Raw genomic sequence first — 54,896 nt, forward strand, 5'->3', positions numbered from 1 at the left:
CTAGAGCCTGTCGTCAAACGTCAGGCCCACATCAGCAGGGTTGCGAGTGTGACGGCGGCCTGGAAGGACTGGGCGGTCTTGTCGTCGGCCACATCGCTGGCTGAGCCCCGTATCACCAAAGCAGGGACTGTCAGTGGACCTCATCGATCTCGACCTCGTGACGGCGGTCGCGGAGACAGGCAGTATCACGCACGGCGCGGCCCGCGCCCGGCTGTCGCTGCCCTCGGCCAGCGAGCGCATCCGCGGCCTGGAGCACACACTGGGCGTGACGCTCTTCGACCGTGGCCGCCGCGGAGTCGCCCTCACGCCGGCAGGACAAGTGCTGCTCCGCCACGCCAGGTCCGTGTGCCACGCGGTCGGCCAGCTGCGCACGGAACTGGACGAGTACGCGCAGGGACACGGCGCCACCGTCCGCGTCCAGGCCAACACCGCCGCCACTGAGAGCCTCATGCCCGCCGCCGCCGTCTCGTTTCTCGCCCAGTACCCCCACGCCCGCATCGACCTGGAGGAACGCCCGAGCCACCGCATTATCGCGGCCGTGGCCGAACGCCGCGCCGATATCGGAATCGTCGCCGACTCCGTCGAACTCGGGCGGCTGGAAACCCGGGTGGTCCGCCCGGATCCGCTGATGGTCGTCACCCTCCCTAACGACCCGCTGGCCCGCCTGTCCCGGGTACCGTACGCAGACGTGCTCGGCCGCGCGTTCGTCGCCCTGAACGTCGCCAACCCGTTGCAAGAGCACCTGGAGACACACGCCCAGCCGCTGGGTACCCAGCTGAGGTATCGCGTCCGGCTGCCCAGCATCGACGCGGCCTGTCACGCCGTGGCCGGGGGAATCGGCATCGCCATCCTGCCCTGGTACAGCGTGCGGCGCCGACTCGCCAGCGGCACCCTGGCCGCCATCCCCCTGGCCGAACCATGGGCGGACCGGCGGCTGGTCGCCTGCTTCACCAGCGACCGCGATCTCTCGGACACGGCCCGCGCACTCCGCGACCACCTCCTGGCCCACGCCGACGACAAAGACGAACCGCCATCAGGCGGCGAGTAGGGGTAGGAATGCTCGCTCAGATGGGCGCGGCGAACAGGTCGGTGATCACGGCGATTGTCCAGTCACCGGCGTCAGTCCATCTGTTGATCTTCGCGATCGGCTGGGCTGTGAAGTACCCCTCGACGGGCTTTCGCAGCTCAGCTGGGCGTAACGACTGGGCTGGCGGAAGGGGTGTTGACGTCGGTCTGGTTGACGTTCGACCGCGAGACACCGCAGTTCAGCCACGGCAGCTATAGTTCCGGCGTCTTGGCTGGTCAGCAGCTTGTCGGGGGTGGGGACAGTAGGAGGACGGCCACCGTGATCATGGTGCTTTGTGACGAGTCGTCAGGAACAGGTGGCCGCGGAGGTCACGATAGCCAAGCAGGCATGGGGCCGGGTGTTCGGGACGGTAATGGATGCGATCGCCGGCTGCTTCATGCGGCGTGAGCCCCGCGCGACGACGGCGGAGCTGGTCGCGGGGTTGCTGTTGGAAGTGGACACGCGGAACTGCTGGACGCTCGAGCAGGCGTTGGGGCATTGCGGGCCGCATCGGCTGCAGCACCTGTTGTCGAGGGCCCGGTTCGATCACGAGCGGGCCCGCCAGGAGCTCGCCCGTCTGGTGATCGGTGAACTCGCTGGTCACGAGGTGGTGTTGGTGGTGGACGAGACCGGGGACGCGAAGTTCTCGGCGGACTGCGTGGGCGCGGGCCACCAGTACTCGGGCGCGCTGGGCGGGGTGGGACTGTGCCAGGTCGCGGTCCACCTGGCGGTGGTCACCGCGACGACGCGCGTAGCCATCGACCGGATGCTGTACCTCCCGGCGGACTGGGCCGAGGACGAGGAACGTCGCGAGATGGCCGGGGTCCCGGAGGAGATCACGTTCGCCACCAAGCCGCAGCAAGCACTGTCCATGGTTGCCGACGCGCTCGCGGCCGGGATCGACGCGCGCCGGTTCGCCGCCGACGAGGTGTACTGCGGGCGGGAACTACAGCGGGGCATCCGGTCACTGGGGCTGGGCTACGCGGTTGGTGTGGCCGCGACGCACCAGGTCATCGACGGCGCCGGCCACAGGTGGGAGGCCCGCCAACTGATCAACAAAGTGCGCCCCGGACAGTGGATGCGCCAGGCGCCCGGGCACGGCACGAAAGGAACCCGCGAGTACACACCCCCGACAGCGACAGCGACAGCGACAGCAACGGGAACGGGAACGGGAACGGGAACGGGACGAGCGTGCTGGTGGCGCGGTAGCACCGCTACACCGGCGAGGTGTCCTACTTCCGCTGCTGGACCCCCGGCGACGTCGCCCTGGGCGCCCTCATTGAGGTGATCTGCCGTCGTTGGAAGATCGAGGAGACCTTCCAACTCGGCAAGAGCTTCACCGGCCTCGATCAGGGGCAGGTGACCTGCTGGACTCCTGGATGCGCTGGTCGGTGTTCTCCCTTGTCGCCTCCGCCGTCCTCGCGCTCACCCTTGCCGCCACCACGAAGACTGCCCCGGACGGCCCGGTCCGCCTCGTCCCGCTCACCTGCCCAGAACTCGTACGCCTCCTACGAGCCCTTGTACTCCCGCTGCCTGTCCAGGACCGCGACCACGTCCTCCACTGGACAGCCTGGCGCCGCCACCATCAAGCCGTCGCGACAGCCTGCCACCAGCAACGACACCACCTCCACGACCAGCTGTGATCGGAACTACAGCTGCCGTGATAGAGCCTGAGGTCACAAGATTGTGTTACGAGCGCTCAGGAAACCTCTTCATAGCGTATCGATGGCTAGTAGTTTTAAGAGGTGCTTTTGTAGCCGTTTCCCTTTATTCGTCCTTTTGTGAAGGCGTCTGATTGCAGTGGTTGCGCACGTATGGAGCAGCCGCAGCGAGCGGTCTGTAACGGTGAGCTGAGCGTGGAGTGCTTTTCTTGTCAGCTGGTCGACCGGCGCCGGTCGCCGCGAGTCTTTTGCCCCACACCGGCCTTGGATGTGCAGTCATCACCGCGGAGAGCAATCCACCGTGATGCCAGATGGACGAGTCGTTGGCATGATGGGAAAGCAGATCATGTGGTGCGCGCGAATGTTCCCAGCATGGCGAGCTGTGGAGGGGAGCAGGCCTGACTGAGGTTGGCGCATGGTGTGGTTGCGGTAAGACCGCGCTGGTCGATAAGGCACAGGGATGGGTGAAATGCTGTGGCCTCCATGGCCAGATTTTGGGGGCACAGTGAGAGACGAGAGGAGAATTCCATGACCAGGCGCCCCACGTCCGGCGGACTGTACTCCGGAGGAATGATCGCGTCCCGGTACGGCCTCGCGCTCAACCTCCTCAGTATCGGACGGTTGAAATTCGAGTCCTACGAAGTCGAAAACATCCGCCCTTTGATTGTTTCAAGTCCGCTGATGAGGCAACCGCTAAAAATGCTTGGCGAGAAGAAGCTTGCCAGGGTCATCGGGCTTACTGAGATCGCAATCGGCGGGATGGTGTCGACCGGGCGTTGGGCGCCAAGGGTATCGGCAACTGGTAGTTTGCTCGCCGCCGGCATGTTCGCCGTCACACTCAGTTTTCTGATCACCACGCCAGAAGCATGGCAGGTGCGGGAGCGGGGCCGAGAGCCCCAGTTGTCGCTCGCGGGGCAATTCCTCATCAAGGACGTAGTCCTACTGGGCGCGTCCTTGGTTACAGCTGCAGAATCGCTTAAGGCCTCGTAACACGATCATGCGGCCCAGTCCCAGTAGTCCTGTCGTGGTGGAGCGTGGGAGCGTGGCCCTGGATGGTGGGCGACGGCTTGTATGGCGAAGAGGGGCTGGATGAGCGTGATGTGGGCGGCGATGTCGCCGGAATATGGACTGTTCCATCCGGTTTTGAGAGACGTTCAGCGGTGAAGGATCGTCAGAACGCTTCAACAACCTGCGTTCCGATGGCCAGGGAGTTCCCGGTGCTGATCCTGGCCTTCCGAGATAATCACGCGGTCGTCCACCTTATGAGTGACACCGAGCGGATGTCATGCACGGCTGCGAACCACGGAGTGAGGGGCCGTCCTGGCAGCAGCATGGCTCCAGCGGCGCTCGCGCCGTCGCGCTACGGCTCGGGTGGTGTGTCCCGGTTCGGTGGAGGCTGGAACTGGTTGCGCGGCACGGAAGATCGATCAGGAATTGAGAAGCACACACGAGCGGGCTCCTTCTAGCCTGCTCGGCATGGACATCACCATTCACACGAGCTTTCTGCCGCACACCGACCCGGACGCCTCGCTCACCTTCTACCGCGACGTCCTCGGTTTCGAGGTCCGCAGTGACGTCGGGCAGGGCACAATGCGCTGGATCACGGTCGGCCCGGCCGGACAGCCCGACACGTCCATCCTCCTGGCCCCGCCGGCCGCCGATCCCGGGGTGACCGAGGACGAGCGCCGCACCATCACCGAGATGATGGCCAAGGGCACCTACGGGTGGATCCTGCTGGCCACCCCGGACCTCGACGCCACGTTCGAGAAGGTGCAGGCCGGTGACACCGAGGTCGTACAGGAGCCGACCGAGCAGCCGTACGGCATCCGTGACTGCGCCTTCCGCGACCCCGCGGGCAACCTGGTCCGTATCCAGGAGCTTCGCTGAGCCGGACAAGCTCAAGCAACTGGTCGGCCCGACAGGGCCGGCCCTCATCACCCTGTGCCTGGGGATGCCTGCCTCGGCAGGCATCCCCAGGCAAGCGCAGGCGTCGCGGGAAGAGGAAAGAATGGGGAGTGATCCTATGTGTCGGCCCGAGTGGCGGCGTGCACGCGTCCAGGCGCAGCGGCTGGCCGATTTCGCGCGGTTGCGTCGTGTCCGTGACCGCATCGACAGGGAGTACGCGCAGCCGCTGAACGTGGAGGCGCTCGCCCGCGGTGTGAGCATGTCCGCTGGTCACCTCAGCCGGCAGTTCCGGGCCGCATACGGCGAGTCGCCGTACGCGTACCTGATGACGCGTCGCATCGAGCGCGCGACGGCCCTGCTGCGGCGTGGCGACCTCAGCGTCACGGAGGTCTGCTTCGCGGTCGGCTGCGCGTCGCTGGGCACGTTCACCACCCGCTTCACCGAACTGGTCGGTATGCCCCCGGGGGCCTTCCGTCGCCGCGTGGCGGACACGGCGGCCGACCGCGCCGATGCCGCGCGTACGGCCGGTGGCGGGGGGCCTGCGCTCACGGTGGAGGGGATGCCGGCGTGCGTGGCGAAGCAGGTGGTCAGACCGGTCAGGAATCGAGAAGCCCCGGACGCCGAGCAGCGCCTAGCGTGATGGCCATGGCAACCACCGCACCCACCACCATGTCCCTTGCATCCGTCACCCTCGAGGTGGTCGATCCCGATGCCGCCCACCGCTTCTACACCGCCTTCGGAGTGGACACACACCTGCGCCTGCGTGCGTCCGAGGCGCACTCCAGCGGGTTCCGCGGCTTCACCCTGGCGCTCACGGTGGCCGGGCCGGCCACCGTCGACAGCTTCCTCGGTGCCGCCGTGAACGCAGGGGCCACGGTGCTCAAGCCCGGCGCGAAATCGCTGTGGGGCTACGGCGGCGTCGTCCAGGCTCCGGACGGAACGATCTGGAAGGTGGCGACCTCGGCGAAGAAGGACACCGGGCCGGCCACCCGCGAGATCGACGAGGTCGTTCTCCTGCTCGGTGTCGAGGACGTGAAGGCCAGCAAGCAGTTCTATGTCGGCCGGGGCCTGAGCGTGGCCAGGAGCTTCGGCGGCAAGTACGCCGAGTTCGCCGCCGGCGACTCCCACCCGGTCAAGCTGGCCCTGTACAAGCGGGGCGGTCTGGCCAAGGACCTCGGCGTCCCCGCCGACGGCGCCGGCTCCCACCGCGTCGTCTTGGGCAGCACTGCCGGCGCCTTCACCGACCCGGACGGATTCGCCTGGGAGGACGCCGAGCTCACCACCGTGCCGCCCGCGGTGTCTTCGCTGTCCTGAGCTCCCGGCCGCGAACTTGGCACCCGCCTGCCCCTGGAGGCGGCGCCTCGACAGTGGCGCTTGCTGTGCGCGCTTCGCCGAAGCATGGTGGCCGTCCGTGTGGTGATCATCTGCACCGGCGGGCGGCCCAACTCGGGCGATCGCAAGATGCATTCCATCCCCTGCAGATACAGGCGGCAGCCTTGCTATGACCTTTGCCCGGTGCGCGCCAACCGCCTCCCGGGATGGCGGTACCCCCCCAGGGACGGCACTACCGGTGGCGCGGTGATGGCTCAGGTTGACCCCGAGCGTGTCGATGGCGATCAACAGCCCAGCCTGCCCTCGTCGATCGCTGCCAGCACGTCGTCAGTGGCGTACTTTGCGGCGGCCTCGCGCTCCAGTCGTGCAGCCATTTCGTTCATGGTCGGCTTGGCGGTTTCTGCAGCGATCAACTCGTGCATGTACGCCTGGAGGGACTTCCCGGCCTGGGCGGCACGGGTTTTGAGCACACGAATCTGATCTTCGGGCACGTCCCGGATGGTCAGCACGCTCATATCTGCATTCTGGCGCGGTTTTCTGCATTCGGCAGATCCGTGCTCTGGCTGCGACCTGCACTGACAGGCCGCCGGATGGCCGGCATACCGACAGCTTGCGCGGGTGAGTCGGTGGTGCCGTGTGGTCAGCCGGGGGTGGATGGAGGCGTGGCGGGGCCCGTGAGGGCGTCGAGTTGGGCGGCGAGGTCGGGGTGGGCAGCTGTCAGATGGGGGCGGGCGGCTTCGAGCGGGTGGAGCAGATCGGCCGGGTCGTCGTGGGCGAGGGCCGCATGGAGTTGGCTGAGCGGGCGACGGGCGGCGGTGGGCAGGTCGGTGAGGGCGGTGATCTGGCCGGCGATGCGGCGCAGGTCGGCGGCGTTGCGGCGGGCCCAGGTGGCGGCGGTGCGTTGGGCGGCGCGATGTTCGCGAGTGGCCTGGACGCGCTGTTCGCCGGTGGTTCCGGCGGGCCCGGGCCGGTTGCGTAGGTAGCGTCGTTCGGCGGCCTGGCGGCTGGCGACGCCGAGGGGGTGGGCGAGGTCGGCCCAGCTTGCTCCCGCGTCACGGGCGGTTTCGATCAGGCCGCTCTCCCATCCGGCGAGCTGCTCGCGTACCTGCCGCAGCAGCAGGAGGCAGGCGAGGGCCTGTTCCGGGCCGAGGCCGAGGTCGGAGGCGTCGGGGGTCTCCAGATGGGCGCCGCGCAGGGCCTCGTCTATGGCTTGAAGGGCCGAGGCGGCGGCGAGGAACGACGCCGGGCTCTGGGCGCCGGCGCGGGAAGAGGGCGGCTGGTCGGCTGGTGTCATGGCACCTCCTTCGTCGACTGTCATCGTGTGGACGACACCATGTTTGTCATCCAATGGATGACATGTTACAACGGTGTCAGTGAGGCGCATTGGCAGCAACTGCCTGAACCTGCTGGAGGTGTTTCACGATGTTGATGCGCACTGACCCCTTCCGTGAGCTCGACCGGCTGACGCAGCAACTGCTGGGACCGGGCACCTGGTCACGGCCGGCCGCGATGGCGATGGACGCCTACCGCGAGGGTGACAAGTACGTGGTGGCCTTCGACCTCCCCGGCGTCAGCGCGGAGGCGATCGACATCGACGTCGAACGGAACATGCTGACCGTCAAGGCCGAACGCCGACCCGTGGCGAAGGCCGACGACGTGCAGATGGAACTGTCGGAGCGACCGCTGGGTGTCTTCTCCCGCCAGATCGTGCTGGCGGACACGCTGGACACCGACCGCATCAAGGCCGACTACGAAGCGGGGGTGCTCACCCTGCGCATCCCGATCGCCGAGCGTGCCAAGCCCCGCAAGATCACCATCGGCGGGGGCTCCGACCGCAAGGAGATCTCCGGCTGAACCGGCCGACACGGGTCGAACGGCGGCGGAGGACGGGCACCTGATCTTCCCCTTCACCCCGTCCTCCGCACCCACCGAACCGAACGAAGGGGGGCGGCCGACGTGAGCCTGCGATGGGAAGCGTTCCTCGACTACGTCCAAGAACGCGGCAAGTACGACAACCGGCAGGAGGCGGAACGCGCGTCCCGCGTGGTCCTCGCGCTGCTGGGCGCCCATCTCGTCGGTGAAGTACGCGCCCAGCTCGCGGCTCGCCTGCCGGAAGACTTCGCCCTGATCCTGCTCAACCCGCTGCAAAGCGCCGAACCCCTTTCACCGGAGCGCTTCGTACGCGCGACGGCGGCCTGGATCGAAGGAGCCACCGAACAGACCGCGACCTGGGACGTCAGCGCCGTCCTCAGCACGGTCGCCGACGCTGTCGGCGACGACCTGCTGGCACAGATCCTGCTCCAGCTCCCCGGCGGCTACGACCTGCTGTTCGGCCGCCCCCAGCCCACCTGACCACGCCACTCCCTGGTGTCCGCGCACCGGCACCGGACCGAACAGAAAGGCAAGTACCGCGATGTCCGACAGGCGTGCGCCCTTCCAGCACCTGTCCGCGATGACGTACGAGCAGCTGCTGGAGAAGGTCCGCTACGAAGGCGCCTACCCGACGCGGAAACGGGCCGAGGAAGCCGTCCGCCTGGTCCTTGCAGGCCTTGGGCGTCAGCTGACGGGCGACGAACGCGTCGAGCTGGCCGCCCGCCTGCCCCATGAAGCCGCACAGACCCTTACCGGGCAGATTCCCGACATCCAGCCCCTCACCGGCTTCGACTTCGTCAAGGACCTCGCTGATCGCACCGGCGCCACCGTGGCCACCACTCGCTGGGACACCGGCTCGGTCCTGTGTGCGGTGGCAGCCCTGGCCGGGCCCGACCTCCTCACCCGCATCCTGCGCCAACTCCCCTGCGGGTACGCGCTGTTGTTCGGCCGCGCAGAACTCACCCCCGCCGCATGAACGGGCCCTGCTCCCTGGACACCCCGGCGCAGGGGTGACGCCGATCGTCGGTCAAAGCCCTGGTCTCCACTCGGGACCAGGGCGCCCTTGCGATACACCACGCCCGAGGCGGGGACGGCGCGGGCTGCCGGCTGCGTTGCCCATCGGGTGCGACCAACACACAGGGGCCATGAGTCGTCGTCGACTCCCAAGCGCCGTCGGTTCACAGACCCTTCTCGCCCAGGGTTGTACCTGGCTGCCCGACCCCGGCGCCGTACCGAGGCTCCCTCGGGCGCGCCCGGGTGATGGGACAGCTCACCGAACATCGCTGCTTCAAGCCTTCCCCGCAGGCGATCGCCGAAGTCACCAGTGTGTCCACGCCCGCCAGCAGGCAGCGAGGGGCGGGCTCCGCCTGGCGGCTGCTCGCCGGGCTGCACCCGGTGTCACTCCAGCGCAACGGCCTTGCGCAGCAGGACTGATCGTTCACGGGTGTTGCGGCACAGGCGGGCGGCGAGTTCCAGCTCGGTCCGTGCCTCAGCAGTCCGGCCGAGCCGGATGAGCAACTCGCCACGCACGCTCGGGAGCAGGTGCGAGCCCGACAGGCGGCCGGAGGCAGTCAGTTCGTCCACCACGGGCAGCGCCCGCTGCGGGCCTTCAGCCATCGCGATGGCGACGGCCCGGTTGAGCTCGACGACGGGTGAGGGTGCAAGGCGGCAGAGCGCCTCGTACAGGAGCACGATGCGCTCCCAGTCCGTCTCCTGCACCGAGGACGCCGACGCATGGCACATAGCGATCGACGCCTGCAGACCGTAGGGTCCCAGGCCGCGGCCGAGGGCCGAGGAACGGCCGAGCGCGGCCGAACCACGACGGATCGCCGACCGGTCCCACAGGCGCCGATCCTGATCCTCCAGGAGCACTGCCTCGCCATCCGGGCCGGTGCGTGCGGGAAAGCGTGCGGCGGTGAGTTCGAAGAGGGCAAGCAGCCCGTGCACTTCCGGGTCGTCGGGCTGCAACGCGGCCAGCATCCGGGCCAGTCGGATGGCCTCGTACGCCAGGTCGGGGCGCAGCAGACGGTCACCGGTCGTCGCCGTCGAGCCCTCGGTGAAGATCACGTACAGCGCGCTCAACACACCTCCGAGCCGCTTGTGCCGTTGCTGTGCCGGCGGCAGCTCGAACGGCACTCCGACCGCGGCGATGGTCTTCTTCGCCCGCGTGATCCGTGCCTGAATCGTCGGTGTGGGCACCAGGAACGCCCGGGCGATCTCCTCGCTGGACAGGCCGCCGACCACTCGCAGCGTCAGGGCCACGCGGGCCTCGGGCGAGAGCACCGGGTGGCAGGAGATGAACATCAGCGCGAGGACGTCGTCGTCGATCCGGTCGGGATCCCACGGCGGGTCCTGCGACCGGCCCGGCGGGTCCACCACGCCTGAGCTCAGGTCGCCCTCGGTGAGCCGGCTTGCGAGTATGGCGTACCGCGCGTCGAGTGCCGACCGGCGGCGGAAGCTGTCGATGGCGCGTCGGCGCGCGGTCGCCAGCAGCCAGCTCACCGGGTGCGTCGGAGTGCCGTCGCGCGACCAGGTGACCAGCGCCTGCGTCACCGCCTCCTGCGCGACGTCCTCGGCGAGCTCGAAGTCCCCGGTGTAGCGGGCCAGCGCGGCTACGATCCGTGCGGACTCGATCCGCCAGACGGCCTCGACGGCCCGCCGTGCCGACTCGGCGCTCGGCGGGCCGCCGGCGGCCTCGGGCGTCACAGCTGGCCGGTCCTCTCGCGCCATGCCCGCTCCTTGATGATCCACTCGTTGTCCTGCGGGAATTCGTCGATGCCCGGAACGCGGCGGATCTCGCACTTCGAGCCGGCGACCGCCGGGAGCCGCTTGGCCCACTCGACGGCCTCCTCCTTCGATGCCACGTCGATCACGTAGAAGCCACCGAACAGCTCCTTCGTCTCACCGTACGGACCATCGGTGACCACCGGCGTCTCGCCACTGAAGTCGACCACCACACCCTGCGCAGGGTCGTCCAGGCCCTCGGCGGCCACGAGCACGCCGGCGCGGATCAACTCCTCGTTGAAGCGGCCCACCGTCTCGAGCATGTCCTCGAAGGGCGTGGCCATCATCTTCGCGACGGATTCGTCCGTGCCTCGCATGATGAGCATGTACTTCGCCATCTTCAATCTCCTTGGTAGAAGGGCCCTCTCTCGGCCCTCTCACCTCAAGGTCGAACGAGGCAGACGCGGATCGACAGGCGGACAAAAAATCCTTGGCCCTTAAGGTCGGGGACACCGTATCCGGGAGGTCAGCGCGCCGTGGGAGGGCTGGGCGGAGCCTGCGGTGATCCTCAGGTGCCGGCCCTTCGTGCTGGTCGCGGCACCGCGTCAACCACCCCGATCACGGTGCCACCCCTGCTCGCCTTGCCACGATGCGCGGCCCCCGCCACGAACGCCGCCGAGGAGACGGGCCGGGGGGCGGCGCTAGGACCTGTCCCGCCGGCTCTTGACGAACCACCTGCCCGCTGAAGCCACAAAGGCCAGCACTCCAGCCGCCAGCACCCAATGCTGCCAGCGCCAGAGCGGGTTCTGCCACCGCCACAGCGGCGCAGGTGCGGCCTCGACGGGGATCACGTCGCGGTCGTTGCCGGGCACGGGGTCGTTCGGACCGTACACGGTGAGGGAGCCCTCGGCGCCGGGAATCCGCTTGTCGATGCGGATGTGGAAACCGATGGTGATGGGGGATCCGGGCTCTGGGGCACTCCGCTGCGAGAGGTCGCACAGGAAGAAGTAGTTGTCCTTGTCCTGCGGTGGCAGGCATGAGTACCTCCGGTCGTCGTCGTCCCCTTCCCAGGGAATGGACGTGACCGTGGTCCCGGCCGGGGGCACCATCGCGAAAGATCCGAGGGCTTCGCCGTCCGGGGTACCGGGGCCCAGGTTCGCCACACCGAACCGGACCACGACGGTGTCCCCTACCCTGCCCTGGACCGTTTCGGTGACAGGAGCGTAGTCGGCCGGCGGAGGCGGCCCGGATACACCGGCGAAAAGAGCCGTGCCACGACGTACCGGGTCGACGCCGTGCGGTGCGGTAGTGGGCAACACGCGAAGGGCGGCGGTCCGGGGCCGTTGCGGCGGCTGGTTCCGGTGGCTGGTGGGCCGCCATCCGCCCGTTTCCCCCTGGACACTGCCTTGGGCGGTCACCGTGGCCATCGCGGCACGCACAGCAGTCTGATCCACCGGCGCGGGCTCGGGTTGCGCCCACCCCTGCCCCGCCGCGGTCCCGAGCGCGGCCAGGGACACGACGGCGGCGCCGATCCGGCGCACGACGGCACGCTCAGTCATGGGGCCCGAACCCTTCTGCTCGTATCCCGCTCTCACATCCCTGTGCGGTCCGTGGATCCTGCTGCGACGGCGCGCCGGCATGGGAGAGGCTAGCGTGCCCTGAAGGCCGCTCAACGGGGGCGGTCGCCGGCACCATGAGCAGCCGCCACGAGGCCGGTAGGCCGATACGCGGCGAGCGACGGCGCCCGGTCTTCCCGCAAAGGTTCTTTTCGGGGTGCGCTGCTGGTGTGCGTCGGCGTCCTCGCTGCTCCATGGGCGTCTCTCCGCCGGGGCGTGTGTCGGGTTCGTCGTGGGGCAGCGAGTCCAGCGCCTCGTGTGATGCGACCGTCTCGCCGCTCCGCCCACTCCCGGTCCGAGAGATCGCCTCGCCCCACGCCGACCGCAACGACACCGGCACGGCTCCGGCACGCGCTCTGTCGGAGGCGTCTCAGGGGCGGCGTGGTCGCCGGCGCTCATGCCGGTCAGGTGGGGCGTTCTGTGCCTTCCCGGCTGCGCCGGTGCCCGTCGGAGCGGCGGATCATGGTGGCTTTATCCCTTCCTGAAATCGGCGGGGGAGGAATGGAAACATCGGAACCCGTTGGGGCCGCACCTGGATCCCGGGTGGGTGCGTCCTCAAGGAAGCGGTCGGTCCTGAACTGACCTCTCGACAGGAACAACTGCTGTGTTGATCAGCAGCCAGGGCGATCAGGAAGCTGATCGCCCAGTCGAGTTGAGGCCCCGGGGTGCAAGACCTCCAGAGTCAACGCGTGTGGGCCCAGTCCTGTTGGCTGACCAACTGGCAAGTGGTGAAGGGGCGTCGGTCGAAGCGGCCGTTGCGTACCCGGGCCGGGACGCCCCGCCGTTCGTCCGGGTCAGTGATCCTGTTGCCCGCCCTGTCTTGCGGGCCGGAAAGTGTCGAGGACGTAGCTGTCGGGCGAGATGGACTGCCGGGACATGCACGACGGTTGGGGGGATTCCCACCTGTCAGGTGTCGCCCGGCTTCAGGCGGTCTCCGCCGGTTCCGTTCGGAAGATCATCTGCATAGTGGCCTTACAGTTGGCGGCAGCCTGTAGATCAAGTTCGGGACGAAGGAAACAGGTGGCCGAGATGCCCAGCTCACTTCCGCCGGCGCGGCGCTTCCTGATGGTGCACGGCGTGCAGCACCGTCGTCCGCGGCAACACTGGCTGTGGTGGTTGACCGAGGCCCTGCGTCAGCGGGGCGAGCAGGTGCTCTATCCGCAGTTTCCCTCACCCGAGCAGCCGTCGATGAGCGAATGGATCGATCTCCTGCACGCCGAGCTGGCCCAACTCGGCGACCAGGAACGCGTCGTGGTGTGCCACTCTCTCGGCTGCGCCCTGTGGCTGCACGCCGCCCAGACCCTGCCCGAGGACCTGCGTGTCACCCGGGTGCTGCTGGTGTCCCCGCTCGGTGACCAAGCGTTCACCGTGGCCAACGGCAATGAAGAGTTCAGGCTCGATCGCATCGACCGTGAGTTTCTCGCCGCCGCGTCGACCACACCGCCGCATGTGGTCGTCTCGGCGACCGATCCCTACGCGCCCGCCGACCCACGCGCGTGGAGCGCCGGGCTCGATCTGGACTGCGACGTCCTGCCCGCCGCCGGCCACATCACCCCCGCAGACGGATACGGTCCATGGCCGGCCGCGCTCGCCTGGTGCCTACGCGAACAGACCCCCGTCTCCCCCGTCACCGGACCGTGAGCACGGACACAGTCCATGGCCGGTCATCATCGGTGGCTCACGCTCGGACCTGGTGGCGACCGGCGCGCGCTCTGCGCCCCCGCCGCGGCAGGCCGGAGGTCGTACGGCGGTACGGCCACGCTGTAACGCCGGCCGCGACAAGGCCGGCTACCTCAAGCGTCACGCGGAGTTGTCCCTATCCCTCTGGATTCTGCTACCGGCGGGAGATCGCGCCGTGGAGGGCCGTGGTCAGGATCTGCTTGGTCCGGCGTTGGGTGAGGGGTAGGTGGCCGATGAGAAGCCGGTAGTAGAGGGCGCCGTAGACCAGGTCTATCAACGTGTCGGCGTCGGTTTCCGGGTCGAGTTGTCCGGTGCGGATGGCTTCGTCGACGTGGGCTTTGATGTCGACGCGTCGCGGCTGGTGGAAGCGGGTGAGGTACGCCTCGCGCACACCTTCGTCAGCTTGGGCCGCTCCCATGACTGCACGGGCGACGGCGCCGTGGGGGCCGTTGAGGAAGCGCACGACGGCGTTGAGCTGGCGCCCCCAGTCGTGGACGAAGTCTCCCGTGTCCTGCCAGGTGAGCGAGGGTTCGACGACGTTCAGGAGGCTGTCGACGAGTACCTCGCCGGGGTGCGACCACCAGCGGTAGACGGTGACCTTGCTGACGCCGGCCCGGTTGGCGATGCCTTCCATGGTGAGTTTGCCGAGTCCGTCGGTCTCGACGATCTGCAGGGCGGCGGAGAGGATCGCCGCTCGTTTGGTCTCGTCCCGGACCCGGCCGCGGGCTGTGGTTTTCGTCGCAGGCATAAATCCACTGTACGCCGCGTTCACCTGTACGCCCCGTTCAAATGAACGGTACGTACAGGAGGACGGTTGTATGAAGCGGTGGAGCCCTCGAACGGCCACGGCCCCGGCTCTGGGTGATGCCGGGATCGGAGTGCTGTTGGCCTGCGCCTTCCTGCCGATCGTCGATTTCTTCATCGTCAACGTCGCCCTGCCCACCATCGACAGCACGCTGCACGCATCCGAGCCGGCTCTCGAGCTTGTCGTCGCCGGCTACGGCACGGCCTATGCTGCCCTGCAGGTCCTCGGCGGTCGCCTCGGCGACTCGCACGGGCGCCGCAGAATGCTCCTTCTTGGATTGTCCGGCTTTACCGCGACCTCGCTGCTGTGCGGGCTCGCACCCGGCGTCGGCACGCTGGTGGTCGCCCGGCTCGCCCAGGGGGCGTCATCCGCGCTGCTCGTGCCCCAGGTCCTGGCCACGTTCCAGACCGCTCTGGAACCCAAGCGCCGCCATCGCGCGCTGGGCCTGTACGGCGCGGTGGCCGGCTTGGCGATCGCGGTCGGCCAGCTGTTCGGCGGCCTGCTGGTCACAGCGAACATCGCGGGCGAGACATGGCGGCCGATCTTCCTGGTCAATGTGCCGATCGGACTCGTGCTGCTCGCGGCCATCCCCCGACTGGTCCCCGACACCCGTTCCGCTCACCCGGCCGGTATCGACCTGCCCGGGACCCTGCTGTTCACCGCCACCCTGACCGCACTGCTCATCCCCCTGGCCGAGGGGCGCGATGTCCACTGGGCGGCTTGGACCTGGGTCCTGCTCGCTGCGGCGCCTGTTCTTGCCCTGGCGACCTACGTGGTGGAGCGGCGTGCCGAAGCCCGCGGTGTCGTGCCCCTGCTGCCGCCGTCCCTTTTGGCCCTGCGCTCCGTCAAGCGCGGTCTCCTGCTCGGCATGCCGTTCTTCATGGGCATCGGCGGTTTCATGCTCATCATGGCTCTGACCATGCAGGACAGCCTGCAGGCAGATGCGCTCCACAGCGGCCTGACGATACTGCCGCTCGCGCTGGCGCTGCTCATCGGCTCGCTGTTCGTCTCACGCATGATCGACCGCTTCGGGCGGCGCACACTGGCGGCGGGAGCCGTCTCCCAGGCCGTCGGCCTGGGCATCCTTATCGTCCAGGTCAGCACCGCGTGGCCCCGTGTGCCGCTGCCGGCCCTCGCGCCCGCTCTCGCCCTGGTCGGCCTCGGACAGGCGTGGGTGTTCGGGGCCTTGTTCCGTCTCCTGCTGGCAGACGTACCCGCGCACCTGGCCGGTGTCGGCGGCGGAGTGTTCAACACCCTGCAGCAGGGCGGCCTGGCACTTGGCGTCGCGTCCCTGGGCACGCTCTATCTCGGCGTCGCCGGCAGCAGAGCAGGCGGCGTACTCACCGCCTTCGTCCTCGTGGTGGGCCTTCAGACCGCGGTGGCTCTTCTGCTTTCGATCGGCTCGCGCACCATGCCTGCCCCTGCACGCGTGACCGCTGCCCCCGTCGTGGTGGAGGTGTAGGTGCGGAACTCGATGCCGGCTCCTCGCCTGTGTGACACCCCGGCGCCGGCCCTCGGGGGTTCACGTGATCACCGGAGCTCCGCGGTGACGAACCAACAGGCTCCAGGCACGGATGGCGAGTCGCGGATCCGACGAAGACCGGATGTTTTACGGTCCGACCTCACAACAGGCTGCGATACCAGAAAAGGACGACATGAAATGGGAATGTCCGGACGTACTGCCCTTGTCACCGGGGCCACTGCAGGGATCGGCCGTGCCGTGGCCGTGCGGCTGGCGCAGGAGGGCGCCGACGTCATCGTCCACGGCCGTGACGCCGAGCGCGGCACCGAAGTGGTCGCGGAGATCGAGGCCGCCGGGGGCAGCGCCCGGTTCCTCAAGGCCGACCTCGGCTCCACCGAGGACGTACTGCGCCTGGCCGAGGAGGCAGGCGAGGTGGACGTGCTGGTGAACAACGCCGGCATCTACAAGTTCCAGTCGACGGCGGAGATGACGCCCGAACTGTTCGACCTCCACATGAACCTCAACACCAAAGCGCCCTACCTGCTGGTACGGAACCTGGTCCCGGGCATGGTCGGGCGGGGCGGCGGCGCGGTGGTGAACATCGGCACCGTGGCCGCTTCGGTGGCCACCAGCTACACCGGCATCTATGCCGCGTCCAAGGCTGCGATCGAGCAGCTCACCCGTGTCTGGGGGGCCGAGTACGCCGCGCAGGGCGTACGTATCAACACCGTGTCCCCCGGCCCGGTGCGCACACCGGGCACCGCGGCCGACACGGCCACCTTGAACGCCATCGCCGCCGGTATGTCGGCGATGGGGCGTGTGGGCGAGCCCGAAGAGATCGCCGAGGCCGTCGTCTTCCTCGCCTCCGACCGCGCCAGCTACATCACCGGCGCCACCCTCGAGGTCACCGGCGGACGCCCCGCCATCGGCCCCAAGGCCCACTGATCTCACGACGTGCGGTCTGTGCGACCACGGCTCCCTGACCCAATCCCAGGTGACCGCGGACGAGCCGCCCAGCACCACCCATCACCCGAAGGTGACTGCAATGAGCAGGAAAGCGGAGCAATGCACCCCGCCGGACACCGCTGCACCCACAGCCGAATACCTCTCCACCGGCGGCCTGTACACGCCCTCACCGACACCCGCCGCGCAGCTGTTCATGCGCGAAGCCTGTTCCGTGCGACGAGCACGGGGATTCATCGCCTGCGCCCTGCACCACTGGGGCATCACAGAACGCGCCTTCGACATCATCCTCTGCGCCGCAGAACTCGCCGCCAACGCCTGCGAACACACGCAGCCCGGCACGGATCAATTCCTGGTGCGCGCCCTTTTGCGTCAGGGCACCCTTCGGATCGAGGTCCACGACAGGGACCCCTATCGTCCCGCACGAAGAAACCCGCACGAGGAAGCGACATCAGGGCGTGGTCTCGTCCTCGTCACATGCCTCGCCGACCGATACGGCGTCGACCCCAAGCCCGCAGGCGGCAAAGCCGTATGGGCCGACTTCGACGTCACCGGCATCCCTCACGGATGCGCGGCCCTGGGCTGACCGCCCCAGGCACCACCGGCGTTCGCAGCAGGCCGGCCCCGGTTCTCGGTCCGACGGCTGGTTCAACGTCGCGGGAAGGCGCCGGGCCCGGCTGTCCGCGCGACTGATGAACTGCACTCCAGACCGGGCTCGCTGCGCCCCACCGACTCACGCACGTCGGGGCCGTGGTGATCTTCGTCGGGCCGTGCTTTCCGCTCCGCTCTCTACTCGCCGGTGCCGACGGCGACGTCCGGCGCGAGTTCCGCAACGCGGTCCAGGAGTTTGGCCAGCTGGGCGTAGTCCTCTTGGGACATCGCCTCGCACAGCCCGTGCTCGACACCCTCCGCGTAGGCACGGGCGGCTGCCGCACGCTCAGCACCCGCCGGGGTGAGGGAGAACAACATGACCCGACCGTGATCCGGCGACGCATGCCGCTCGACCAAACCCTTGATCTCCAGGTTCTTCATGATCCCGGTCATGGTCTGCGAGGTGACCAAAGCCTCTCGTGCGAGCTGGGTGCAGGACTTCGCGACCCCGCCGGTCAAAAAGCCCAGGGCCGTGCACTGGGGGTAGGTGAGGTCAAGCTCCTTGATCCCGACGAACTTGCGTGCACTGAGGGTCTGCTCGGCGCGCTTGAGGTGAAAACTCAGCATGCTCGCAGGAACGAGCGGCGCGGCCGGGGCGTCAGACGTCGCGCGAGCCTTCTTCCTCGTTGCCATCGCTGATCGGCCTGCCTCTCTTTGACTTTTGAGACAAGGGTAACGCTGGATGAATGTAGGAACCTAAAAGAGGCCAGGTCCCGTGACCGTCCTTTCTGATGCAGTCGTCACGCTCCGCACCCACAGCAGGCTGCTCGCACCGTGGAGCCGGCAGGATCTCGGCAACCCGACAGGAATCTCCCCCCCCCGCCCTATCGGCACAGGCGGCGGCGCACGGGGGCGAGGGTTCGCGGTGGCTGTCGGTCCGGGGCGGGTTCGGCGACGCCGTGGCGGCCGCCCGCCCTCGAAGCGCGGCACCTTCGACTCGGGACTCACCCCACCAGGAGCACCGCGAGGCCGTACTCGCGACGCTCCCCAAGACCGAGTCGTCGACACTGCTCGTGAGGAACGGCAGCCCTGCGCAGCGCACCGACCGTCGAGGCCCTTCCCGTCCAGGACCGTCCGCAAGACCGTGCACACCGTCTGCACCCTGCTGCGCGATCGCCCGAGGGCGGCGCAGCGGCATGGCACAGCCGTGATCTGCAGACCGCGACTGAAGAGGAAAGCCCCTGGCCCGGGACAACGTCGGCCCGGGCCAGGGGATTACAGAGGGTGTCAGCCGGCCTTGGGGCCGATGGCGGGGCGTCCGCCGGTGACCTCGAGGGTGGCGCCGGTGATGTAGCTGGCGCGATCGGAGGCGAGGAAGACGACGGCCTCAGCGATCTCTTCGGGCTCACCCACACGCCCCATCGCCGACATACCCTCGGCGATCGCCTTCAGCGTGACCGGGTCGGCATCCGTGCCCGGCGTGCGCACCGGGCCGGGGGACACGGTGTTGATACGTACGCCCTGCGCGGCGTACTCGGCCCCCCAGACACGGGTGAGCTGCTCGATCGCAGCCTTGGACGCGGCATAGATGCCGGTGTAGCTGGTGGCCACCGAAGCGGCCACGGTGCCGATGTTCACCACCGCGCCGCCGCCCCGCCCGACCATGCCCGGGACCAGGTTCCGTACCAGCAGGTAGGGCGCTTTGGTGTTGAGGTTCATGTGGAGGTCGAACAGTTCGGGCGTCATCTCCGCCGTCGACTGGAACTTGTAGATGCCGGCGTTGTTCACCAGCACGTCCACCTCGCCTGCCTCCTCGGCCAGGCGCAGTACGTCCTCGGTGGAGCCGAGGTCGGCCTTGAGGAACCGGGCGCTGCCCCCGGCGGCCTCGATCTCCGCGACCACTTCGGTGCCGCGCTCGGCGTCACGGCCGTGGACGATGACGTCGGCGCCCTCCTGCGCCAGCCGCACGGCCACGGCACGGCCGATCCCTGCAGTGGCCCCGGTGACAAGGGCAGTACGTCCGGACATTCCCATGATCATTCTTTCCTTCGCGCTGGCGTGAACCACTGGTTGCACGCTGACGTCGCCGGCGCAGGGCCGGCCGACACCTGAAACAACGTCCTCTTCGAGAACAGGACCCTACATCAGACCAATGAACGGGCTTAGCTGAGCGTCCATTCCTGAGTCAGGGGTCTTTTTCAAAAGAGATTCCTGGGAACCAGTTGATGCAGGTCACGCCGGGCAGCGCCCGGTGGGCCACAGCGAGCGACCGCCCTGCACGGCAACGGGGTTGCCGCATCCGGCACCCGTGGCCACCAGCACGCAGGGCGCACCGCCGGGCCGGTCGCACCCGCCGCATCAGAGGCACTCCTGGAGCGGAGGAACCGCGGGTCACGTTTTCGCACCCTCCGCATGCGGCAGTCGACGCAGCGCACGCACGCCTGCCCCTGGTGCCGATCCGCCCGAAACGCGCCTCTACGCCTCATCCATCCGGCACCCGACCGCCACAGCCGCGGCATCCAGCAGCCGATACACCCTCCGCTACAGGTTCCTCATCTGTTGTAGAGTCCTGTAACTATGAATGATGCATCCCGACACAAGCGTACTGGCGCCAAACAACGTCCTGCGTGGCTTACGCTGCTGATCGTCTCCCTCGCGGTGTTCAACGTCCCCGAGGCCCTCACCGGGGCGGGCGTAGCCCTGCCGGGTGTGGCCGCACAGATGCACCCCAGTTCACAGGCGCTGCAATGGGTGGTCGTCGGCTTCAACGTGACGTTCGCTTCGCTGATGCTGGCCTTCGGCACCCTCGCCGACCGCGTCGGCCGGCGCCGGATCTTCCTGATAGGCATCAGCGTGTTCGGCGTCGCCGCCGCGGTCTGCACCTTCGCGGGATCGATCCTGGTCCTGGACATTGCGCGGGCCGTGGGCGGCATCGGCGCGAGCGCCACCCTGACGGCGGGCTCCGCCCTCATCGCCTCCCGCTTCCACGGCACCGACCGGGTCCGCGCCTTCGGGATCTTCGGCACCGCGATCGGAGCGGGACTGGCCTTCGGCCCGCTCATCTCCGGTGCGGTGGACTCCGCCATGGGCTGGCGCGGCGTGTTCGCCATCCCCGCAGCCCTCGGGCTCCTCGTCGCCGTCGTGGCACGCCCGCTGCTCAACGAGTCCAGCAACCCAGCAGCTCACCGGCTGGACTGGCCGGGAACCATCACCTTCACCGCCGGCCTGTTCTTGTTCATCTTCGCCCTGGTCCAGGCACCCGCCTTCGGATGGATCTCCCCCCTCGTGCTGGGCTCGCTGGCCGCATCCGTCGCTTTGATGCTGGTCTTCCACGCCGTCGAGAAGCGGCACCCGACGCCCATGTTCGATCTGTCCCTGCTACGGCACGCCCGCTTCATGGGCGTCAGCCTCGCCGCGATGGCCCTCGCCTTCAGTCTCCTGCCGCTCCTGGTGCTGCTGCCCACGTACTTCAGTGCCGTCCAGGGCTACAGCGCACTGCACGCCGGCACGGTCCTGCTGCTGTTCACCGCCCCCATGGTTCTCATGCCGATGTTCGCCGGCCTCATCAACCGCGTGCTGTCGACCCGGGCCCAGCTCATCACCGCCATGCTGCTCGTCGCCGGCGGCATGGCCTGGCTGACGGTGATCGGACCCGGCATCGGCATCGGCGCACTGGCCGGCCCTCTGCTGGTGACGGGCGTCGGCTACGGCGCCACCCTGGCCATCCTGGACGGCGCCGCCATCTCCAGCGTGGAACTGCCCAAGGCCGGCATGGCCACCGGCATGTACAACGCCTTCCGCCTCACCGGCGACACAGCCGCCTCGGCCATTGGCGGCTCGCTCCTCGTCACCATCACCGCAGCCCAGCTCGCGGGCAAGGTGGCCCACCCCGATACCGTGACCGAACAACTCAACGGCGGTATCCACACCACTCTGCCTGCAGCGACGGCAGCCTTCAGCAGTGCCCTGCACGTCGTGCTCTGGCTCGGTGCCGCCCTCGCCCTGATCACCGTCCCCGTCCTGCTGCGCACCATGCGCCCCCGGACGTCCCCCGCACTCGTCGTGGCCCGCTCCGAGAACGCGCTCGCCGAAGAGCCCGCCGCAGAACAGATGTACTGACCCTTACGGAGGAAGCGTGCGCACCATCGCGTCACAGCTCTCGCGCGGCGTGCTGGACCTCCAGCCGCCCCTGCGGGTCCACGCGCCCTTGAGGCCTGGGCTCCACCAACTGGCCACCTCCACCCGGCCCGCCCTGCTCTACGTGCCGAACCCGCGCCTGCCCGGGCCCCAGCCCCTGTTGGTCGCCTTCCACGAAGCCGGCGGCGCGCCCCATGACATGCTCGCCCTCCTCCGCCTCGAAGCCGACCGGCGCGGGGTCCTGCTCCTGGCCCCCGCCGCCGCCCGACAGACCTGGGACGCTGTCCGGGACGGCACCTACGGCCCCGACGCCGCCGCTCTGCAGCGCCTGCTGAACACCGTGCACGTCCACTTCCCCATAGACCCCGACCGCATCGCGATCGCCGGGTCCTGCGACGGCGCCTCCTACGCGCTCGGGCTGGGACTGGCCAACGGCGACCTGTTCACCCGCATCCTGGCCTACTCCCCCGACCACATCCCGCCGGGCCTGAGAGCCGGAAGACCGACGGTGTTCATCTCCCACGGGCGGCACGACCGTGTCCCCTCCGCAGCAGCAGCCGGCCTGCGCATCGTGACCGCACTCGAAGACGACGGCTACCACGTCGACCTCATCGAACACCCCCACGCCCGCACCCCCAGCGAGGTCGTGACCACATCAGCCGAGCTCCTCGACTGAGCCCCCTTCCGCACCTTGCAGGTCGGCGGGAACGAACACCGCGCAGGACGGCCTTTCGACGATGCCCCCCTGCAACCGGGAACTGCACCTACCAACCCTGCCGTCGACATTGCCCACTTGCCACGGCCCACCCGAGCCAGGCGGCAACGGCAGGGACCGAGAGATGCCCTCCCGTCCCCGCCCGACCACCCCGCATCGTCGAACAACACGGGCATCCACACAGCACACGCAATTCCCTGGAGCCGGTCTCGTGCTCGGGCGCCTGAACGACCACGAAGGTCCGCCCGCGACTGTTTCGCTGCAGCCCAGCCCCGGGCTCTTCACTGTGTGGACAGGCATGCGACCCAGGAGGCGGCGGAGCCGGTCCTGCCCGATGGACAGGGGCAGCTTGACGTAGGTGAGCACATCAATACATCGGAAGACCGTCAGTGTCGCGGATGGTGCGCTCGCCGTTCATTGCGGGCCCAGCACCGCGGGGATGTTGACCTGGAAGTGGATGAATTCGTACATGCTGTAGTCGCTGTATTCCTTCATCGCGAGCGCCTCGCGAGCCTGATCGGCGGGCAGTTTGTTGTCCTGGGCGTCCCGCGCCAGACTGATCAGCTTCTGGAGGTAGGCGATGGAATGCAGGATGTCGGCACGGCGCATGGTCCGGCCGTGACCCGGCACGATCAGGGTGTCGTCGTCGAGGATGTCGTGCAGGCGCCGGTAGGTGACGAGCGCCTCGTCGGCTCGCCCTTCCAACAGCCAGGGGAATGCCGGGGGCGGCGCCTGCAGCATGTTGCCGACGAAGGCGATGTTGTCCTCGCGTATGCGCACGACCAGGTCGCCGTCGGTCTGGGCGTAGCCGATGTGCTCGATGTCCACATGCTTGCCTCCCAGATCGAGGGAGCACGACCCCGTGACCGTGACGTCCGCTGAGCGGGCCACTGCCTCTTCGATGCCGGCGTTCGCCCCGAGCAGGTCGATCATGAAGGCGCGGTCCTGCTCGAAGCGCTCGTCGATGACACGCTTGGTGGCCTCATGATGGATGATCACCGTCTGCGCCGGAAAGACGAAATTACCGAAGCAATGGTCGCCGTGGAAACTGGTGTTGACCAGGAATCGAATGGGCAGCGGGGTGGCTTTGCGCACCTCGCCGATGATCTGGGACGCCAAACGGCCGTTGCTCAGCGATTCGACCACCAGCACTCCCGAATCACCCACGGCGAAACCGGCGTTGGTCGCGGTGTGGTCGGTGTCGTCGACGTCGCTCGCCATGACTGCGTACACGCCGTCGGCGAGTCGGCGCGTGTGCATCTGGACGTCGGCGAGTTCGAAAGGCCTGTTCTTCTGATGCATGGTCCTTTTCTCCTGAGGAAGAGGGGACGGCTGATCGACCTCGTCCAGCGGTGCCGTCGGCGCACACGTCGTCGACCGCGGATATCGGCCGGCCCCGCCGCACAGCAAATGGGGCGACGGCTTTTTCTTCCTTCTGCATCATCTCCGTCGTCGGCTGGAATCTCCTCCCGACGTCTGCACGGGGTCCATGCCTCATCGAGTGGTCAAGATGCCTCATGGTGGAAGGACAGCCGCGTCGACACCGCGTGAGGGGCAGTGCGGCATGCAATGGAGACTTTTCGCGCATACGTCGGAGCCGCGGACCCATGCAGCCTTGATCGGCTTGCGCCAATCCCAGGCAGGTGGGGATCCGCGCTGCGCCAGCCGGCGAACAGACCCTCGCGGAGCGGTGGTGGTCCCCCTTGTGGCGATGGGCCCGCGTGCCGCCGCGCACCGCACCGCCTCGACCTCCGCCACACACACTCCGGCTTGCGTCGGTGTGGCGTGCCCGGGTCGAGGCAGGTGCCTCTGACTGTGTGCCGTGCCTGGAGGGGACGCCCGCCGGGTGCGCGGGCGGGCCGGTCAGCGCAGGACTTTGTCGAAGACCTCGTTGAGGGCTTCGGTGGAGCTCGGGTGGGTGTAGATCGAGTCGCGGAGCTGCGTGGCCGTGATGTGGTGCCGCATGGCCAGCGCGACGGTGTTGACGATCTCCTGCGCGTCGATGCTGAGCAGCGCGGCCCCGAGGATCAGGTCGGTGTCCGAGTCCACGATGAACTTCATGACGCCGCGGGTCTCCTCGACCGTGTAGGCGCGGGGCATGGCGACGATGTCGGCGACCTTCTCCCGCGCGACCGTGATGTTCAGCCCTTGTGCCCGCGCCTGGCTCTCGCTCAGTCCCACGGTGGCCAGCGGCGGGGTGATGAACAGGGTGTGGGGCACCGCCCTGCGGTCGCTGGTGGTGCGCTTGCCCTCGCCCAGGAGCTGGTCCAGGACGATGCGCGCGTCGTCCAGGGAGATGTAGGTGAACTGCTCGCCGCCGTTGACGTCGCCGAGTGCGTAGATGTGCGGTTGGCTGCTGCGCAGGTACTCGTCCACCACGATCGCGCCGTTCGGCGCGGTGTGGACGCCGGCGGCGTCCAGATGGAGGCCGTCCGTGACGGGGCGGCGCCCGGTGGCGGGCAGCAGCGCGGATGCCTCCACGGTGTGCGTCCGCCCGTCCTTCTCGTACACCACCGTCGAGACGGCGCCGCTGTCACGGACCTCGGTGACCTTGGCGCCGGTGATGACGCGGATGCCGTCGCCGGTGAGGATCTCCTGGACGGCCTCGGCGATGTCCTCGTCCTCCCGCGGCAGGAGCCGGCCGGCTGCTTCGAGGACGGTGACCTCGGTGCCGAAGTGCCGGTAGATGCCCGCGAACTCCAGGCCGAGGTAGCCGCCTCCCAGGACGACGAGACGCTCGGGCAGGTTCTGCGTCTGGGTGAGCTCTGTGCTGGAGACCAGGTGGGAGCTGTCCGCGAGGCCGGGAATCGGGGGGATGACCGGCTCGGACCCGGTGTTGACCAGGATCGTGGGGGCGGTGACGGTGATGAGGTCCCGTCCCTCCCCCACCGCGACGGTGTGCGGGTCGACGAACCGGGCCGTACCGGTGATGACCGTCGCGGTGTCCTTGCCGTTCAGCGCCTCGAAGTTGCCGGCGCGGAAGGCACTGGTCAGCGCGCGGACGCCGGCGACCGACTGGGCGAAGAACTGCTGCGCGTCGTCCTGCAGGCGCTTGGTGTTGGCGTAGTGGACGAGCATCTTGGTCGGTACACAGCCGACGTTCGGGCAGGTCCCGCCGTACATGTTCGCGGACTGTTCGATCAGGACCACTCGGCGGCCGGCGTCGGCGAGCACGCGGGCGGCGGTCTTGCCGCCCTTGCCGAAGCCGACGACCAGAATATCCGTGGTGAGCGCTGTGGTGATCTCCATGCCTCGAGTCTGCGGCGCCCTGCGCTGGTACAAATAGACTCGACCGTCTCGCTTTCCTGCCCGAAAGTATCACCGTGGACTCAGTCAGCCGACTGCTGCGCATGGCCCGCCTCAGGGCCGCCCTCGACAAGCACTGCCTGCTCGGGGCCGGCACCCGGATGAACGTGCCGGCCCACGGGGAGCTGGAAGCGCCCTTCCATGTGCTCCTGGACGGCGCGTGCCGGCTGCAGGTGGGCACGGTCCTGCTCGACCTGCGCCCCGGAGACGTGGTGATGATCCCGAGCGGCGCCCCGCACCGGGTGATCACCGCCGGCGACGCCGGCCCGACGGGGACGGCGGAGACGGCCGGCGAGGCGTTCGTGACCACGCGCAGCGAGCACGGCGGCGAGCCCGTCATCGACCTGTTCTGCGGGCACTACACCTTCGACGCCGGCGCGGGCTCGCTGCTGTTCGCAAGTCTGCCTGACCCGGTGCACGTCTCCTTCGGGCAGTCGGCCGAGAGCGACGAGGTGCTGCGGATGCTCAGCGCCCTGATGCGCGGTGAGGCGCAACGCGAGGGCGAGGGTACCGCGGCGGTCCTCTCCGCCCTGTGCACCGTGCTGCTGGCGATGGTGCTGCGGACCGCGCGAGGCGACGCCACGCGGACCACCCTGTGGACCGCGGCCGCCGACGGCCGCATCGCGTCGGCCGTCGAGAGCATGCTCAACGATCCAGGGGCCGACTGGACGATCGAACGGCTCAGCCGCGCGGCCGCCATGTCCCGCGCCACCTTCCTGCGCCACTTCACCCAGGACACCGGGACGACCGTGGGTGCCTTCCTCGCCCGGGCGCGGCTGATGGCCGCAGCGGAACTGCTCACCACCACCCACGCGACCGTGGCGAGCGTCGCCGGCCAGGTCGGCTACTCCTCCGAGTCCGCGTTCTCACGGGCCTTCCGGGCCCATCTGGGCACAACACCCGCCCGCTTCCGGCGCGAGAGGACCCAGACAACGGGAAAGACGAAAACCCGATGACGAGTCACGGCGGCTGCGCTCCCCCGCCCCCGGTCCTCACATCATGATCATTCACGTGCGCCGGATCGGCTGACCGCGGCACACACCGTGGGATGCTTCCCACGAGAACCGAGCCTGCAACTGCCGTGTTCCGCAGAGCGCTTGAAGAACTGTCACCGCATGCCGTGTGCGCGTCGGCTCGGCTGCGTGTTGCCCGCAGATGCAGTGTGGCCCGCAGTACGGCACAGACACCTCCGATTCCCAGACCTCCAAATCCGGTCCAGTCGATGGCCTTCGTAGTATCTCGGTCACAGCCTCCATCACCGCTGTCCGGTGGCTGCACTGCGCCGACGGATAAGCTGGCCAGGGCACCTGAAGGAGGAGACGATGACTACCGCTTGGGACGCGCTCCCGCCCTGGATGCTGCCCCCTCGGCCGAGTGGGTGGGAAGCCGATGACCTCGACAACGCACCCGATCTCCCCCGGCACACCGAGCTGATCGATGGAGCGCTGATCTTCATGATGTCCCCGCAGCGTTCCTGGCACGCCCGCATCGTCACCCGGCTGACGACCGCGTTGGACGAGCAGGCCCCCGAGGGATTCGAGATCGACCGGGAAATGACGGTCAAGTTGAATACCAAGACCCGGCCCGAGCCTGACGTCCTGGCTGTCACGGTCCCCTACAACCCGGACCGTACGCGCTACCTCCCCGACGAGGTAGCCCTCGCCATCGAAGTGGTCTCAGAGGAGTCCGCCGACCGGGACAGGTCGCTGAAGCCGTTCAAGTACGCGCAGGCCGGCATTCCCCACTATTGGCGTATCGAGGAGGAAAGCGGCCTCCCTGTCATCCACGCATACGAGCTGGACGAAACCACCCGCGCCTATGTCGCCACCGGTATTCACCGAGATCGCATGAAGACGGCGGTGCCCTTCGGTATCGACATCGACCTGATCCGCCTCGTCCGCTGATCGGGACTTGACGCGCCGGTCACCGCCGCGGCTGTGGTCATGGACTCCGAGCGGTCTCCAGCCCTGCTCCGTCTGTTCGAGGGGATTCAGGGCGGGGCGGGTGCGTGCGGACCAGGACGGACACCGCTGCGGCAACAAGGGCGAAGTGACGTCGTCCTCCACAGCGCCATCCCGCACGTCGCAGCGCCTTTATTCCTTCCTGAGAGCGACCGGGTATGGCTTGAGACATCGGAACGCGTAAGGCCGCACCCCGCACTCGGGTGCGGCCGCCCCGATAGCGGCGGTTCTTCCGCCGGCATGCGGACGGTGCCCTCCCCCGCCGGCTATCGGCCTGCCTTCCCCGGCAACAGCCCCCACAGGAGCGGCAGATCGCAAGACGCTCCGGCCGCGGGCCAGACATCTCGTCGAGGTCGAAACGACCGTGCGCGTCCACACTCAGTCAAGGCAGTCGGCCTGACGCCGGTCACGCACGAGGGCAGCCCCGACCGGCAACGGGCGCCGGTCGGGGCTGATGAGCGTAATGCGGTGGTGAAGGGCGGTCGCCTACGCGGCGAAAGGCTCCATGAGGCTTCAGCCGAACGATCGTCCTCATGGGCAATAGGTGAGGCCCGGGGACACTGTCCCCCTCACCACCACGCCTTCCATAACCACCGGCACCCGGCACATGTTCCCGCCCCGCCGTAGAACTTCCTCGGCGCGGTGAGCGGGCCTCCACCGGCCGAGGTGGAGAGCGCGGGACGGGCCGGTCCTGCCGCGGGCCGGCATGATCCGTCACGCCGCTCGCCCTGTCCCGCCCGCGCCGTTTTCCTGCCGCCCGGGCAAGGCGCTCCGGCCGGACCCCTGTGCCGGGGGCAGCGTCCGGCTACATCCGGAAGCCTCCGCTGGCCTCGATCCGCTGGCCCGTGATCCAGTGGGTTCCCTCACTTGTCAGGGCGGCGATGGCGGGACCGATGTCGTCGGCGTGGGCGATGCGCCCCAGTGCCGTCATGCCGCTCATGGCCTTCTGCACGTCCTGGCTGGCGCGCAGGTAGCCGTCGGCGAAGTCGGTCGCCACAGGGCCCGGGGCGATGGTGTTCACCGAAATACCGCGGGACCCGAGCTCTACCGCCCAGTAGCGGGTGAGGACCTCCACCGCGCCCTTCATCGCTCCGTACACGGCGTAGGGGGCGGTGACGAACCGGGCCAGGCCGGAGGAGAGATTGATGATGCGCCCGCCGTCCGCGAGCAGGGGCTCGGCGCCTTCCTCGGCGGCGGCGAGGGCCTGGGTGAGCAGGTAGACGCCCTTGACGTGGACGGCGAACAGTTCGTCGATCGTCTTCTCGTCCGTGGCGCCGAGGACGGTGCTTCCGGAGAAGCCGGCGTTGTTGACCAGGATGTCCAGGCTGTCGCGGCCCCAGTTTGTCTCCAGGGCCTGCCGGAGCCGGTCGGTGAACGCGGTGAAGGTCTGGGGCTGCGTGGTGTCCAGGTGCAGTGGTACCGCGGTGCGGCCCAGTGCGGCGACGGCGTCGGCGACCTCCTTGGCTTCCTCCTCGTGGGAGCGGAAGGTGAACACGATGTCGGTGCCTGCGGTGGCGAGCGACTCGACGACCGAGCGCCCGAGGCCGCGGTTGCCTCCCGTGACAAGAGCGATCTTGGCGGGGCGGTCCGTGGCCGGTGGGGTGGAAGCCATGACGAAAACTCGATTCGTTGAATGATCAGTAAGTGAGGGTGGGTGGGAGGTTCAGCCCTGGTCGTGCCTGCTCTGGATCATCGACAGGGTCAGGGCGGTGCCTGCGATCCCCCAGCCGCCGTCGGGGACCTCCTCGACGAGGACCAGGGTGGTGGGGCGCGCCGCCTCCCCGTAGATCTCGGCGTACAGGTCCGTGGTGCGGGCGATGAGGGTCCTGGTTTGCTCGGGCGTGAGGGATCCGGCAGGGACCTTGAAGTTCGCGAAGGGCATGTCCGGCTCCTTGAGGGCTTGTGTGATGGCGGGCAGCGCCGTGGGCTGCCCGCCATCACTGTCGGTCGCGAACGCTCAAAGAGGCAGATGGCGCTTACCCAGGGGTTGCCACCCCCTGGGTAAGCGGTGCGGCAGCAGCGAGACTGGTGGCATGGACCTTCACGAGCTCGGCGCGTTCCTCAAGTCGCGCCGCGACCGGATCCGGCCTTCCGATGTGGGTCTGCCGGGCGGTCCACGGCGCCGGGTTCCGGGGCTGCGACGTGATGAGGTCGCTCATCTGGCCGGAGCGTCGGTGGAGTACTACACCGAGTTGGAGCAGGGCTCCGGGGCGCAGCCGTCGGAGCAGATGCTGGCCGCGTTCGCCCGCGCGCTGCGGCTCGACCTCGACGAGCGCAACCATCTGTACCACCTGGCCGGCCGGCCCGTGCCGCCTGCGGGAAGCGCCGCATCGCACGTGCACCCGGGCATGCTCGACCTGATGAGCCGGATGCCGCACACACCGGCCATGGTGGTCACCGATCTGCACGTCGCCCTGGTCCAGAACTCGCTGGCACGTGCGCTGATCGGCGACGAGTCGACCTATACAGGGCGGCGGGCGAGCCTGGTCTACCGCTGGTTCACCGAACCGGCCGAGCGCCGGATCTACCCGAAGGCCGATCACGACTACCACGCGCATGCCTTCACGGCCGACCTGCGGGCCGCGGTGGCCCGCCGCGGCAGCCAGGACGAGGAGGCCCGCCACCTGGTGGACGACCTGATCAAGGCTTCGACCGAATTCGCCGAACTGTGGGCCGCGCACGACGTCGCCGTGCGACGCAACGACCGTAAGCGGATCGTCCATCCGACTCTGGGAACGATCGAGGTCAACTGCCTGTCGTTGCTCGGCGAGGACGGCCGTCAGCGGCTGCTGTGGTTCACCCCCGCAGTCGGCACCCCGGCCGTGGAGCAGTTCGAGCTGCTCTCGGTGATCGGCACCCAGGATCTGACCCCGGAGTACGGGCGAGGCTAGCGAAAGGGATACTTCTGCGCCGTCCGGGCCGGACTCCCGCCCCGGCGGGCGAAACGGCCCGCCGCAGGTTCCCCCTCGCCGCGATCGACGACCCGGCGCTGCCGGAGGTGCTGGCCGAGCTGGCCGCCGCGCGGGCGGACGAAATGGACGCCGACGCCGTCAACCGGGAGCTGTCCATCGCGCGCAAGGCGATCGGCTGGTGGCAGAGGCAGGGATGGATCGAAGGCGATCCGACGATCGACATCGAGCGGCGGCCGGCGCCGCCGGACCGCACCAAGGCCCTGGCCGAGAACCAGATCGCCTCCCTGTGGTGCCTGGAAGTCTCTCTGCGGGAGAAGACGTTCTGGAAGATGCTCTACGAATCGGCAGCCCGCGCCGATGGGGTGCTGTGCCTGAACGTCGAGGACCTGTATCCGGCGGACAAGCGCGGGAAGATCATCGCAAAGGGTGGGGCGACGGAGTGGATCCACTGGCAGTCCGGCACCGCCCAGCTGTTGCCGCGCCTCATCGCCGGCCGCAAACGCGGGCCGCTGTTCGTCACCAGCCGCAGGGCCCTAGCCGGGACGCCGGCGCTCGATGTGCGCGAGGAGACCGGCCGCGCCCGGCTCTCCCACCGGCGGGCTGAGGAGATCTTTGAGGGGAACACCCGGTTACTGGCCAACCCGCTTGCGTCGCCCGAGGACATCGAGAACCTGAACGGTTGGTCCCTGCACCGGCTGCGGCACTCCGCGCTCACACACGACGCCGAGGGCGGCACCTCCACTCCGATGCTGCTGGCCCGATCCCGCCACGCCTCTGTACGGTCCCTGGAGCGGTATGGCCACCCCGGCGTCGATGCGGTCGCCCAGCACGTCGCCGAGCGCGATCCAGCCGCCCGTCGCCGTAGGTGATTGCAGACAGTCAGGACTTCGAGACCTGTCCCGCGGTCCCTCTGGGCTCGCCATGGCACGTCAGTAATCGGTCGCCGAGGGGGCTGCGCAGGTAGAGCACGAGGTGTCCGTGCCGGGCCCGGGTAACCAGTCCGGCGCGGTGCAGGACGCCGAGGTGCTGGCTCACCGTGCCGGGAGTGACTTCCAACCGCTGAGCCAGTTCGGTCGTGCTGGTCGACTGGGTGAGGTGGCCGAGGATGCAGGCGCGGGTGCGGCCGAGCAGGTTGGCCAGGGCGGTTGGCGGAACGGCCTGCGTCGAATGATCCGAGCCGAGAATCAAGCCCCCGCCCCAGGAGAACGGCCAGGCTCTTGAGCGGTCAGGACGGCAGGAGCACCTGACGAGCCGTTTCGGGCGTCGTCGCGAGGCGGGGAACGAGCCGAACGTAGGCGACCATCCCGTGGGTCCTCACCAAGGTCTGAGGTACCACGACCGCCGCGGCGGAAGCCATGTCGTCCAGCACAGGCCGACGCCTCGCCGAACCACCGACGTATCGCTTAGCGGGACCTGAGTCCGTCGACGAAGACGTCCAGCATGCGGTTTAGTTGGGGGCGCTGCTCGGGTGCGCCGGCTACGGAAAGCAAACCGGCGAGGATGCCGCCTACGTCGGTCGGGGCGATGTCGCTGCGCAGTTCTCCTGCTGTGGCGCCGGCCTTGAGCACCATCGCCAGGACCTGCTGGACCTCGTCACAGACCGGTCCGGTGCCGAAGCGGCCGGAAGCGCTCATGGCGACCAGGGCCTCGCAGATGCCGCGTCGTTCGCCGGCCCAGTCGGCGAATCGGAGCATCCACGCGTGGAGGGCCTGCGCGGGCGGCTCGGTAGCCAGCAGGGTGCGCGCGTCTTCGCGCAAGGGGCGGATCTGGTCCCGGTAGACCTCTTCGACCAGATCCTCTCGGGTGGGGAAGTGCCGGTACAGGGTGGCGTTCCCCACTCCCGCGCGCTTGGCGATCGCATCCAGCGAGATCGCGCGTCCGGATGCGAAGGCTTCGGCGGCCGTGGCGATCAGCTGCTCGCGGTTGCGCTGCGCGTCGGCGCGCAAGGTGCTGCGTGGAGGTGTCATGACCTTCGCGATCGTGAGTGTCGGATGAGGCTCGGGAGCGAATTGGGGATGTCCCCGGTTCAGTGTACGGTGAGACAATCGGGGAGTTCCCCGTTTGTGAAGTCGTCTCGCCCACTGCTTCAGCGACGAAAGGTTTGCCATGCCTACAGCGCTCATCACCGGGGGAACGACCGGGATCGGCAGAGCGACGGCCGAGCTGCTGCACGCCCGCGACTACCAGGTCGCGGTCACCGGACAGAATCCTGATTCCCTCGCACGGGCACGGTCCGAGCTCCCCGACGACGTGCTCGTCGTCCGATCCGATGCGCGGGTGCTCTCCGACACCGACGCTCTGATGTCAACGGTGTCGGCGCGGTTCGGGTCACTGGACCTGCTCTTCCTCAACGCCGGGATATTCCGCCCGGCACCGGTAGCCGATGTGACGGAGGAATCGTTCGACGAGCACGCCGACCTCAACTTCAAGGGCCAGTACTTCACCCTCCAAAAAGCCCTTCCCCTCATGAACGACGGCAGCTCGATCGTCCTGACCGTGGGCATCGGATCCCGTCGCGGCAGCCCTGGCGCCACAGTGGGGGCGGCGACACGCGGCGCGCTGCTGGCGATGGTGCCCTCGCTCGCGCTCGAACTGGCTCCGCGCAGGATTCGCGTCAACGCCGTGAGCCCGGGGGCCACCGACACCCCACTGCTCGACAAGCTGGGAGTGCCCCAGAGGGGCCGGGACGCCATGCGCGCGAAGATCCCCTTCGAGCGCTTCGGATCCAGCCGGGAGGTCGCGGAAGCAGTCGCCTTCCTCGCCTCGGACGCCGCCAGCTACATCACCGGCCAGGACGTCACCGTGGCCGGCGGCTACGGGCTCGGCGCCTGATGAGCATCCACGGGCCCACGACCGGCCCGCACGCAACACACGCCAGGAACCACACCTCACAGGAGAACACGATGGCGCTCACGCTCGACACCTACCGGCAGCTGGGACGTTCCGGCCTGCGGGTCTCACCACTCGCGCTCGGCGCGGCCACCTTCGGCAACGACTGGGGCTGGGGCGCGGAGCAGGACGAGGCGCGGAAACTGTTCGACCTCTACGTCGAGCGGGGTGGGAACTTCATCGACACCGCGGTCACCTACACCAACGGCACCTCCGAGCGCATGCTCGGCGAGTTCGCCCGTAACCGGCGCGACAGTCTGGTCCTGGCGACCAAGTACACGACGCTGCGCCGACCCGATGACCCCAACTCCGGTGGCGCCAGCCGAAAGAGCCTGTTCGGCGCGGTCGAAACCAGCCTGCGGCAGCTGAACACCGACTACATCGACCTGCTCTACCTGCACGTATGGGACTCCACCACTCCCGTGGAGGAGATCCTGCGCGGCCTGGACGACCTGGTGCGCCAGGGCAAGATCCTCTACGTCGCCATCTCCAACACCCCGGCCTGGCAGATCTCACGCATGCAGACGATCGCCGACCTGCGCGGCTGGTCGCCATTGACGGCGCTACAGCTGGAGTACAACCTGGTGGAACGCACCGGGGAGCGTGACCTTCTGCCGATGGCCCAGGAGCTGGGACTGGGAACCGTGCTGTGGTCCCCCTTGGCGGGTGGGATCCTCACCGGCAAGTACAGCCGCCAGGACTTGACTGCACCAACGTCCGACCAGAGTGAGAGCGCCCGCAAAAGCTTCAACCTGGCCCTGGGCGGAGTGACCGAGCGCAACCTCGCCATCGTGGACGTCGTCAAGGAGGTCGCGGCGGAACTGGGCCGGACCCCTGCACAGGTCGGACTGGCCTGGACCTTGCACAACCCAGGGGTGACCGCGCCCATCATCGGCGCGCGAACTGTCGAACAGCTGCAGGAGAACCTGGGAGCCCTCGAGGTCGACCTCACCCAGTCCCAGATGGCGCGCCTGGACGAGGTCAGCGCGATCGACCTCGGCTTCCCCCACGCCATGCTCGCCAGTGACCACATCCGCGTACAGACCCGCGGCGACCTGAAGGTCCAAGCCCGCCATTGACGGACGCGCACGGGGCGGCATCTCGCCGCCCTCGTGCGCGCGTCGACAATCAGCGCGCAGAGGTGGCCGCTTCCACGGCCGTCAGGAAGCCATCGGTCCCCGCTGGGGCTGAGGAGCGGCGGGGGCCGGGCCGCGCATCAGGCGCCGGTGGCGGCGAGATCACGCAGAGTGCTCGGGATGCCAGCCCGGTTCCTGCGCGCGGACCGACGGCTGGCGAGAGGCCGGCGCGGCGGCCGCGCCGCCGACGAAGGCGCGCCTGGACGGTCCGCGCCGGGCACGGTGCGACGCCGGTGCCGGGCCGGGGTCGTCCCGCCTGGATGGCTCCACGGGGGGCATGTTCACGGGGATCCCTCTCACTGAAAACGAGCACATGCTCTTAATGGGGTGCGGGGCGGCCTGGTCGAAACGGGCCTGCGGGAGGGGCGGCGTCAGCGCCCGGGGAAGCGCTGCTTGATCTCCTGGAGCACCCAGCCGTTGCCGTCCGGGTCGCTGAAGGTGGCGAACGAGCCGTAGGAGGCGCGGTCGGGGTGCGGGCCGGCGAGCCGCCCCTGCCCCTCCCGCCGGTGGGTGATCTCCCCGTCCTCATGGCCGTGGAACAGCAGCCCGCCGGTGTCGTGGAACACCTCGCTCACCTCGACGCCACGGGCGATCAGCTCCGCACGGGCCTCCTCGATGTCGAGGACGGCCAGATACAGGCCCTGGACGGAGCCCGGTTCGGCGGACGTCAGCCCCGTACCGAACATCACCGAGCACTCCGAGCCCGGCGGGGTGAGGTGCACCGCGCGCCACTCCGCATGGACGGCCTTGTCCAGGTCCAGACGGAATCCCGCCTCCTCGTAGAACGCCTTGGCCCGATCGACGTCAGACACGGGCAGCATGATCAGTTCCAACTTCATGTACATGGGGGGGTTCCTTCTTGATTGACGGCGGTGCGCTGCCGCACAGGCAGGTCACCGTTCCAGGGAGACGAGGACGGCGGGGCCGCACCGTGCGCACACGCCAGTGCCGGCCGGATCGCCGAGGGCTTCGAGCCGTGCTCCAGGAGCGGCTCAGCCCCTCTCCATGGTGAGGACCGTAAGCGATTAGCCACTAACCCACAATGTGGCCTGGCGTGATTCCGGGCTTTCGTGACGCAGCTCACCGGACCGGAAGGGGATGAAGGCCGTAGCGGTTTCACCCCTAACGGGAACCGACCTAGACTGACCACGAAAGGAGGCGCGTACGATGCCCGCATCCGCGACCGAGCGCAGTCCGCTGACCCAGCCGGCAGCCGCCGACACACTCCTGCGTTTCCTCAACACGCACGCCTCGGGACCCCGGCAGCTCCCCGAGCGCTTCGCGGACGCCCGCACCATGCACACATGGCTGCAGGAGCAGGGCCTGGTCACGGAGACCACCCACGTCACCGAAGCCGACGCGGCCAGAGCACGCGAACTGCGCGACGCCCTGATCACCGTGCTGCTGGCGCATGCAGGCGACAAGACCACCACGCCCGAGGCTCTCGCCCGGGCGGAGGAGCAGCTGCGCGGCATCTCGACCCGGCATCCCCTCACCACAGTCGTCACCGCCGCAGGAGCCAGCCTGGCCGGCACGCAGACCGGCATCCCCGGGCTGTTCGCGACCGTACTCGCGAGCGTCACCGAACTCGCCCACGCGGGCGTGTGGGACAGGCTACGGGCCTGCCGTCACGCACCTTGCCACTTCTGCTTCTTCGACCGGACGCGCAACAGTTCGGCGGGCTACTGCGGCCCGAAGTGCGCCTCCCGCGCGTCCATGCGGGCCTACCGGCAGCGCAGGAAGGAACAGGCCACCGCAACGGCAGGCTGACCCCGCAGCCTGTGCCGCACCGGCGGTGTCACGCCACGGCGGCACGGTCTAATCCCCCTGTGAGCCTTTCCGGGCAAGGCGACGGTCCGGCCAGCAGGGCGGAGGCAGCGACCCTGACGTCCTGACACCACGCACCGGTTCACCGCAGTTGCAGCAACTGCGGTTTTCTCAGCGCCGTGATCTTCGCCGGAGCAGGGAAAGGCTGGGCGGCTGGTTGTGCCTGACTGAGGGCAGGTCGATCACAGTGCGGCGCGGTACGCCTCCAGACGGTCGGCCAGTTCCTTCGGATGGCCGAGCATGGGGCAGTGGTCGCCTGGCATCTCGTCCGGCTGGAAGCCAAGCCGCTCGGCGACCATCCATCGCATGAACTCGGCAGGGAAGAAGCGGTCTTCGGACGACATCAGGAACCTGGTCGGCACCTTCGGCCACGTGGCCAGCGGCCATGGCCTCCCGAATGGGGCCGGCGCCTGATTCCGCTGGTGCTCCGCCATGAACTCGGCGGCCAGGGCGGCCGGGGTGTCATGCAGGACAAGGGAGAGTACGTCTTCTTCTGTGCCCTCCGCGACGCCCCTGCGGCGGTCGGATTCCTGCCGGGCCGCCCCGTAACCGGTGTTGTCCCACCACTGACCCGGTGACTCGCCCGGGGCCGGAACCTGGGCCTGCAGCATGACCAGCAGGTCCGCCGACACCCGGTCACACACCAGCGGGCCGGTAAAACCGCCGAACGAGTGGGCGACGACGACGAGTTCGGTCCGGTCGCCGATGGCCTCGACCACCGCGTCCGCGTACTCGGCGAGCCCGGCCGACTCCTCATCACATGGCAGGTCCGGTGCGACCACCTCGTGGCCCCGGTCACGCAACTCGTCAGCCAGCGGCCCCCAGTACCACGAATCAACAGCCGCGGCATGGATCAATACGTACGTCGCCATGGAACGGGACCCTCCACCGTCGGTTGCTCCCTGCATCGCGTGGGAGTCTACGTATCGTCTCTCCCCAGCCGTGGAGAGGATTGAAGCCTCCCCCGCCTGAAGGCCGGGGAGTCCCGAACCGGCCTTGCGGCCGGACGCCCCTCGCGGGGCGCCTTCGGGCGTGTGTGGGGATTCCAGGCTCAGGCAGCCTTCCGGGCCAGCGGCCCGGAAGGTCTTGCACCCTCAGCACCTGCCGGGCACCGAGGGCAAGCTCGCAGCAGCGGGCCGCACCGGACGGGGCACTGGGGGCCCGCCGGGCCGGGCCCCTGTCACAAACTGCTCCGCCGCTCGGTCATACCGGCGAACACCTACCTACCGGTGCCGGTGGGGGGAGTCAACGCCCTGTGCGCCCCACGCACGACAACACCCGAGAGGACTCCATTCATGAAGGCCGTAGTCATCGGCGGAACCGGGCTCATCGGCTCGAAGGTCGTCAGCAAGCTCAACGCGCACGGGCACGAGGCCGTCGCGGCCTCCCCCAACACCGGCGTGAACACCCTGACGGGTGAGGGCCTGGCCGAGGTCCTTCAGGGTGCGCAGGTCGTGATCGACGTCTCCAACTCCCCCTCGTGGGAGGACGACGCGGTGATGAACTTCTTCCGCACCTGCACCGGCAACCTTATGAAGGCGAACGCCGAGGCCGGCGTCACCCACCACGTCGCGCTCTCCATCGTCGGCACCGACCGGCTCCCGGACAACGGCTACTTCCGCGCCAAGCTGGCCCAGGAGGAGCTGATCAAGGCGTCGGGCATCCCCTACTCCATCGTCCACGCCACGCAGTTCTTCGAGTTCGTGAACGGCATCGCGGACGCCGGCACCGAGGGCGACACGGTGCGCATCGCGCCCGTCAAATTCCAGCCCATCTACTCCGACGACGTGGCCACGGCCGTCGCCCGCACCGCGGCCGGCGCGCCCCTCAACGGCGTGGTGGAGATCGCCGGCCCGGACCTGTTCCGCTTCGACGAGCTGGTCCGTGACGTGCTGACCTCCCAGAACGACCCCCGCAAGGTCGTCGCGGACCCGCACGCCCGGTACTACGGGTCCGAGCTGCAGGACGACTCCCTCGTCCCCGGCCCCGGCGCGCAGCTCGCCGCGACCCGCTTCGCCGACTGGTTCGCGCAGCAGCGGTGAGCCCCCGCGGGTGGTCCTGCCCGCCGGCAGGACCACCGCGGCCCCCGAGATCCACCCCGTACGAAGACTCGGCTCGCCGTACCCGGGAATCGCGCGGAAAGCACTGTCCCCGGCTCCCGCCCGCGGGCGGAAGTGACCGGTGCGTACGTCATCGATCCGGTCCGCAGCGCGGTCGGCTTCTGCGTCCGGCACGCCATGGTCACCAATGTGCGGGGCAGACTCTCCGCCTTCCAGGGGGCTTCCCGCGGCTCGGCGCCCACCGGCCGGCCCGTTCCAAGGCCCAGGTGAGCGTGCAGACCGGCAGCCTCGACCGGGGCGTTGCGGCGCGAGGCTCCCCCGTCGCCGGCCCGGCCTTCTGGACGCATCGGCTCGTCCCGGAGCGCCGGCCGGTCACTCCCTGATCCTGTGCGCGAGCCCGCGCATCCGGCCGGAGCGCGGCCTCCCGGCCTGGTCCTCTACGGCCACAACAGGTGGCGCTCCCACGCGCTGTGGCGGTCGGGGCGTTCGTAGCGCAGCCTGTTGTGGAGGCGGCCCTTGTCCGCCTGCCAGAACTCGATTCGGGCCGGGACGAGTGTGCAGAGCGTCCACTCCTGGCTGACCAGCGCCGGCTCCGCCTCGATCCGTGCCAGTGCCGCGTTGAAGGCCCGGTCGCGGTCTTCGAGGTCTTCCAGGTGTTCGCTCTGGCGGCCCAGCAGTACCTCGGCGCGGGCCGAGGGCGCACGGGCCAGGAGATCGGCAGCGCTCTGTTCGGGGGATGCGGGCTCGACGACGCCCCGGATTCTGACCTGTCGTCCGTGCAGGGGCCAGTAGAAGGTGAGTGCCGCGTACGGCCGGTGGGCCAGTTGGCGCCCCTTGGGGCTGGCGGCGTGCACGGCGAACTGCCAGCCGTCGCCGTCCACGTTCTTGAGGATGAGCACTCGCGCGTCCGGGCCGCCGTCCTCTGCGAGGGTCGAAAGGGTCATGGCGTGCGCGTCGGGCACGCCCGCCGCGACGGCCTCCCTCAGCCAGCTCAGGAACAGGTCGACCGGCTCGGCCGGGGCGCCGGCCGGGTCGAAGTCCGCCAGCGGTCCCGCGAACACTTCGAGGCCCCGCAGCCACTCCCGCACGCTCGCAGGCCTTTCGGTGCCGCCCCCGGCCTCCGCCGTGCCGCGGCGCTCTTCGGGATCCGGGACGTCCAAAGTGCCGGGTGCCCTGTCCGTGCGACCCAGGTACACCCACGCATGCTTTCCCGAACGCAGGGTCACTGCGACGCGGGCGTAGTCGTCGACCTCGTAGGCGTCGGCCGCGGCCAGTTCGGTGTCGCTGACGGCGAAGACCTGCCCCTCGACGGCGTCCTCCGGCTCGGCGGCGACGAGCAGCGGATGACGGTCGGTGCCGCCGGCCCGGATCACGGCGGGATCGCTGATCCGGATGGTCGTGGTGCGGTGGCCGGGCAAGGCGTCCGGGGTGCCGTCCAGGAGGCGGCCGAACCGGGAGAGCTGTACCTCGGGCGATTGCAGGGTGCCGTAGGAGAACAGGAGGTGGACGGTCTGAGGGGATGCGGTCGGATCACTCACGGGTGGGCGGTCTCCTTCACGGGGTGCCTCTTTCACCAGGCTTCGTCGGGGATGGGCGGGCTGAGCGGTGCCGTCACGCGGTCCGGGCGCATTCCGCCGCCAGGCGAAGGCTCTCGGTGAGCGTGTGCGGGACGTCGAGGACCGGGAACAGCGTGTGCCGTACGGTGCGTTGGGCGTCGACCACGAGGATCAGGCGTTTGGGCCGCAGCCGGCCCGCGCTGCGGAAGGTCGGCAGGCGCAGGGCGGCGGCCAGTCGGTGGTCGGCGTCGGACAGGAGCGGGAAGGGAAGCTGCTCCGTCCGGGCGAACTCCGTCTGTTCGTGGACGGGTTGGGTGCTGATCGCGCGTACGTCCACGCCTGCCTGCCGGAAGTCGGGCCAGGCATCCCGGAAGAGCCGCATCTGCAGGGTGCAGCCGGCGGCGCCGGGGATCTGCTCGTCCCGCTCGATGTCGGTCCCGGGGTAGGTGAACAGTACGGTTGCGGCTGCGTCCGACGGGATGACGGGCAGGTCCTCGCCGTGGGTGCCGGGCAGTTCGAGGCCGTCGGGAATACGGGTGCCGACGAGGTCGCGCACCCGTACGTGTTCGGCGCCGTCCTCGCCGGCCGTCGCGGTGAGGCTGCCGTCGCCCAGCACCCACCGATCGCCCCAGTCCTGCATCGCGACCAGCACCGGCAGCAGGGCGAGGCCGGCATCGGTGAACAGGTACTCATAACGCACCGGGCGCCGCTGATACAGGCAGCGGCGCAGGACGCCCTGGGCGACCAGTCGCCCGAGCCGCTCGGTGAGCACCTTGCGGGACAGGCCGATCTCGGCGGCCAGAGCGTCGAAGCGGACATGCCCGCGGGCGACTTCCCGCAGCACCAGCACGTTCCACCAGTCCCCGAGCACCAGAGCGGCCTGGGCGACACCGCAGGTCTCGTCGGCGTTGTGCATCCTCATGCACCCATAGTAGGTTCCCTTTCGACACTCACTTTGTTTCTTGACGGAACTTACAGCCCGCCGGCGAGCGGGCCCAGCGTGAGGAGCTGCACCGTGACCGCCATCAGCCGGGTCGTCGCACGCGAGATCATCGACAGCCGTGGCAATCCGACCGTCGAGGTCGACGTAGAACTCAAGGACGGCTCCCTCGGCCGCGCGGCCGTCCCGTCCGGAGCCTCCACCGGTGCCAGGGAGGCGGTGGAACTCCGCGACGGCGACCCCGCCCGTTTCCACGGCAAGGGCGTACAGCGGGCCGTGGACGCCGTGAACGAGCACATCGCGGACGCCGTGACCGGACTCGAGGCCGAGGACCAGGCGGCCGTCGACCGAACCATGATCGAACTGGACGGCACCGACACCAAGTCACGACTCGGCGCCAACGCCCTGCTCGGTGTCTCCCTGGCCACCGCCAAGGCCGCCGCGGCCGCCCACCGGCTGCCGCTGTACCGCTACGTCGGCGGCGTGGACGCCCGCCTGCTGCCGGTGCCCATGATGAACATCGTCAACGGCGGCGCCCACGCCGACAATCCGCTCGACTTCCAGGAGTTCATGATCGCCCCGGTCGGCGCCGGCAGCTTCGCCGAGGCCGTCCGCATGGGCTCGGAGGTCTTCCACACCCTGCGCAGCGATCTGCTCGCCTCGGGCCACAGCGTCAACGTCGGCGATGAGGGCGGTTTCGCTCCCGACCTGCGCACCGCCGAGGAAGCACTCGACTTCGTCCAACGCGCCATCGAGCAGGCCGGCTACAAGGCCGGCACCGACATCACCCTCGCCATGGACCCGGCCGCTTCGGAGTTCTTCCACGACGGCGTCTACGACTACACCGGTGAGGGCGTCCGGCGCACCCCCGCCGAACACGCCGACCACCTCGCCGCCCTCGTCGACCGCTACCCCGTCGCATCCATCGAGGACCCGATGGCCGAGGACGACCACGACGGCTGGCGGACGCTGACCGCCCGGCTCGGCGAGCGGTGCCAACTCACCGGCGACGACGTCTTCTGCACCAACGACACGCTCCTGCGCGCTGGCATCTGCGACGGCATCGCCAACTCGATCCTGGTGAAGGTCAACCAGATCGGGACCCTCACCGAGACCCTGGCCACCGTCGCCACCGCGCACCGCGCCGGGTACACCGTCGTCATGTCCCACCGCTCCGGTGAGACCGAGGACACCACCATCGCCGACCTCGCCGTCGCCACCGGATGCGGCCAGATCAAGACCGGCTCGCTCTCCCGCTCCGACCGCACCGCCAAATACAACCAGCTCATGCGGATCGAGGCGGAGCTGGGGCACCAGGCCCGCTACGCAGGCAGCGAGGCCCTCCGGCTGCGTCACTGACCGCGCCACGCGGGTGGACGACCACACAGGCGACTTCCAGCGCAACCGCAGATGTGCTGAGGGATCGCGTCGCCGGGCCTCGTGGCCGCGCCGTGGCCACGGGCGGTGCGGTTCTTCTACGCCGAACGCCATGTCCTGGGCGGCCCTCCCAGCCGTGCGGCCACGACGGCTCCTGCATGCTCTCGTGCCGTGCCGGCCCCTTCCGGGGGCGCCCTGCTGCCATCGCGGCGGTTGTCGGGTCACGGTTGCTGTCAGCAGGAAAGCGCACCCTGGAGGGCGCCGGTCAGGATGTGCCGGCTCGAGCTGCCGTGCTCGTCTCATTCCGCGTCTGCGGTGACCTCACGCAGGACGGCGGCCACACCGTACACACGCCCGCGGTCATCGTGCAGGAGCGTGGCGTGGAATTCGACTGACAGGCGCGTTCCGTCCTTGCGTACGGCTGGTGCGGCCGCGAGTTTGCCCGGCTCGGCCATCACGCCTCGGGAGATGGCATGCCTGTATCCGTCCCAGTGGGCTGTGCGGAGCTCCTGAGCAACGATCAGGTCCACCGATCGGCCCACGGCTTCCGCGGCGGAGTATCCGAACATCCGGGCTGCGCTCGGGTTCCATGCCCGGATGACGCCGCTGCGGTCCGCGACCACCACGGCTTCCACTGCCTCTCGTAGGACATCCTGCGCGTAGGAGGCCGGGCACCCGCCCAAGGGCTCGGTGGTGGCGTCAGCCGTCGCCGGCGCAGTGGGGCGGGCGGGTGGGACGTCGGTCATGGCTGTTCTCCTTCATCACAGGGTCGGCCCCGCGCGGGCAGTGCGGTGCGGCCCTGCAGGGCAGTCGCCCCGAGCGGGCCGGCAGCAACAGCGTTCGCGGCGGTGAATCAGGGACCTGCCCGGTCGCCCGGCCCGCGGCCCTTCCTGCGAGCGCCGCTCAGGCTCGATCCGGCCGACTTGTGCCGTTCGTGCCGGCCAGGCCGCGGGGCCGGGCGACTCGTCCCCCAGAGTCCAGCACCGCCTTGCACACGGCTTGCACGCTGCAGACCACGGCCGGCTCCGCGAGGGGCGCCGTGATGCAAACCCGGTGCAAAGGCGGCGGGGATGCTGCAGTCCGGGGTCATTTGGGCATGACCGGTGTCAGGCGTCGCCTGCAATACCGGACGGGCCGAAGTGATGTGCGCCCGCCTTCACGGCGCAAGAGGCCGCCCCGTTCAAGGTTTGATCAGTCACGTCACTGCGGCTGCTGCCGGATTGGGTTCATGCCGGAACCCGCCACCTTGGTCCGCACAGCTGCGAGGAGTTCGAGATGCGCAAGCTTGCGTCATTGTCCATGGCCACCGCCCTCGTTGCCGCGGCCGGTGCGACGGTCTTCGCCGCACCGGCCGCCGGGGCGGCGACCACGCCGCGCGGGACCATACTCGCCGACGGCTCTGCAGGGGCGAACCCGCAGGCCTCGCAGGCCACGGTGAAGCTCGTTCAGGGCTTCTACGCCGCCTTCGCCAAGGGCGACATTCCCGGCGCGCAGAAGTTCGTCACCGACGACTTCATCATGCACGTGCCGGGGAAGGGCCTCAACGCCGGGGAGTACTGGGGCAAGGAGGGTCTTCGCGAGTTCATGAGCCATATCCTCGGCTACAACGGCGGCACCTTCGAACTGAAGGTCCCGCACTTCGCAGTGAACGGCGACACCGCCTTCACCCGCGAGATCGTGACGCTCAACCGCAAGAAGGACCCCGCGAAGATCTGGACGCTGCGCTTCACCATGCAGTACAAGATCAAGGACGGCCGGGTCTCGGAGGCATGGACCATGCCCGAGGAACAAGACGTCTACGACGCTTACTGGACGCCGTCGCTCGACACGCCCCGCGGCACACGGGCCCCTTCCCAGCCCGCACCCTCCCTGCCCGACGGCGCGCACGCCGTCTCCGCCAGGAACACGGGCTTCCTGAGCACCTTCTACAACACGTTTTGGAGCGGAGACCTCGAGGGGATCCACCGCATGGTCTCGGACAGCGTCGAAGTCCGCATCCCTGGGCACTCCGACATCTCCGGCGTGTACAAGGGATGGGACGGCTTCCTCAAGTTCCGTGAGCGGGTGATGGCCACCGTCGGCAGCCGGTACAAGCTGGACGTGGCCGCGATGGCGGGCGACAGCGCGGGCGGCTTCGCGCGCGAGTTCATCCGGATGAACCGCCCCTGGGATCCGGAGGTCAAGTCGGTGGACGTGACCATGTACTACACCATCCGCCACGGAAAGATCGTGAAGATGGAGGACATCCCGGTGGACACCGACGCCTGGCAGAACTTCTTCACAAACCCACACAAAGCGAAGTAACCGTTCCTACGGACCGAGCATGAGGTGCACAGGCTCGGCCGGACGCTCCGAACGGCGTTGAGTGTCCTGGTCTGCTTGTGCGAGCCGCGCCCCGACGTGTAGCCGCGACGGGGCGCGGCAGCTGTGCGCATGTCCGGCCGCCACGTGCTACATGAACCCGCCACCAGGCTGTGGGTCACACGACGGGCATGCCGCAGCAGACGGTGCAACAAGGCGGCCGCGGAGTTTTTCAACTCCGCGGCCGGTCCAGTGGGTTGCTGGATCGATGCGCACCGGTTGGGCAACGTGCGGGAACAAGTCCCCGGGGTCGGGCGTGCCGTGGACGGCGGCGGTGGCGCTGGAGAGGCGGCCTGTGCAGCGTTTGCAGTCCACGGATTGGCGGCCGGGCTGCTCGAGGTCCTCCGACCGGATCGCGGCCGTCTTCCTGCCGAGCCGAACGGCGACCTGGATCCGCGGGCACAGCGGCTCAGGAGGCCGGCCCGGTCGTTTGCGGCTTGGGCCCGCCCACCTGCGATGAGGTGTCCGGGGTCCGGGGCGCAGCTGCGCGGCATCGTGATCGGCCGGCGCTCCCCGCTCGCCCCGACCCGTGTCGTGTCGTGTCGTGTCGTGTACGAGACGGTGTGGCAGAAGAGCGTCCCGTGCACGGCGCGTCGTGTGCAACGGCTCTGCGCCGTGCACGGTTCTTTGTCCGCGGGACTGCTACTTCGCCGTGGTGGCAGGACGCAGCAGCGTTTTCAGTGCCTTGTCCGTGACCGTCTTCAGCTTCTGGGAGTCGACCAAGGCATTGAGGGACAGGGTGACTTGGCGGGTGTTGTCGGCCGTGGTGAAGCTGTAGGTGCTGTATCCCGGGGCGCTGCCGATGTGGCCGTAGGCCGTGCCGTAGGAGGGGTCGGTCAGGCGGCTGAGGCCGAGCCCGTAGTCGGTCGCACCGTTTTGCAGCGGATGCGCGTCCTGCATCTGGCGCAGCAGGGCCGGCGGCAGCAGCTTTCCGCCGATCAGTGCGCTGAAGAAGCGGTTGAGGTCATGGGTGGTGGAGATGAGGGAGCCGGCCGTTGATGCCCAGGTCATGCTCTCTTGGGTGATGTCGGTGTACGGGGAGCCCGGGCCGTTCATGCGCAGGTAGCCGTGGGCGTGCGGGCCCGGGATGCGGACGGAGCTGTCCGGGAAGGACGTGTGGTGCAGTCCGAGGGGTTTGATGAGACGGTCGGTGATCTCCTGCTCGGCGCTCTTGCCAGTGACTTTCTCGATCAGCATGCCGAGCACGATGTAGTTGGTGTTGGAGTAGTGGCCGGAGGTGCCCGGGGCGAAGTAGGGGGTGTGCCGGAAGGCTTCGTCGAGCAGTTCCTGCGGCGCCCAGTGGCGAAAGCGATTGCGGTAGAGCTCCGAAAGGCCGCCGTGCCACAGCGAGTCGGTGTAGTCGTACAGTCCGCTGCGGTGGCTGAGCAACTGCCGGACAGTGATGTGCTTCCCGTTCGGCACCAAGCGCGGGAGGTAGCGCTCGATGGGTGCATCAAGGCGCACCTTCTTCTCTGCCACGAGCTGCAGCACGGTGGTGGCAACAAATGTTTTGGTGTTGCTTCCTGCGCGGAAGCGGCCGTTGGCCGGGGGCAGTCGGGGGTGGTGCAGGTCGGCTCTGCCGCTGGTGCCGGTCCATGTGCCGCGGGCGTCGTGTACTTCGGCGATGACTCCCGGCACGCCCGCGGTGACGAGGTCGTCCAGGGCCTTGCGCCACGCGGTGTGATCGGCTGCGCCGGGTCGATGAGCGCCGGCACTGTGCGTGGTGGCGGCCGCAGGAGGGGCCGAGTCGGCGAAGGCGGGAACGGTCGCGGGGATCGCCAGGGCACCTGACAGTACGGTGGCGGCGAGCAGGGGAAGACGCATGAAGAAACCTCTCGCGTACAGGGGTTGTCCGGTTCACGGTTCACACGCGCCGCCGCGCCCGCCGTTTGGGCGGGAGACCGGATGATCAGCCTGTCTTCCGCCCGGGCGGCGGGCGCCGTCAACGGGGAAGCGGCGCACCATCCAGCCTCGATGGCGCGTGCCGTGGTCGCCTCAGCCGCGTGGCCGAGGTTGCGTCTCCCCCCAACAGGTGAGCGTCCCGCGGTGGTGGTTCTCGCGGCGGATTCGCCGCGCGTGGGCAGGGGCGTCGGCCGGGCCGCGCCACGAGGTCCCGATGTGTGGCAGGCGTGACCGCTTCGGGCAGCGACCGTGCCAGGTCCGCGAGCTAGATTCGGCAGTACACGGTCCCGGGGCGGTGACGGCCGACAGGGCCGGCCCCGTGGGTCGGGTGGACGCATCCACGACTGCCCGGCCTCGCCGCCTCTGAGACGCCGTCCGCCTGCCGGGGGTGTTCCCGACAGAGATACGCAAGTAGCCCCTCCCGGCGGAACGTCGTCACGCCGAACGCCGTCCGCATCGCACGTACGAAGGACCCGTCATGCCGGCCGTAACCGTCGAGGACCTCCTGGTCCTCCCCCGCCTCCCGCGCCCTGCCGCGACCGCCACCGACCGCCCCGTCCGTCACCTGGTCACCGCGCCCCAGCAGCGGGAGGGGGCCGGCTTTGTGGTGCGCCGCCCGTTCCCGAGCGCCGTTTTGCCCGACGCGGATCCGTTCTTGCTGCTCGACCACGTCGGTGAGACCGTCTACCAGCCCTACGAGGCCAAGGGCGCCCCCTGGCACCCGCACCGCGGATTCGAAACGGTCACCTACGTCATCGACGGCACGGTGGTGCACCACGATTCCAACGGGGGTGGGGGCGTGATATCGGACGGGGACACGCAGTGGATGACCGCAGGGTCGGGGATCTTGCACGACGAGGTTCCCAGCGAGGAGGTCCTGGCCAAGGGCGGCCTCAGTCACGGCATCCAGCTATGGGTGAACCTGCCCCGCACCCGCAAGTGGGCGCAACCGCGCTACCAGGACGTCCGGGCGGACAGGCTGCGGCTGCTCGCCTCCGATGACGGCGGGGCGCTGGTACGCCTGATCGCCGGTGGGCTTGGCGGCTATCAGGGACCGGGCCTGACCTACACCCCGATCGTTTATGCACACGCGAGTCTGCTTCCCCGGGCGCGGTTGCGGACGGGGTGGGATCCGCAGTTCAGCGCGATGGTCTACGTCCTGCAGGGTGTGGGCAGCGTGGGCGCAGACAGGCGTCCCGTCAGGGAGGGGCAACTGACGGTGTTCGGTGCGGGGGATGTCGTCACCGTTCAGGCGGGGGCCCATCAGCGCGGCCGCACCGGTCGCTTTGAGGTGCTGCTGCTGGGCGGCGTTCCGCTGAGGGAGCCGATCGCCCGCTACGGCCCGTTCGTGATGAACACCGAGGCGGAGATCCGGCAGGCCGTCGAGGACTACCAGCGGGGCAGGATGGGGCACAGTCCCGCAGCCCACTTGGAGGGAACGGGTGGGTAGTGCCGGGGGTGCCGCTGTCAGCGGGAGCGGACGTAGGCGGTAAGGCCGGCGCGCAGGGGGGCGGGCACCGCCCGGTACAGGGCGATGTGGAGCAGCTCGCCGGTGAAGGTGAGCGCGTCGTCGTCGGCGGTGAGGAGGCCAGCGCGCAGGGCCTGTTCGATCTGTTGGGCTGTTTTCCAGCCGTCGGTGCCGGTGGACTTGAGGAGCTGTTCGAAGCGGAAGGTGGGGCCGATGAGAGCCGCGGCGCGCAGCAGGTGTGTGAGCGGCTCGCCGACGTGGTGGATCAGGTCGAGGGCCGTGTTGATCAGTATGTCGGGCAGGTGGTCGGGGTCGTCCAGGGGTGCGCCTTGGTGGGCGGCGTGGAGGGCCGTGAGGACCAGGGCGGGGCGGCCGGCGGTGAGTTGGTGGACGCGGTGGGCTGTGTGCGGCACGTCGTGGCGGGCGGCCAGTTCGGCGACGGCGTGGAGCGCAAGCGGTTCAAGGGTCAGCTGGGTGGCGTGGGGAAGGTGCCGTGCGATGCGGTCGGCGCCGTCCTCCCGCGCTCCGAGAACCACCATCATCCGGTGGCCGGCATCACCCTGGGACAGCTGGTGGAGGGTCTGCAGGGTGCGCGCGTCCGCGCAGTGGGCGTCGTCGACGGCCAGCAGCACGGGGTGGTCGGCGGACAGTCTGCGCAGGAAGACGGCGGCCGCGTCGGGGTGCGCGTGCGCCGGCAGCCTGGTGTGCTCGTCGCTGTGGCCGGCGGGCCCGGTGAGCGCGTCGATGGCGGGGTGCGGCATGACGGCCTGCAGCCGGTGTGCGATGCCGTCGGCCGCGCGGGTGACCTCTTCGGGCTGTGCGGTGCGGCAGAAGTCCGCGATGGCCTGCTCGAGTACGGGGGTGGCCGGGAGGGGTTCGGGGCCAGGGCAGCGTGCGGCAAGGACGGTTGCGCCGTGGTGTTGGGCGTGGCGGCGCAGTGCAAAGAGCAGGGCGGAGGTGCCGGCTCCGGCCCCGCCGCGCAGGACGACGGTTGTGGGATGGCCGGTGAGCGCCTGACGCCACTGTGCCTGCAGTTGGTCGAGTTCTTCGTCCCGGCCGGCGAGGTCCTGATGGGAGGCGTCGGCCGGTGCTGCGGGCCGCGGGTGCGCGGGCGTGGGGGTCGGTCGGCCCTGGAGAATGGCGCTGTGCAGGGCCGCGGTGCGCGGGTCGGGGTCGGTGCCCAACTCGGTGCGCAGGGTGCGGCGCAGTCGGCTGAAGGTGTGCAGCGCGGCGCCGGCCGAACCGAGACGGTACTGGGCCATCATCAGGGCACGCCATGCCGGCTCGTCGTAGGGGTCGTCGTGTGCGGCCGCCGCGGCCAGGTGCGCGGCCTGCCGGTGGTCGTGCAGGTGTTCCGCGGTCTGCCAGGCCGCTTCGCGGGCACGGCGCAGCAGCCGCTGCAGGGTCCGGTCGAGATCTGCGCTCCAGTCGGCCGGCTGGAACTCCTCGACCGCGCGGCCTGCGCTGAGCAGGCCCAGTGCCCGGCGGACGGCGATGTCCGCAAACACCGGTTCGCCCGCGTGTAGATGCCGCTCGGCTGCCCGGGTCAGGCGGGCTGCCTCGTCCATGTCGACCTGCCAGCCCGTGGTGTTGAGCCGGTAGCCGGAACCTACGCGCTCCAGGCAGGTGCCGACCACTTTGCGCAGCCGGCTGACCAGGGAGGCCACCGTCTGCACGGCGGTGGGCGGGGCGTGGTCGGACCAGAGCGTTTCAATGATGGTGTCCTTGCCGACGACCCGGTTGCGGTGGGCGGCCAGCAACGCGAACAGCAGCACCGCACGTCCCTTGGGGAGGCCGGGCGGGTTGTCGGGCTGTGCCCCCATCAATTCCAGGGGCCCGATAAGCCGCAGGCGGACGGGCTCTCCCAGGATGAGTGCGGTCGTGCAGGGCGGCATGCAGGTGGTGCTCTTTCGTGGCGCGGGGCAACAACTGATATCCACCCTCGCCGCACCGCACGCCTGCCCGCCAGCGGCCGGCGGGACGACAACCCCTCGTTTTCGGCCCCCGCCCGCGCCGCGCGTTCCGCCGGTGGGCGTTTCAGGGCCGGCTCTGCAGCGCGCGGTGCACCACGGCGCGCAGGGCAGTGTAGGAGGCAGCGAAGCGCTCCAGTCCGTCCTTCTCAAGGGCGGCCATGACCTCGTCGTAGGCGATGCCGGCGGCCTGGAGCCGGCGCAGGACCTGGGCGGAGTCCCGGTAGGTGCCGCGCACTCCCCGGGGTGGAAAGGCGGCGTGGTCTGCCACCGCGTCGAGTGTGCGGCGGGGCATCGTGGTGATGGTCCCCGGTGCGAGCAGCCCGGTCACATAGCGGGTGTCGCTGTAGCGGGGGTTCTTGGTGGCGGTGGAGGCCCACAGGGGTCGCTGCGGGCGGGCGCCCGCGGCGTGCAGGCGCTGCCAGCGCCGGGTGGAGAACTCCTTTTCGTACAGGTGGTATGCCAGGCGGGCGTTGGCGAGTGCGGCCCGTCCCTGCAGGGCGGCCTGGGTGGGGCCTCCTTGTTGGGCCAGGCGGGCGTCGACGGCCGTGTCGACGCGGGAGACGAAGAAGGAAGCGACCGAGGCGATCGGGGCAAGGGGGCGTCCCTGCGCCCGGGCGCGCTCCAGTCCGTCGAAGAAGGCGTGGATGACCTCTCGGTAGCGGCGCAAGCTGAACAGCAGCGTCATGTTGACGCTGATCCCCTCGGCGAGCAGCAGGCTCATGGCGTACACCCCTTCCTCCGTGGCCGGTACTTTGATCAGGACGTTGGGCCGGTCGACGAGCTGGCGCAGCAGGCATGCCTCGGTGAGCGTGGCGGCGGTGTCGTGGGCCACCAGTGGGGAGACTTCCACGGACACATACCCCTCGATGCCGTCGGAGGCCTCGTAGGTGGGGCGCAGCAGGTCACAGGCCTTGCGCACGTCGTGCGTCGTCAGGGCTTGCAGCGCTTGGTCCACGTCTGCGCCTTGGCGCCGCAGTTCCTCCAGTTGCCCGCGGTAGGGACCTGTGCCGTCGCCGATGGCCGCTTGGAAGATCGTGGGGTTGCTGGTGATGCCGGTGACTTTCCCGGCGTGGATGAGTGAGGGCAGTTCGCCCGACTCCAGGGCGCGCCGGTCGAGATCGTCCAGCCACACGGCGACGTCGTGCGCGGTCAGGTGGGTGAGGGGGTCGCTCATGGGTGTCGCTCTTTCTTTCCGGGGCCGGCGGGCCGCCCTTGGGTGTGCGGTGAGCCTGGAGGGCGGCGTTGCAGCCGGATTGCACTGCGCGGCCGAGGGGGTGGGGCACCGGCCGTGCAAGAGCGGTGCAAGGCGCTGCGCCAGTGTGGGCGGCCCGTCTTCGCCCCGGGGCGGACTCGTCGTGGCTGCCGGCCGCTGTCACGCGGCACGCATCAGGCGGCGGGGGCAAAAGCGTTCTGCATTGGGCGGCCGTGGCCTGATCCGTGGGTCATATGGCTGTGCTCATGGGCATGCGGTCGGCCGGGGCGCGGGTTGACCTCGCACAACCGCCCGCCCGGGACGGCCCGGTGCCCTCGTGGAAGCGGGCCGTCCAAGGCCAGGGACGGGACGTGCAGACAACCGGAGGGTGGGCACGAGCCCGGGCCGGGTGTCCCGTCGGTACGCGTGTGGTGACGCGGTGATCAGGAGGATGCTGTGGGAACACCGAGCCGGCGCAGCCTGGGCCGGCACAACTGGCGTGCGTGGCTGAGCGAGTTCGCCGCGACCGCGATCCTGCTGCTGGTGATAGTCACCCTGTTCAGGCATCTGTTCGGTGCCGCGGGTCTTCTGGCACGCGCCGTCCCCTCGCAGGAGGGCCGGCTGGTCGTGGACGCCGTGGTCAGCGGGACCGCCGTCGCCCTGCTGATCGTCTCGCCGTTCGGGCGGCGTTCGGGCGGCCACATGAACCCGGCCGTCTCGCTGGCGTTTTGGCTGATGGGTGCCCTGCCCGGGCGGGATGCGGCAGCCTACGCCGCAGCTCAACTCGCCGGTTCCCTCACGGGGGTGGCGGTGGGCCGGCTGGTGTGGGGCGCGCAGACGGCCCACCCTGCCGTCGGCTACGCCGTCATCCGGGCATCCGACCACATCCCCTGGGCAGCGGTGTTCGCCTCCGAGGCCGCGGCGACCGCCGTGATGCTCGCCGCGGTGACCTTCGTGGCGGCCCGACCGCGCCTGGCCTCCTCGCTGCCGGCGGTCGCCGGGTCGGTGATCGCCGCGCTGATCCTGCTGGTCGGCCGATGGACGGGGGGAAGTTTCAACCCGGCGCGGCAGTTCGGGCCAGAGCTGTTCTCCCACGACCTGGCGTGGCTGTGGGTGTATCTGATCGCCCCGCTGGTGGGCGGCGGGCTCTTCGGCCTGGTGCGCAGGCGCCTGCCGCACGCGCCCCTGCTGCCCATCTCACCGCCACCAGCCCCCAACGGTGGTGTGTCTGCCGTGACGGGCTCGGCGGCCCGGTGACCGCCGTCTGCCGCGCGCGGGCCGGGCGATGGCCCGATCCGTGGGCAGTGCGGCCCGCGGGCCGGACATGGCGGCTGACACAGCACGGGTTGAAGGCCCGTGAAGGCGCTGATCAAGCGCCGTGATCCTGACATCCGGTCGTTCGAGAAAGGCCCTGCGATGATCAACTCGACTGCCTGGGAGCGTGTGCGATGACCGCCTCACCGTCTCTGGCCGCCAAGCCGCGGCCGGAGTTCCTGGTCGCGCTGGCGTTGGCGGCGGGCCCGGTGGTGGCACTGGGCTTCACCCGGTTCGCCTACGCGCTGCTGCTGCCCGCCATGCGGGAGAAGCTGCACTGGAGCTACGCGGCGGCCGGCGGGATGAACACCGCCAACGCGCTGGGCTACATCATCGGAGCCGCCACCGCCGCCTGGTGGTCGCGCCGCTTCGGCTCCCGCAAGGCGTTCGTGTGGGGCATCGCCATCAGTGCGCTCACCCTGCTCGCCTCCGGGGCGACCGACAACTTCGCCGGCCTGACCGTCCTGCGGTTCATCGGCGGCCTGAGCACCGCGGTGACCTTCGTGGTCGGCTCGGCGCTCGCCTCCCGCATCCACAACGGCGGCCAACAGGCCCGCTCGGCCTCCCTGGTCGCGATGTACATGGCCGGCGTCGGCATCGGCGTGGTGCTCTCCGGCGTGGTCGTCCCCGCGGCCCTCACCGCCTGGGGCGTGTCCGGCTGGCAGGCCGGGTGGCTGCTGATGGGGCTGCTCGCCCTCCTCGCCATCGGACCGGCCGCCTGGGCCACACGCCAGGTACCCGAGCAGGCCACCAGCGGCACCGCCCACGGTAGCCGCGCCGGCCTCAAGCCGCTGACGCCCCTGTTCATCTGGTACGTGCTGTTCGGCGCCGGCTACGTGTCCTACATGACCTTCGTCATCGCCCTGCTGCACAGCCAGGGCATGAAGGTCTGGGGCACCGGCACCTTCTTCATCGTGCTGGGCGTGGCCTCCGCGGCGGCGACGCTGCTGGTGTGGGGCCGGGTGATCGGCCGGCTGCGCGGCGGCACGGCCCCCGCGCTGGTCTCGGCGGTCGTGCTGATCGGTGTGCTGCCCGTGCTGCTGTGGCACGGGATGGGTGCCGCTATCGCCTCGGCGATCATCTTCGGCGGGACGTTCATGGCCGGGCCCACCGCCGTGACCGTCCTGGCCCGCCGGATGCTGCCCGCACACGCCTGGACCTTGGGCATCGCCCTGCTGACGGTCGCCTTCAGCGTCGGCCAGGCCGTCGGTCCCCTGGTCTCCGGGCTGCTGTCCGACTCCTCCGGAGGCATCGCCAAGGGCCTGTGGCTGTCCGTCGTGCTGCTCGCCGTCTCCGCCGCCGTCGCCCTCATCCAGCGCGAGCGGACCGCTGAGCACCCCCACCGGGAGGCGCCGACCGTCGCCCCCGCCACCCCCAGCGCCGCCGAACGCTGACCCCACCCCCTTCAAGGAGCAAGACCCCATGTTTCACCGCATCCTGGTCGCCGTCGACGGCAGCCCGGCCGCGCACAGCGCGATCCGCACCACCGCCGAACTGGCCTTCCTGAGCCGCGCACAGGTCCGTGTGCTGCACATCGACACCTCCGAGGTGGTGTACGACACCGTCGTCGGCCTGGAGGACGACTCAGCCGCCCACCAGGTCCTGAACTCGGCCGTCACGACCCTGCGGCAGGCCGGCATCCAGGCCGACGGCGCGTTGCTGGACGGGCTGGTGTCCGATGTGGCGCAGGCCGTACGGGAGGCCGCCGAGGACTTCGACGCCGACCTGATCGTCGTCAGCCCGCATCACCGCAGTCGTCTCGCCAGCTGGTTCTCCCCCAGTGTCAGCATCGCGATCGCTCACAACAGCCGCACCGCCGTGCTCCTGGCTCCCGGGCAGGACTGAGATGACCCACCGCGCGGTGCACGTCACCGAGCCGACAGACCTCGCCCGCCTCATCACCGTCGGGCCCCACCGTCTGATCGCCGACGAACCCGCCCCCGCCGGCAACGACACGGGGCCCGACCCCATCGAGGTGCTGCTCGCGGCGTTGGGCGCCTGCACCTCTGTGACCGTGCGGATGTACGCCGACCGTCACACCTGGCCACTGCGCGATGTGCAGGTCCGGTTGCGGCTGGAGCAGGACGGCGAGCCGGCCGTCGTCCGGGAGATCCTTCTGGACGGCCTGAACGACACGCAGCAAGGCAGGCTCATGGCCGTGGCCCAACGCTGCCCGGTCCACCGGCTGCTGAG

General features: G+C 69.4%; 55 protein-coding genes (1 of these 55 running past the window's edge). 33 read left to right on the plus strand and 22 right to left on the minus strand.

The window, feature by feature from the left end; genetic code table 11:
* Window positions 1-133: 133 nt before the first annotated feature.
* The 8 genes from ACSHXN_RS45940 to ACSHXN_RS45975 all read left to right on the plus strand — a co-directional run bounded on the left by ACSHXN_RS45940 (window position 134) and on the right by ACSHXN_RS45975 (window position 5,946).
* Entirely contained in the window at window positions 134-1,048 is a 915-nt protein-coding gene (locus tag ACSHXN_RS45940; RefSeq protein WP_438306905.1) for a LysR family transcriptional regulator, read from the plus strand.
* Window positions 1,049-1,361: 313 nt separating this feature from the next.
* On the plus strand, window positions 1,362-2,354 hold the full coding sequence (locus ACSHXN_RS45945) for an IS701 family transposase (protein ID WP_438306906.1): 993 nt from the start codon (window positions 1,362-1,364) through the stop codon (window positions 2,352-2,354).
* A gap of 91 nt (window positions 2,355-2,445) precedes the next feature.
* A complete protein-coding gene (locus ACSHXN_RS45950; RefSeq protein WP_438306907.1) occupies window positions 2,446-2,709 on the plus strand; it encodes a hypothetical protein in 264 nt (87 codons plus the stop codon).
* Between the two features lie 546 nt (window positions 2,710-3,255).
* Window positions 3,256-3,717, plus strand: coding sequence for a YkgB family protein (locus tag ACSHXN_RS45955; RefSeq protein WP_383358419.1), 462 nt, complete (start codon window positions 3,256-3,258; stop codon window positions 3,715-3,717).
* Window positions 3,718-3,779: 62 nt separating this feature from the next.
* Window positions 3,780-4,193: a hypothetical protein gene (locus tag ACSHXN_RS45960; protein ID WP_438306908.1), complete on the plus strand. Its 414-nt coding sequence runs from the start codon at window positions 3,780-3,782 to the stop codon at window positions 4,191-4,193.
* 10 nt (window positions 4,194-4,203) lie between these two features.
* Window positions 4,204-4,614: a VOC family protein gene (locus tag ACSHXN_RS45965; RefSeq protein WP_356297503.1), complete on the plus strand. Its 411-nt coding sequence runs from the start codon at window positions 4,204-4,206 to the stop codon at window positions 4,612-4,614.
* 136 nt (window positions 4,615-4,750) lie between these two features.
* Window positions 4,751-5,272 (plus strand): helix-turn-helix transcriptional regulator, encoded by a 522-nt coding sequence (locus ACSHXN_RS45970; RefSeq protein ID WP_438306909.1) that lies wholly within the window; start codon window positions 4,751-4,753, stop codon window positions 5,270-5,272.
* 5 nt (window positions 5,273-5,277) lie between these two features.
* Window positions 5,278-5,946: a glyoxalase gene (locus ACSHXN_RS45975; protein ID WP_438306910.1), complete on the plus strand. Its 669-nt coding sequence runs from the start codon at window positions 5,278-5,280 to the stop codon at window positions 5,944-5,946.
* Window positions 5,947-6,248: 302 nt separating this feature from the next.
* Here ACSHXN_RS45975 and ACSHXN_RS45980 read toward each other — a convergent pair whose 3' ends face one another.
* Window positions 6,249-6,479 carry a FitA-like ribbon-helix-helix domain-containing protein gene (locus ACSHXN_RS45980; RefSeq protein ID WP_383358416.1) on the minus strand — a complete coding sequence of 77 codons (231 nt, stop codon included), beginning with the start codon at window positions 6,477-6,479 and terminating at the stop codon, window positions 6,249-6,251.
* 125 nt (window positions 6,480-6,604) lie between these two features.
* A complete protein-coding gene (locus tag ACSHXN_RS45985; protein ID WP_438306912.1) occupies window positions 6,605-7,258 on the minus strand; it encodes a type III effector protein in 654 nt (217 codons plus the stop codon).
* Between the two features lie 128 nt (window positions 7,259-7,386).
* Here ACSHXN_RS45985 and ACSHXN_RS45990 point away from each other — a divergent pair, with 128 nt between their 5' ends.
* The 4 genes from ACSHXN_RS45990 (at window position 7,387) to ACSHXN_RS46005 (ending at window position 9,270) form a co-directional block, all read left to right on the plus strand.
* Window positions 7,387-7,818: an Hsp20/alpha crystallin family protein gene (locus ACSHXN_RS45990; protein ID WP_438306913.1), complete on the plus strand. Its 432-nt coding sequence runs from the start codon at window positions 7,387-7,389 to the stop codon at window positions 7,816-7,818.
* A 102-nt stretch (window positions 7,819-7,920) separates the two neighbouring features.
* Window positions 7,921-8,316, plus strand: coding sequence for a DUF2267 domain-containing protein (locus tag ACSHXN_RS45995; RefSeq protein WP_355142054.1), 396 nt, complete (start codon window positions 7,921-7,923; stop codon window positions 8,314-8,316).
* 61 nt (window positions 8,317-8,377) lie between these two features.
* The gene (locus ACSHXN_RS46000) at window positions 8,378-8,812 is read left to right on the plus strand and encodes a DUF2267 domain-containing protein (protein WP_438306914.1); all 435 of its coding nucleotides are present in this window, start codon (window positions 8,378-8,380) and stop codon (window positions 8,810-8,812) included.
* A gap of 284 nt (window positions 8,813-9,096) precedes the next feature.
* Complete coding sequence (locus ACSHXN_RS46005; RefSeq protein ID WP_438306915.1) at window positions 9,097-9,270, plus strand: hypothetical protein; 174 nt, start codon at window positions 9,097-9,099, stop codon at window positions 9,268-9,270.
* On the opposite strand, the gene ACSHXN_RS46010 is transcribed toward ACSHXN_RS46005, so the two are convergent.
* From ACSHXN_RS46010 to ACSHXN_RS46020, 3 genes are all read right to left on the minus strand, one after another.
* Window positions 9,235-10,566, minus strand: coding sequence for an RNA polymerase sigma factor (locus tag ACSHXN_RS46010; RefSeq protein ID WP_355142060.1), 1,332 nt, complete (start codon window positions 10,564-10,566; stop codon window positions 9,235-9,237). The genes ACSHXN_RS46005 and ACSHXN_RS46010 overlap by 36 nt on opposite strands.
* Window positions 10,539-10,958 (minus strand): YciI family protein, encoded by a 420-nt coding sequence (locus ACSHXN_RS46015; protein WP_355142062.1) that lies wholly within the window; start codon window positions 10,956-10,958, stop codon window positions 10,539-10,541. Before ACSHXN_RS46015 ends, ACSHXN_RS46010 begins: the two co-directional genes overlap by 28 nt.
* Before the next feature lie 303 nt (window positions 10,959-11,261).
* A complete protein-coding gene (locus ACSHXN_RS46020; protein WP_438306916.1) occupies window positions 11,262-12,119 on the minus strand; it encodes a hypothetical protein in 858 nt (285 codons plus the stop codon).
* A 1,086-nt stretch (window positions 12,120-13,205) separates the two neighbouring features.
* Between ACSHXN_RS46020 and ACSHXN_RS46025 the strand changes: the two genes are divergently transcribed.
* The gene (locus ACSHXN_RS46025) at window positions 13,206-13,817 is read left to right on the plus strand and encodes an RBBP9/YdeN family alpha/beta hydrolase (protein ID WP_438306917.1); all 612 of its coding nucleotides are present in this window, start codon (window positions 13,206-13,208) and stop codon (window positions 13,815-13,817) included.
* A gap of 193 nt (window positions 13,818-14,010) precedes the next feature.
* Here the strand turns inward: ACSHXN_RS46025 and ACSHXN_RS46030 are convergent, their stop codons facing one another.
* Window positions 14,011-14,604, minus strand: a complete 594-nt coding sequence (locus ACSHXN_RS46030) for a TetR/AcrR family transcriptional regulator (protein WP_355142069.1) — start codon at window positions 14,602-14,604, stop codon at window positions 14,011-14,013.
* 70 nt (window positions 14,605-14,674) lie between these two features.
* On the opposite strand from ACSHXN_RS46030, the gene ACSHXN_RS46035 reads away from it, so the two are divergent.
* From ACSHXN_RS46035 to ACSHXN_RS46045, 3 genes are all read left to right on the plus strand, one after another.
* Window positions 14,675-16,123, plus strand: coding sequence for an MFS transporter (locus ACSHXN_RS46035; protein WP_438306918.1), 1,449 nt, complete (start codon window positions 14,675-14,677; stop codon window positions 16,121-16,123).
* Window positions 16,124-16,327: 204 nt separating this feature from the next.
* Window positions 16,328-17,068 carry an SDR family NAD(P)-dependent oxidoreductase gene (locus ACSHXN_RS46040; protein WP_438306920.1) on the plus strand — a complete coding sequence of 247 codons (741 nt, stop codon included), beginning with the start codon at window positions 16,328-16,330 and terminating at the stop codon, window positions 17,066-17,068.
* 100 nt (window positions 17,069-17,168) lie between these two features.
* The gene (locus ACSHXN_RS46045) at window positions 17,169-17,672 is read left to right on the plus strand and encodes an ATP-binding protein (RefSeq protein WP_438306921.1); all 504 of its coding nucleotides are present in this window, start codon (window positions 17,169-17,171) and stop codon (window positions 17,670-17,672) included.
* A gap of 203 nt (window positions 17,673-17,875) precedes the next feature.
* Here ACSHXN_RS46045 and ACSHXN_RS46050 read toward each other — a convergent pair whose 3' ends face one another.
* Both ACSHXN_RS46050 and ACSHXN_RS46055 read right to left on the minus strand, forming a co-directional pair.
* Window positions 17,876-18,304, minus strand: coding sequence for a MarR family winged helix-turn-helix transcriptional regulator (locus ACSHXN_RS46050; protein WP_356297719.1), 429 nt, complete (start codon window positions 18,302-18,304; stop codon window positions 17,876-17,878).
* 660 nt (window positions 18,305-18,964) lie between these two features.
* Complete coding sequence (locus ACSHXN_RS46055; protein ID WP_438306922.1) at window positions 18,965-19,705, minus strand: SDR family NAD(P)-dependent oxidoreductase; 741 nt, start codon at window positions 19,703-19,705, stop codon at window positions 18,965-18,967.
* 549 nt (window positions 19,706-20,254) lie between these two features.
* On the opposite strand from ACSHXN_RS46055, the gene ACSHXN_RS46060 reads away from it, so the two are divergent.
* Both ACSHXN_RS46060 and ACSHXN_RS46065 read left to right on the plus strand, forming a co-directional pair.
* Window positions 20,255-21,796, plus strand: coding sequence for an MFS transporter (locus ACSHXN_RS46060; RefSeq protein ID WP_355141300.1), 1,542 nt, complete (start codon window positions 20,255-20,257; stop codon window positions 21,794-21,796).
* Window positions 21,797-21,812: 16 nt separating this feature from the next.
* Window positions 21,813-22,490, plus strand: coding sequence for an alpha/beta hydrolase (locus tag ACSHXN_RS46065; protein ID WP_438306923.1), 678 nt, complete (start codon window positions 21,813-21,815; stop codon window positions 22,488-22,490).
* Window positions 22,491-22,943: 453 nt separating this feature from the next.
* On the opposite strand, the gene ACSHXN_RS46070 is transcribed toward ACSHXN_RS46065, so the two are convergent.
* Complete coding sequence (locus tag ACSHXN_RS46070; protein ID WP_438306924.1) at window positions 22,944-23,831, minus strand: MBL fold metallo-hydrolase; 888 nt, start codon at window positions 23,829-23,831, stop codon at window positions 22,944-22,946.
* Window positions 23,832-24,392: 561 nt separating this feature from the next.
* Window positions 24,393-25,778 (minus strand): FAD-dependent oxidoreductase, encoded by a 1,386-nt coding sequence (locus tag ACSHXN_RS46075; protein WP_438306925.1) that lies wholly within the window; start codon window positions 25,776-25,778, stop codon window positions 24,393-24,395.
* Window positions 25,779-25,852: 74 nt separating this feature from the next.
* On the opposite strand from ACSHXN_RS46075, the gene ACSHXN_RS46080 reads away from it, so the two are divergent.
* Together ACSHXN_RS46080 and ACSHXN_RS46085 are read left to right on the plus strand one after the other, a co-directional pair.
* Window positions 25,853-26,791, plus strand: a complete 939-nt coding sequence (locus ACSHXN_RS46080; RefSeq protein ID WP_438306926.1) for a cupin domain-containing protein — start codon at window positions 25,853-25,855, stop codon at window positions 26,789-26,791.
* Between the two features lie 366 nt (window positions 26,792-27,157).
* Entirely contained in the window at window positions 27,158-27,739 is a 582-nt protein-coding gene (locus tag ACSHXN_RS46085; RefSeq protein WP_438306927.1) for a Uma2 family endonuclease, read from the plus strand.
* Window positions 27,740-28,601: 862 nt separating this feature from the next.
* Here ACSHXN_RS46085 and ACSHXN_RS46090 read toward each other — a convergent pair.
* Window positions 28,602-29,408: an SDR family NAD(P)-dependent oxidoreductase gene (locus ACSHXN_RS46090; protein ID WP_438306928.1), complete on the minus strand. Its 807-nt coding sequence runs from the start codon at window positions 29,406-29,408 to the stop codon at window positions 28,602-28,604.
* A gap of 51 nt (window positions 29,409-29,459) precedes the next feature.
* Window positions 29,460-29,678 (minus strand): 4-oxalocrotonate tautomerase family protein, encoded by a 219-nt coding sequence (locus ACSHXN_RS46095; RefSeq protein ID WP_356296109.1) that lies wholly within the window; start codon window positions 29,676-29,678, stop codon window positions 29,460-29,462.
* Between the two features lie 151 nt (window positions 29,679-29,829).
* On the opposite strand from ACSHXN_RS46095, the gene ACSHXN_RS46100 reads away from it, so the two are divergent.
* Both ACSHXN_RS46100 and ACSHXN_RS46105 read left to right on the plus strand, forming a co-directional pair.
* Complete coding sequence (locus ACSHXN_RS46100) at window positions 29,830-30,687, plus strand: helix-turn-helix transcriptional regulator (protein WP_438306929.1); 858 nt, start codon at window positions 29,830-29,832, stop codon at window positions 30,685-30,687.
* Window positions 30,688-30,794: 107 nt separating this feature from the next.
* Complete coding sequence (locus tag ACSHXN_RS46105) at window positions 30,795-31,577, plus strand: tyrosine-type recombinase/integrase (protein ID WP_356296114.1); 783 nt, start codon at window positions 30,795-30,797, stop codon at window positions 31,575-31,577.
* A gap of 10 nt (window positions 31,578-31,587) precedes the next feature.
* Here ACSHXN_RS46105 and ACSHXN_RS46110 read toward each other — a convergent pair whose 3' ends face one another.
* Entirely contained in the window at window positions 31,588-31,896 is a 309-nt protein-coding gene (locus ACSHXN_RS46110) for an ArsR/SmtB family transcription factor (protein ID WP_355141325.1), read from the minus strand.
* Window positions 31,897-32,111: 215 nt separating this feature from the next.
* Window positions 32,112-32,675: a TetR/AcrR family transcriptional regulator gene (locus ACSHXN_RS46115; protein ID WP_355141327.1), complete on the minus strand. Its 564-nt coding sequence runs from the start codon at window positions 32,673-32,675 to the stop codon at window positions 32,112-32,114.
* Between the two features lie 139 nt (window positions 32,676-32,814).
* On the opposite strand from ACSHXN_RS46115, the gene ACSHXN_RS46120 reads away from it, so the two are divergent.
* Both ACSHXN_RS46120 and ACSHXN_RS46125 read left to right on the plus strand, forming a co-directional pair.
* On the plus strand, window positions 32,815-33,540 hold the full coding sequence (locus ACSHXN_RS46120; RefSeq protein WP_438306930.1) for an SDR family oxidoreductase: 726 nt from the start codon (window positions 32,815-32,817) through the stop codon (window positions 33,538-33,540).
* Between the two features lie 71 nt (window positions 33,541-33,611).
* The gene (locus tag ACSHXN_RS46125; protein WP_355141330.1) at window positions 33,612-34,676 is read left to right on the plus strand and encodes an aldo/keto reductase; all 1,065 of its coding nucleotides are present in this window, start codon (window positions 33,612-33,614) and stop codon (window positions 34,674-34,676) included.
* Window positions 34,677-35,104: 428 nt separating this feature from the next.
* Here ACSHXN_RS46125 and ACSHXN_RS46130 read toward each other — a convergent pair whose 3' ends face one another.
* On the minus strand, window positions 35,105-35,578 hold the full coding sequence (locus ACSHXN_RS46130) for a VOC family protein (RefSeq protein WP_438306931.1): 474 nt from the start codon (window positions 35,576-35,578) through the stop codon (window positions 35,105-35,107).
* Window positions 35,579-35,900: 322 nt separating this feature from the next.
* On the opposite strand from ACSHXN_RS46130, the gene ACSHXN_RS46135 reads away from it, so the two are divergent.
* On the plus strand, window positions 35,901-36,503 hold the full coding sequence (locus ACSHXN_RS46135; protein WP_355141336.1) for a CGNR zinc finger domain-containing protein: 603 nt from the start codon (window positions 35,901-35,903) through the stop codon (window positions 36,501-36,503).
* 239 nt (window positions 36,504-36,742) lie between these two features.
* On the opposite strand, the gene ACSHXN_RS46140 is transcribed toward ACSHXN_RS46135, so the two are convergent.
* Window positions 36,743-37,432 (minus strand): alpha/beta fold hydrolase, encoded by a 690-nt coding sequence (locus ACSHXN_RS46140; RefSeq protein ID WP_355141338.1) that lies wholly within the window; start codon window positions 37,430-37,432, stop codon window positions 36,743-36,745.
* 423 nt (window positions 37,433-37,855) lie between these two features.
* Between ACSHXN_RS46140 and ACSHXN_RS46145 the strand changes: the two genes are divergently transcribed.
* A complete protein-coding gene (locus tag ACSHXN_RS46145; RefSeq protein ID WP_438306932.1) occupies window positions 37,856-38,602 on the plus strand; it encodes an SDR family oxidoreductase in 747 nt (248 codons plus the stop codon).
* A gap of 455 nt (window positions 38,603-39,057) precedes the next feature.
* Here the strand turns inward: ACSHXN_RS46145 and ACSHXN_RS46150 are convergent, their stop codons facing one another.
* Window positions 39,058-40,158: a pyridoxal 5'-phosphate synthase gene (locus ACSHXN_RS46150; RefSeq protein WP_438306933.1), complete on the minus strand. Its 1,101-nt coding sequence runs from the start codon at window positions 40,156-40,158 to the stop codon at window positions 39,058-39,060.
* Between the two features lie 73 nt (window positions 40,159-40,231).
* The gene (locus ACSHXN_RS46155; RefSeq protein WP_438306934.1) at window positions 40,232-41,098 is read right to left on the minus strand and encodes a winged helix-turn-helix transcriptional regulator; all 867 of its coding nucleotides are present in this window, start codon (window positions 41,096-41,098) and stop codon (window positions 40,232-40,234) included.
* A 93-nt stretch (window positions 41,099-41,191) separates the two neighbouring features.
* Between ACSHXN_RS46155 and eno the strand changes: the two genes are divergently transcribed.
* Entirely contained in the window at window positions 41,192-42,475 is a 1,284-nt protein-coding gene (eno, locus tag ACSHXN_RS46160; RefSeq protein WP_438306935.1) for a phosphopyruvate hydratase, read from the plus strand.
* A 317-nt stretch (window positions 42,476-42,792) separates the two neighbouring features.
* Here the strand turns inward: eno and ACSHXN_RS46165 are convergent, their stop codons facing one another.
* Complete coding sequence (locus ACSHXN_RS46165; RefSeq protein WP_438306936.1) at window positions 42,793-43,239, minus strand: PAS domain-containing protein; 447 nt, start codon at window positions 43,237-43,239, stop codon at window positions 42,793-42,795.
* A 529-nt stretch (window positions 43,240-43,768) separates the two neighbouring features.
* Here ACSHXN_RS46165 and ACSHXN_RS46170 point away from each other — a divergent pair.
* Window positions 43,769-44,797, plus strand: coding sequence for a nuclear transport factor 2 family protein (locus ACSHXN_RS46170; RefSeq protein WP_438306937.1), 1,029 nt, complete (start codon window positions 43,769-43,771; stop codon window positions 44,795-44,797).
* A 699-nt stretch (window positions 44,798-45,496) separates the two neighbouring features.
* Here the strand turns inward: ACSHXN_RS46170 and ACSHXN_RS46175 are convergent.
* The gene (locus ACSHXN_RS46175) at window positions 45,497-46,678 is read right to left on the minus strand and encodes a serine hydrolase domain-containing protein (protein WP_438306938.1); all 1,182 of its coding nucleotides are present in this window, start codon (window positions 46,676-46,678) and stop codon (window positions 45,497-45,499) included.
* A 556-nt stretch (window positions 46,679-47,234) separates the two neighbouring features.
* Here ACSHXN_RS46175 and ACSHXN_RS46180 point away from each other — a divergent pair.
* Window positions 47,235-48,206 (plus strand): pirin family protein, encoded by a 972-nt coding sequence (locus ACSHXN_RS46180; protein WP_438306939.1) that lies wholly within the window; start codon window positions 47,235-47,237, stop codon window positions 48,204-48,206.
* 17 nt (window positions 48,207-48,223) lie between these two features.
* Here ACSHXN_RS46180 and ACSHXN_RS46185 read toward each other — a convergent pair whose 3' ends face one another.
* Together ACSHXN_RS46185 and tal are read right to left on the minus strand one after the other, a co-directional pair.
* Entirely contained in the window at window positions 48,224-50,119 is a 1,896-nt protein-coding gene (locus ACSHXN_RS46185) for a BTAD domain-containing putative transcriptional regulator (protein WP_438306940.1), read from the minus strand.
* Window positions 50,120-50,261: 142 nt separating this feature from the next.
* Window positions 50,262-51,371, minus strand: a complete 1,110-nt coding sequence (tal, locus tag ACSHXN_RS46190; protein WP_438306941.1) for a transaldolase — start codon at window positions 51,369-51,371, stop codon at window positions 50,262-50,264.
* 474 nt (window positions 51,372-51,845) lie between these two features.
* Between tal and ACSHXN_RS46195 the strand changes: the two genes are divergently transcribed.
* The 4 genes from ACSHXN_RS46195 to ACSHXN_RS46210 form a co-directional block, all read left to right on the plus strand.
* Entirely contained in the window at window positions 51,846-52,646 is an 801-nt protein-coding gene (locus ACSHXN_RS46195) for an aquaporin (RefSeq protein ID WP_438306942.1), read from the plus strand.
* 191 nt (window positions 52,647-52,837) lie between these two features.
* Complete coding sequence (locus ACSHXN_RS46200) at window positions 52,838-54,097, plus strand: YbfB/YjiJ family MFS transporter (RefSeq protein WP_438306944.1); 1,260 nt, start codon at window positions 52,838-52,840, stop codon at window positions 54,095-54,097.
* Between the two features lie 28 nt (window positions 54,098-54,125).
* Window positions 54,126-54,548, plus strand: coding sequence for a universal stress protein (locus tag ACSHXN_RS46205; protein ID WP_359457092.1), 423 nt, complete (start codon window positions 54,126-54,128; stop codon window positions 54,546-54,548).
* Between the two features lies 1 nt (window position 54,549).
* Window positions 54,550-54,896: the 5' portion of an OsmC family protein gene (locus ACSHXN_RS46210; protein ID WP_438306945.1), read on the plus strand. The gene runs 64 nt beyond the window's last position; only the first 347 of its 411 coding nucleotides appear in the window; its start codon is at window positions 54,550-54,552; the stop codon falls past the right edge of the window.

Origin of the sequence: Streptomyces sp. HUAS TT11, from assembly GCF_051553595.1 — a bacterium.
In the GTDB taxonomy this organism is placed as follows: domain Bacteria; phylum Actinomycetota; class Actinomycetes; order Streptomycetales; family Streptomycetaceae; genus Streptomyces.

What these genes read in the sequence shown, in the direction of transcription:
- ACSHXN_RS45950 (WP_438306907.1), top strand. Translation starts at nt 2,446, where the DNA reads ATGCGCTGGTCGGTGTTCTCCCTTGTCGCCTCCGCCGTCCTCGCGCTC.
- ACSHXN_RS45955 (WP_383358419.1), top strand. Translation starts at nt 3,256, where the DNA reads ATGACCAGGCGCCCCACGTCCGGCGGACTGTACTCCGGAGGAATGATC.
- ACSHXN_RS45960 (WP_438306908.1), top strand. Translation starts at nt 3,780, where the DNA reads ATGGTGGGCGACGGCTTGTATGGCGAAGAGGGGCTGGATGAGCGTGAT.
- ACSHXN_RS45965 (WP_356297503.1), top strand. Translation starts at nt 4,204, where the DNA reads ATGGACATCACCATTCACACGAGCTTTCTGCCGCACACCGACCCGGAC.
- ACSHXN_RS45970 (WP_438306909.1), top strand. Translation starts at nt 4,751, where the DNA reads ATGTGTCGGCCCGAGTGGCGGCGTGCACGCGTCCAGGCGCAGCGGCTG.
- ACSHXN_RS45975 (WP_438306910.1), top strand. Translation starts at nt 5,278, where the DNA reads ATGGCAACCACCGCACCCACCACCATGTCCCTTGCATCCGTCACCCTC.
- ACSHXN_RS45980 (WP_383358416.1), bottom strand. Translation starts at nt 6,479, where the DNA reads ATGAGCGTGCTGACCATCCGGGACGTGCCCGAAGATCAGATTCGTGTG.
- ACSHXN_RS45985 (WP_438306912.1), bottom strand. Translation starts at nt 7,258, where the DNA reads ATGACACCAGCCGACCAGCCGCCCTCTTCCCGCGCCGGCGCCCAGAGC.
- ACSHXN_RS45990 (WP_438306913.1), top strand. Translation starts at nt 7,387, where the DNA reads ATGTTGATGCGCACTGACCCCTTCCGTGAGCTCGACCGGCTGACGCAG.
- ACSHXN_RS46000 (WP_438306914.1), top strand. Translation starts at nt 8,378, where the DNA reads ATGTCCGACAGGCGTGCGCCCTTCCAGCACCTGTCCGCGATGACGTAC.
- ACSHXN_RS46005 (WP_438306915.1), top strand. Translation starts at nt 9,097, where the DNA reads ATGGGACAGCTCACCGAACATCGCTGCTTCAAGCCTTCCCCGCAGGCG.
- ACSHXN_RS46010 (WP_355142060.1), bottom strand. Translation starts at nt 10,566, where the DNA reads ATGGCGCGAGAGGACCGGCCAGCTGTGACGCCCGAGGCCGCCGGCGGC.
- ACSHXN_RS46015 (WP_355142062.1), bottom strand. Translation starts at nt 10,958, where the DNA reads ATGGCGAAGTACATGCTCATCATGCGAGGCACGGACGAATCCGTCGCG.
- ACSHXN_RS46020 (WP_438306916.1), bottom strand. Translation starts at nt 12,119, where the DNA reads ATGACTGAGCGTGCCGTCGTGCGCCGGATCGGCGCCGCCGTCGTGTCC.
- ACSHXN_RS46025 (WP_438306917.1), top strand. Translation starts at nt 13,206, where the DNA reads ATGCCCAGCTCACTTCCGCCGGCGCGGCGCTTCCTGATGGTGCACGGC.
- ACSHXN_RS46030 (WP_355142069.1), bottom strand. Translation starts at nt 14,604, where the DNA reads ATGCCTGCGACGAAAACCACAGCCCGCGGCCGGGTCCGGGACGAGACC.
- ACSHXN_RS46035 (WP_438306918.1), top strand. Translation starts at nt 14,675, where the DNA reads ATGAAGCGGTGGAGCCCTCGAACGGCCACGGCCCCGGCTCTGGGTGAT.
- ACSHXN_RS46040 (WP_438306920.1), top strand. Translation starts at nt 16,328, where the DNA reads ATGTCCGGACGTACTGCCCTTGTCACCGGGGCCACTGCAGGGATCGGC.
- ACSHXN_RS46045 (WP_438306921.1), top strand. Translation starts at nt 17,169, where the DNA reads ATGAGCAGGAAAGCGGAGCAATGCACCCCGCCGGACACCGCTGCACCC.
- ACSHXN_RS46050 (WP_356297719.1), bottom strand. Translation starts at nt 18,304, where the DNA reads ATGCTGAGTTTTCACCTCAAGCGCGCCGAGCAGACCCTCAGTGCACGC.
- ACSHXN_RS46055 (WP_438306922.1), bottom strand. Translation starts at nt 19,705, where the DNA reads ATGTCCGGACGTACTGCCCTTGTCACCGGGGCCACTGCAGGGATCGGC.
- ACSHXN_RS46060 (WP_355141300.1), top strand. Translation starts at nt 20,255, where the DNA reads ATGAATGATGCATCCCGACACAAGCGTACTGGCGCCAAACAACGTCCT.
- ACSHXN_RS46070 (WP_438306924.1), bottom strand. Translation starts at nt 23,831, where the DNA reads ATGCATCAGAAGAACAGGCCTTTCGAACTCGCCGACGTCCAGATGCAC.
- ACSHXN_RS46075 (WP_438306925.1), bottom strand. Translation starts at nt 25,778, where the DNA reads ATGGAGATCACCACAGCGCTCACCACGGATATTCTGGTCGTCGGCTTC.
- ACSHXN_RS46085 (WP_438306927.1), top strand. Translation starts at nt 27,158, where the DNA reads ATGACTACCGCTTGGGACGCGCTCCCGCCCTGGATGCTGCCCCCTCGG.
- ACSHXN_RS46090 (WP_438306928.1), bottom strand. Translation starts at nt 29,408, where the DNA reads ATGGCTTCCACCCCACCGGCCACGGACCGCCCCGCCAAGATCGCTCTT.
- ACSHXN_RS46095 (WP_356296109.1), bottom strand. Translation starts at nt 29,678, where the DNA reads ATGCCCTTCGCGAACTTCAAGGTCCCTGCCGGATCCCTCACGCCCGAG.
- ACSHXN_RS46100 (WP_438306929.1), top strand. Translation starts at nt 29,830, where the DNA reads ATGGACCTTCACGAGCTCGGCGCGTTCCTCAAGTCGCGCCGCGACCGG.
- ACSHXN_RS46115 (WP_355141327.1), bottom strand. Translation starts at nt 32,675, where the DNA reads ATGACACCTCCACGCAGCACCTTGCGCGCCGACGCGCAGCGCAACCGC.
- ACSHXN_RS46120 (WP_438306930.1), top strand. Translation starts at nt 32,815, where the DNA reads ATGCCTACAGCGCTCATCACCGGGGGAACGACCGGGATCGGCAGAGCG.
- ACSHXN_RS46125 (WP_355141330.1), top strand. Translation starts at nt 33,612, where the DNA reads ATGGCGCTCACGCTCGACACCTACCGGCAGCTGGGACGTTCCGGCCTG.
- ACSHXN_RS46130 (WP_438306931.1), bottom strand. Translation starts at nt 35,578, where the DNA reads ATGTACATGAAGTTGGAACTGATCATGCTGCCCGTGTCTGACGTCGAT.
- ACSHXN_RS46135 (WP_355141336.1), top strand. Translation starts at nt 35,901, where the DNA reads ATGCCCGCATCCGCGACCGAGCGCAGTCCGCTGACCCAGCCGGCAGCC.
- ACSHXN_RS46140 (WP_355141338.1), bottom strand. Translation starts at nt 37,432, where the DNA reads ATGGCGACGTACGTATTGATCCATGCCGCGGCTGTTGATTCGTGGTAC.
- ACSHXN_RS46145 (WP_438306932.1), top strand. Translation starts at nt 37,856, where the DNA reads ATGAAGGCCGTAGTCATCGGCGGAACCGGGCTCATCGGCTCGAAGGTC.
- ACSHXN_RS46155 (WP_438306934.1), bottom strand. Translation starts at nt 41,098, where the DNA reads ATGAGGATGCACAACGCCGACGAGACCTGCGGTGTCGCCCAGGCCGCT.
- ACSHXN_RS46165 (WP_438306936.1), bottom strand. Translation starts at nt 43,239, where the DNA reads ATGACCGACGTCCCACCCGCCCGCCCCACTGCGCCGGCGACGGCTGAC.
- ACSHXN_RS46170 (WP_438306937.1), top strand. Translation starts at nt 43,769, where the DNA reads ATGCGCAAGCTTGCGTCATTGTCCATGGCCACCGCCCTCGTTGCCGCG.
- ACSHXN_RS46175 (WP_438306938.1), bottom strand. Translation starts at nt 46,678, where the DNA reads ATGCGTCTTCCCCTGCTCGCCGCCACCGTACTGTCAGGTGCCCTGGCG.
- ACSHXN_RS46180 (WP_438306939.1), top strand. Translation starts at nt 47,235, where the DNA reads ATGCCGGCCGTAACCGTCGAGGACCTCCTGGTCCTCCCCCGCCTCCCG.
- ACSHXN_RS46185 (WP_438306940.1), bottom strand. Translation starts at nt 50,119, where the DNA reads ATGCCGCCCTGCACGACCGCACTCATCCTGGGAGAGCCCGTCCGCCTG.
- tal (WP_438306941.1), bottom strand. Translation starts at nt 51,371, where the DNA reads ATGAGCGACCCCCTCACCCACCTGACCGCGCACGACGTCGCCGTGTGG.
- ACSHXN_RS46200 (WP_438306944.1), top strand. Translation starts at nt 52,838, where the DNA reads ATGACCGCCTCACCGTCTCTGGCCGCCAAGCCGCGGCCGGAGTTCCTG.
- ACSHXN_RS46205 (WP_359457092.1), top strand. Translation starts at nt 54,126, where the DNA reads ATGTTTCACCGCATCCTGGTCGCCGTCGACGGCAGCCCGGCCGCGCAC.